The organism is Microbacterium sp. PRF11, from assembly GCF_031844085.1.
Taxonomy (GTDB): domain Bacteria; phylum Actinomycetota; class Actinomycetes; order Actinomycetales; family Microbacteriaceae; genus Microbacterium.
In genome coordinates, this window is sequence record NZ_JAUZUP010000002.1 from 515057 (window position 1) to 570519 (window position 55463).

The 55463-nt window shown below is 70.9% G+C and carries 54 protein-coding genes and 1 tRNA gene (2 of these 55 running past the window's edge); 31 read left to right on the forward strand and 24 right to left on the reverse strand.

The window, feature by feature from the left end; all coding sequences use genetic code 11:
- Positions 1-62: transfer RNA gene (locus Q9R20_RS07970), tRNA-Ser, on the forward strand (it extends 28 nt beyond the left edge of the window).
- Positions 63-252: 190 nt separating this feature from the next.
- Here Q9R20_RS07970 and Q9R20_RS07975 read toward each other — a convergent pair.
- Positions 253-879, reverse strand: coding sequence for a hypothetical protein (locus Q9R20_RS07975; protein WP_311248835.1), 627 nt, complete (start codon positions 877-879; stop codon positions 253-255).
- Between the two features lie 119 nt (positions 880-998).
- Between Q9R20_RS07975 and Q9R20_RS07980 the strand changes: the two genes are divergently transcribed.
- From Q9R20_RS07980 to Q9R20_RS07995, 4 genes are all read left to right on the forward strand, one after another.
- Entirely contained in the window at positions 999-1700 is a 702-nt protein-coding gene (locus Q9R20_RS07980; RefSeq protein WP_311248836.1) for a phosphatase PAP2 family protein, read from the forward strand.
- A complete protein-coding gene (locus Q9R20_RS07985; RefSeq protein ID WP_311248837.1) occupies positions 1697-2500 on the forward strand; it encodes a DUF1206 domain-containing protein in 804 nt (267 codons plus the stop codon). Before Q9R20_RS07980 ends, Q9R20_RS07985 begins: the two co-directional genes overlap by 4 nt.
- 97 nt (positions 2501-2597) lie before the next feature.
- On the forward strand, positions 2598-3620 hold the full coding sequence (locus Q9R20_RS07990; RefSeq protein WP_311248838.1) for a zinc-dependent alcohol dehydrogenase family protein: 1023 nt from the start codon (positions 2598-2600) through the stop codon (positions 3618-3620).
- Entirely contained in the window at positions 3617-4702 is a 1086-nt protein-coding gene (locus tag Q9R20_RS07995) for a PQQ-dependent sugar dehydrogenase (RefSeq protein ID WP_311248839.1), read from the forward strand. Before Q9R20_RS07990 ends, Q9R20_RS07995 begins: the two co-directional genes overlap by 4 nt.
- Positions 4703-4708: 6 nt before the next feature.
- On the opposite strand, the gene Q9R20_RS08000 is transcribed toward Q9R20_RS07995, so the two are convergent.
- Entirely contained in the window at positions 4709-5515 is an 807-nt protein-coding gene (locus Q9R20_RS08000) for a DeoR/GlpR family DNA-binding transcription regulator (RefSeq protein ID WP_311248840.1), read from the reverse strand.
- A 234-nt stretch (positions 5516-5749) separates the two neighbouring features.
- On the opposite strand from Q9R20_RS08000, the gene Q9R20_RS08005 reads away from it, so the two are divergent.
- The 5 genes from Q9R20_RS08005 (at position 5750) to Q9R20_RS08025 (ending at position 11107) form a co-directional block, all read left to right on the forward strand.
- On the forward strand, positions 5750-7045 hold the full coding sequence (locus tag Q9R20_RS08005; RefSeq protein ID WP_311248841.1) for a sugar ABC transporter substrate-binding protein: 1296 nt from the start codon (positions 5750-5752) through the stop codon (positions 7043-7045).
- 73 nt (positions 7046-7118) lie between these two features.
- Positions 7119-8048, forward strand: coding sequence for a carbohydrate ABC transporter permease (locus Q9R20_RS08010; RefSeq protein ID WP_295839229.1), 930 nt, complete (start codon positions 7119-7121; stop codon positions 8046-8048).
- 2 nt (positions 8049-8050) lie between these two features.
- On the forward strand, positions 8051-8947 hold the full coding sequence (locus tag Q9R20_RS08015; protein WP_311248842.1) for a carbohydrate ABC transporter permease: 897 nt from the start codon (positions 8051-8053) through the stop codon (positions 8945-8947).
- A 35-nt stretch (positions 8948-8982) separates the two neighbouring features.
- Positions 8983-9846: a ketose-bisphosphate aldolase gene (locus tag Q9R20_RS08020; RefSeq protein ID WP_311248843.1), complete on the forward strand. Its 864-nt coding sequence runs from the start codon at positions 8983-8985 to the stop codon at positions 9844-9846.
- A gap of 19 nt (positions 9847-9865) precedes the next feature.
- Positions 9866-11107, forward strand: coding sequence for an ADP-dependent glucokinase/phosphofructokinase (locus tag Q9R20_RS08025; RefSeq protein WP_311248844.1), 1242 nt, complete (start codon positions 9866-9868; stop codon positions 11105-11107).
- Positions 11108-11132: 25 nt separating this feature from the next.
- On the opposite strand, the gene Q9R20_RS08030 is transcribed toward Q9R20_RS08025, so the two are convergent.
- Positions 11133-12239, reverse strand: a complete 1107-nt coding sequence (locus tag Q9R20_RS08030; protein ID WP_311248845.1) for an FUSC family protein — start codon at positions 12237-12239, stop codon at positions 11133-11135.
- A gap of 100 nt (positions 12240-12339) precedes the next feature.
- A complete protein-coding gene (locus Q9R20_RS08035; RefSeq protein ID WP_311248846.1) occupies positions 12340-13305 on the reverse strand; it encodes an alpha/beta fold hydrolase in 966 nt (321 codons plus the stop codon).
- Positions 13306-13383: 78 nt separating this feature from the next.
- Here Q9R20_RS08035 and Q9R20_RS08040 point away from each other — a divergent pair, with 78 nt between their 5' ends.
- Positions 13384-13623: a DUF3072 domain-containing protein gene (locus tag Q9R20_RS08040; protein WP_311248847.1), complete on the forward strand. Its 240-nt coding sequence runs from the start codon at positions 13384-13386 to the stop codon at positions 13621-13623.
- Between the two features lie 25 nt (positions 13624-13648).
- On the opposite strand, the gene Q9R20_RS08045 is transcribed toward Q9R20_RS08040, so the two are convergent.
- Positions 13649-14134, reverse strand: a complete 486-nt coding sequence (locus tag Q9R20_RS08045) for a MarR family transcriptional regulator (RefSeq protein ID WP_311248848.1) — start codon at positions 14132-14134, stop codon at positions 13649-13651.
- A 137-nt stretch (positions 14135-14271) separates the two neighbouring features.
- On the opposite strand from Q9R20_RS08045, the gene Q9R20_RS08050 reads away from it, so the two are divergent.
- The gene (locus tag Q9R20_RS08050) at positions 14272-14799 is read left to right on the forward strand and encodes a MarR family transcriptional regulator (protein ID WP_311248849.1); all 528 of its coding nucleotides are present in this window, start codon (positions 14272-14274) and stop codon (positions 14797-14799) included.
- Positions 14800-14888: 89 nt separating this feature from the next.
- Entirely contained in the window at positions 14889-15140 is a 252-nt protein-coding gene (locus tag Q9R20_RS08055; RefSeq protein ID WP_311248850.1) for a three-helix bundle dimerization domain-containing protein, read from the forward strand.
- A gap of 1 nt (position 15141) precedes the next feature.
- On the opposite strand, the gene Q9R20_RS08060 is transcribed toward Q9R20_RS08055, so the two are convergent.
- Positions 15142-15453 carry a hypothetical protein gene (locus tag Q9R20_RS08060; protein WP_311248851.1) on the reverse strand — a complete coding sequence of 104 codons (312 nt, stop codon included), beginning with the start codon at positions 15451-15453 and terminating at the stop codon, positions 15142-15144.
- A 114-nt stretch (positions 15454-15567) separates the two neighbouring features.
- On the opposite strand from Q9R20_RS08060, the gene Q9R20_RS08065 reads away from it, so the two are divergent.
- On the forward strand, positions 15568-15885 hold the full coding sequence (locus tag Q9R20_RS08065; RefSeq protein ID WP_055959437.1) for a hypothetical protein: 318 nt from the start codon (positions 15568-15570) through the stop codon (positions 15883-15885).
- Positions 15886-15888: 3 nt separating this feature from the next.
- Here Q9R20_RS08065 and Q9R20_RS08070 read toward each other — a convergent pair whose 3' ends face one another.
- On the reverse strand, positions 15889-16215 hold the full coding sequence (locus Q9R20_RS08070; protein WP_311248852.1) for a hypothetical protein: 327 nt from the start codon (positions 16213-16215) through the stop codon (positions 15889-15891).
- 117 nt (positions 16216-16332) lie between these two features.
- Between Q9R20_RS08070 and Q9R20_RS08075 the strand changes: the two genes are divergently transcribed.
- The 7 genes from Q9R20_RS08075 to treZ all read left to right on the forward strand — a co-directional run bounded on the left by Q9R20_RS08075 (position 16333) and on the right by treZ (position 25073).
- The gene (locus tag Q9R20_RS08075) at positions 16333-16488 is read left to right on the forward strand and encodes a hypothetical protein (RefSeq protein ID WP_311248853.1); all 156 of its coding nucleotides are present in this window, start codon (positions 16333-16335) and stop codon (positions 16486-16488) included.
- 23 nt (positions 16489-16511) lie between these two features.
- Positions 16512-17189: a GTP pyrophosphokinase family protein gene (locus tag Q9R20_RS08080; RefSeq protein WP_311248854.1), complete on the forward strand. Its 678-nt coding sequence runs from the start codon at positions 16512-16514 to the stop codon at positions 17187-17189.
- A 21-nt stretch (positions 17190-17210) separates the two neighbouring features.
- Positions 17211-18059: a transposase gene (locus Q9R20_RS08085; protein WP_311248855.1), complete on the forward strand. Its 849-nt coding sequence runs from the start codon at positions 17211-17213 to the stop codon at positions 18057-18059.
- Positions 18056-18544 carry a glutaminase gene (locus tag Q9R20_RS08090; RefSeq protein WP_311248856.1) on the forward strand — a complete coding sequence of 163 codons (489 nt, stop codon included), beginning with the start codon at positions 18056-18058 and terminating at the stop codon, positions 18542-18544. The genes Q9R20_RS08085 and Q9R20_RS08090 overlap by 4 nt, the downstream gene beginning before the upstream one ends.
- Positions 18545-18625: 81 nt before the next feature.
- Positions 18626-20848: a glycogen debranching protein GlgX gene (glgX, locus tag Q9R20_RS08095; RefSeq protein ID WP_311248857.1), complete on the forward strand. Its 2223-nt coding sequence runs from the start codon at positions 18626-18628 to the stop codon at positions 20846-20848.
- Between the two features lie 5 nt (positions 20849-20853).
- On the forward strand, positions 20854-23235 hold the full coding sequence (gene treY, locus Q9R20_RS08100; RefSeq protein WP_311248988.1) for a malto-oligosyltrehalose synthase: 2382 nt from the start codon (positions 20854-20856) through the stop codon (positions 23233-23235).
- A gap of 86 nt (positions 23236-23321) precedes the next feature.
- Positions 23322-25073 carry a malto-oligosyltrehalose trehalohydrolase gene (gene treZ / locus Q9R20_RS08105; RefSeq protein ID WP_311248858.1) on the forward strand — a complete coding sequence of 584 codons (1752 nt, stop codon included), beginning with the start codon at positions 23322-23324 and terminating at the stop codon, positions 25071-25073.
- 190 nt (positions 25074-25263) lie between these two features.
- Here the strand turns inward: treZ and Q9R20_RS08110 are convergent, their stop codons facing one another.
- From Q9R20_RS08110 to Q9R20_RS08130, 5 genes are all read right to left on the reverse strand, one after another.
- Positions 25264-26310, reverse strand: a complete 1047-nt coding sequence (locus tag Q9R20_RS08110; protein WP_311248859.1) for a sodium:calcium antiporter — start codon at positions 26308-26310, stop codon at positions 25264-25266.
- Between the two features lie 522 nt (positions 26311-26832).
- Positions 26833-27036 carry a hypothetical protein gene (locus Q9R20_RS08115; RefSeq protein WP_311248860.1) on the reverse strand — a complete coding sequence of 68 codons (204 nt, stop codon included), beginning with the start codon at positions 27034-27036 and terminating at the stop codon, positions 26833-26835.
- Between the two features lie 368 nt (positions 27037-27404).
- Positions 27405-28220, reverse strand: a complete 816-nt coding sequence (locus tag Q9R20_RS08120) for a tryptophan-rich sensory protein (RefSeq protein WP_311248861.1) — start codon at positions 28218-28220, stop codon at positions 27405-27407.
- 142 nt (positions 28221-28362) lie between these two features.
- Positions 28363-29094 (reverse strand): glutamine amidotransferase-related protein, encoded by a 732-nt coding sequence (locus tag Q9R20_RS08125; RefSeq protein ID WP_311248862.1) that lies wholly within the window; start codon positions 29092-29094, stop codon positions 28363-28365.
- Positions 29095-29162: 68 nt separating this feature from the next.
- Positions 29163-29876 carry a LysR substrate-binding domain-containing protein gene (locus Q9R20_RS08130; protein ID WP_311248863.1) on the reverse strand — a complete coding sequence of 238 codons (714 nt, stop codon included), beginning with the start codon at positions 29874-29876 and terminating at the stop codon, positions 29163-29165.
- A gap of 33 nt (positions 29877-29909) precedes the next feature.
- Here Q9R20_RS08130 and Q9R20_RS08135 point away from each other — a divergent pair, with 33 nt between their 5' ends.
- Positions 29910-30299: a DUF1304 domain-containing protein gene (locus Q9R20_RS08135; RefSeq protein ID WP_311248864.1), complete on the forward strand. Its 390-nt coding sequence runs from the start codon at positions 29910-29912 to the stop codon at positions 30297-30299.
- Positions 30300-30376: 77 nt separating this feature from the next.
- Here the strand turns inward: Q9R20_RS08135 and Q9R20_RS08140 are convergent, their stop codons facing one another.
- The 5 genes from Q9R20_RS08140 to Q9R20_RS08160 all read right to left on the reverse strand — a co-directional run bounded on the left by Q9R20_RS08140 (position 30377) and on the right by Q9R20_RS08160 (position 39105).
- Positions 30377-30784, reverse strand: coding sequence for a transferase (locus Q9R20_RS08140; protein ID WP_076673580.1), 408 nt, complete (start codon positions 30782-30784; stop codon positions 30377-30379).
- A gap of 305 nt (positions 30785-31089) precedes the next feature.
- Positions 31090-31866, reverse strand: a complete 777-nt coding sequence (locus tag Q9R20_RS08145; RefSeq protein WP_311248865.1) for a DNA-formamidopyrimidine glycosylase family protein — start codon at positions 31864-31866, stop codon at positions 31090-31092.
- The gene (locus tag Q9R20_RS08150) at positions 31859-36550 is read right to left on the reverse strand and encodes an ATP-dependent helicase (protein ID WP_311248866.1); all 4692 of its coding nucleotides are present in this window, start codon (positions 36548-36550) and stop codon (positions 31859-31861) included. Before Q9R20_RS08150 ends, Q9R20_RS08145 begins: the two co-directional genes overlap by 8 nt.
- 85 nt (positions 36551-36635) lie before the next feature.
- Positions 36636-38231, reverse strand: coding sequence for an ATP-binding cassette domain-containing protein (locus tag Q9R20_RS08155; protein WP_311248867.1), 1596 nt, complete (start codon positions 38229-38231; stop codon positions 36636-36638).
- A gap of 205 nt (positions 38232-38436) precedes the next feature.
- The gene (locus tag Q9R20_RS08160; RefSeq protein WP_311248868.1) at positions 38437-39105 is read right to left on the reverse strand and encodes an alpha/beta fold hydrolase; all 669 of its coding nucleotides are present in this window, start codon (positions 39103-39105) and stop codon (positions 38437-38439) included.
- Positions 39106-39483: 378 nt separating this feature from the next.
- On the opposite strand from Q9R20_RS08160, the gene Q9R20_RS08165 reads away from it, so the two are divergent.
- The gene (locus Q9R20_RS08165) at positions 39484-40098 is read left to right on the forward strand and encodes an NUDIX hydrolase family protein (protein WP_295839203.1); all 615 of its coding nucleotides are present in this window, start codon (positions 39484-39486) and stop codon (positions 40096-40098) included.
- Between the two features lie 52 nt (positions 40099-40150).
- A complete protein-coding gene (locus Q9R20_RS08170) occupies positions 40151-42073 on the forward strand; it encodes a M3 family metallopeptidase (protein WP_311248869.1) in 1923 nt (640 codons plus the stop codon).
- 60 nt (positions 42074-42133) lie between these two features.
- Here Q9R20_RS08170 and Q9R20_RS08175 read toward each other — a convergent pair whose 3' ends face one another.
- Positions 42134-43201, reverse strand: a complete 1068-nt coding sequence (locus tag Q9R20_RS08175) for a low specificity L-threonine aldolase (protein ID WP_311248870.1) — start codon at positions 43199-43201, stop codon at positions 42134-42136.
- A 95-nt stretch (positions 43202-43296) separates the two neighbouring features.
- Here Q9R20_RS08175 and Q9R20_RS08180 point away from each other — a divergent pair, with 95 nt between their 5' ends.
- Positions 43297-44688 (forward strand): MFS transporter, encoded by a 1392-nt coding sequence (locus Q9R20_RS08180; protein ID WP_311248871.1) that lies wholly within the window; start codon positions 43297-43299, stop codon positions 44686-44688.
- Here the strand turns inward: Q9R20_RS08180 and Q9R20_RS08185 are convergent.
- Both Q9R20_RS08185 and Q9R20_RS08190 read right to left on the reverse strand, forming a co-directional pair.
- A complete protein-coding gene (locus tag Q9R20_RS08185) occupies positions 44685-45383 on the reverse strand; it encodes an SDR family oxidoreductase (protein ID WP_311248872.1) in 699 nt (232 codons plus the stop codon). The two genes, Q9R20_RS08180 and Q9R20_RS08185, sit on opposite strands and share 4 nt — an antisense overlap.
- Before the next feature lie 12 nt (positions 45384-45395).
- A complete protein-coding gene (locus Q9R20_RS08190; RefSeq protein WP_311248989.1) occupies positions 45396-46793 on the reverse strand; it encodes a DUF6421 family protein in 1398 nt (465 codons plus the stop codon).
- Between the two features lie 108 nt (positions 46794-46901).
- On the opposite strand from Q9R20_RS08190, the gene Q9R20_RS08195 reads away from it, so the two are divergent.
- The 3 genes from Q9R20_RS08195 (at position 46902) to Q9R20_RS08205 (ending at position 49336) form a co-directional block, all read left to right on the forward strand.
- Positions 46902-47390, forward strand: coding sequence for an Lrp/AsnC family transcriptional regulator (locus Q9R20_RS08195; protein ID WP_311248873.1), 489 nt, complete (start codon positions 46902-46904; stop codon positions 47388-47390).
- An 82-nt stretch (positions 47391-47472) separates the two neighbouring features.
- Positions 47473-48636, forward strand: coding sequence for a histidine kinase (locus tag Q9R20_RS08200; protein WP_311248874.1), 1164 nt, complete (start codon positions 47473-47475; stop codon positions 48634-48636).
- Between the two features lie 49 nt (positions 48637-48685).
- Complete coding sequence (locus Q9R20_RS08205; protein ID WP_311248875.1) at positions 48686-49336, forward strand: response regulator transcription factor; 651 nt, start codon at positions 48686-48688, stop codon at positions 49334-49336.
- A 13-nt stretch (positions 49337-49349) separates the two neighbouring features.
- On the opposite strand, the gene Q9R20_RS08210 is transcribed toward Q9R20_RS08205, so the two are convergent.
- Positions 49350-49850, reverse strand: a complete 501-nt coding sequence (locus Q9R20_RS08210) for a hypothetical protein (protein WP_311248876.1) — start codon at positions 49848-49850, stop codon at positions 49350-49352.
- Positions 49851-49934: 84 nt separating this feature from the next.
- Between Q9R20_RS08210 and Q9R20_RS08215 the strand changes: the two genes are divergently transcribed.
- Positions 49935-50564: a 2-phosphosulfolactate phosphatase gene (locus Q9R20_RS08215; protein ID WP_311248877.1), complete on the forward strand. Its 630-nt coding sequence runs from the start codon at positions 49935-49937 to the stop codon at positions 50562-50564.
- Between the two features lie 16 nt (positions 50565-50580).
- Here Q9R20_RS08215 and Q9R20_RS08220 read toward each other — a convergent pair whose 3' ends face one another.
- The 3 genes from Q9R20_RS08220 to Q9R20_RS08230 form a co-directional block, all read right to left on the reverse strand.
- Positions 50581-51069 carry a SprT-like domain-containing protein gene (locus tag Q9R20_RS08220; RefSeq protein WP_311248878.1) on the reverse strand — a complete coding sequence of 163 codons (489 nt, stop codon included), beginning with the start codon at positions 51067-51069 and terminating at the stop codon, positions 50581-50583.
- A 30-nt stretch (positions 51070-51099) separates the two neighbouring features.
- A complete protein-coding gene (locus Q9R20_RS08225) occupies positions 51100-51627 on the reverse strand; it encodes a tetratricopeptide repeat protein (RefSeq protein WP_311248879.1) in 528 nt (175 codons plus the stop codon).
- Positions 51628-51720: 93 nt separating this feature from the next.
- The gene (locus Q9R20_RS08230) at positions 51721-52587 is read right to left on the reverse strand and encodes a fused MFS/spermidine synthase (protein WP_311248880.1); all 867 of its coding nucleotides are present in this window, start codon (positions 52585-52587) and stop codon (positions 51721-51723) included.
- A 255-nt stretch (positions 52588-52842) separates the two neighbouring features.
- Here Q9R20_RS08230 and Q9R20_RS08235 point away from each other — a divergent pair, with 255 nt between their 5' ends.
- Both Q9R20_RS08235 and Q9R20_RS08240 read left to right on the forward strand, forming a co-directional pair.
- Entirely contained in the window at positions 52843-54510 is a 1668-nt protein-coding gene (locus Q9R20_RS08235; RefSeq protein ID WP_311248881.1) for an ABC transporter substrate-binding protein, read from the forward strand.
- A gap of 83 nt (positions 54511-54593) precedes the next feature.
- Positions 54594-55463: the 5' portion of an ABC transporter permease gene (locus tag Q9R20_RS08240; protein ID WP_311248882.1), read on the forward strand. 135 nt of this gene lie beyond the right edge of the window; only the first 870 of its 1005 coding nucleotides appear in the window; it begins with the start codon at positions 54594-54596; the stop codon falls past the right edge of the window.

A 55463-nucleotide genomic window follows, 5' to 3' on the forward strand; every position in this document is an offset into this window, starting at 1 on the left:
AACACTCGAAATGTTGTGTAGGTTCACCCCTACCGTGGGTTCAAATCCCACCGTCACCGCCACCACGAAGGCCCCGAATCCCGTGCGGATCGGGGCCTTTGTCATTTCCGCCCGCACGGCCCGCGGCGGCTTCACCGCGGGCGCGTGAGCGCGCGCGTCCCCGACCGGCTGGGCCCGGCGTGACGGGGCACCGGCACCGCCCGGCCCGAAACCGCCCCGCCCGGACCCCCGCCGAAGATCACCCCGCCCGGATCACCCGCCCGGGCCGGTCGGCTGGATCGGGGCGCCGTCGCCGTGACTCGGGAGGTCGCCGCGCTCGACGGGGGTCTGGCGGTCGGTGGGGGCGTCGGCGAAGAGGCGTTCGAGGTCGGCTTTCGACGGCACCCGGACCGCCTCGGCCGCCGCGCGCAGGTCGTCGACCGGGGCGCCGTTGCCGCCGAGCACGAGGATCGTGGCGTCGTCGCGCTCGGCGAGGAACTCGTGCGTGCCGCCGCCCTCGCGGTGCCACAGCCCCGACTCCTCGGTGCAGGTCACGGCTTCGCCGGGGGCGTCCCACAGCGGCATCGCGGCGCAGGACTCGGCCGTGGGCGCGCCCGGCGAGGTGCGGATCGAGATCATCGCCGAGGTGCTCTCGTCGAACCACGTCGCGGTGAGCCCGGCGTCGTCGACGGGGCTGACGGACTGCGGTGCGAGGTCGTAGCCCTCGACCGAGGTGGTGAACACGAGGCCCGGGTCGACGCCGAGCTGTGCGGCGCGTTCGGCGATGGATGCCGTGTCGGCCGGCGGGGCGGATGCGCTCGACGCGCACCCGCTCGCGGCGCACGCGACCGCCGCGAGCAGAGCCGCGAGGGCAGCGGTGGAGGTGTGTCGGGGGGACATGACGCCATCATCCCCCACCCGCCGCGGCGGCGATAGGGCGCCTGGTCGACACCGAGTGCGCTCGACGCGCCGGTCGCAAGCGCTACCCGGCGGCCGTGCTGGACTGCCACGATTCCTGAATGGATGCCACGACCGACGACGCCCCCTCGCTGTCCGACCGGCCGCGCCTCGACGCCCGCCAGCCGGTCGCCCTCGTGGTCGGGGTGATCGCCACGGTGCTGTTCGTGGGCCTGCGATTCGCGGTGGAGCTGAGCGGTTCGGCGCCGCTGCCCTGGGATCAGGCGTGGGACGACGCGATGTCGGCGCTGGCGAACCCCGTCGGGGTCATCGTCGCGTGGGTTCCCGCGATCGTGGGCGGCACGATCGGCATGATCGTCATCGGCATCGGCACCTCGCTGCTCTTCCTGCTGCGGCGGCGACCGTGGGACGCGCTGAACGTGGCGGCATCCATCGCTCTGGTCGTGCTCATCGGGGCGCCGCTGGCCGCGGTGATCGCCCGCGCCCGTCCGACGGATTCGCTCGCCGAGACCGTGGCGACGTCGTTCCCCTCCGGGCACACGGCGGTGGCCACGACGATCGTCGTCACCCTGGGGCTGATCCTCCGCCGCCGGGGGGTGTGGATCGCCGGCGTCGTGTGGGTGGTGCTGATGATGTGGAGTCGCACCTACCTGCACGCGCACTGGGCGTCGGACGTGGTGGCGGGCATGCTCGAGGGCGTCGCGGTCGCCACGCTCGTCTGGGCGCTGATCGAGGTGTGGCGCGTGCGGCGGGCGCAACGCCCTGACCGCTCCGGCGGTGCGAGCGCTAACGTGCCCGCATGAGTTCCGCCATCGCCGCCGCCGGCAAAGCCCAGAATTCCGCCGCCTTCGAAGCGGCCGCACGTGTCGGATACGTCGTCCTCGGCCTGCTGCACCTTCTCATCGGCGTCATCGCCGTGTCGATCGCCACGGGCGCGGGCGGCGACAGCGCCGACCAGAGCGGGGCTCTGCAGCAGGTGCGGGATGCGCCTCTCGGGGTCGCCCTGCTGTGGGTGATCGTGGCGGGCCTCGCCGCGCTCGCCGTCTGGCAGATCGCCGAGGCCGTCGTGGAACGCGATCCGGATGCCAAGAAGCGCTGGGCGCACCGGGCCAAGTTCCTCGGCACCGCCGTCGCCTACCTCGCGATCGCGATCACCGCCTTCACCCTCGCCACCGGCGGTCGGTCGGATTCGACGCAGTCCTCGCGCACCCTTAGTGCGCAGGTGCTCGCGATGCCCGGAGGAGTCGCCCTGCTCGTCGTCGTCGGTCTCGGCGTCGCCGTGATCGGTGCCGCCTTCATCGTGCGCGGCGCGACCCGCGCCTTCGAGAAGCACCTCTCGCTCCCGGGCGGTGCGGCGGGCCGCGGCATCCGGGTCTTCGGCACGGTCGGCTACATCGCGAAGGGCATCGCGGTGGGGGTGGCCGGCATCCTGTTCGTCGTGGCCGCGCTCACCCACGACCCGAACGCCGCGGGCGGCATCGACGCCGCGCTCCGCTCTCTCGCGGGTCTGCCCTTCGGTCAGGTCGTCCTGTGGCTCGTCGGCGCGGGGCTCGTCGTGTACGGCCTGTTCTGTTTCGCCCGCGCGCGGTACGCGCGCATGTGACGCGCCCTGCAGACGCGGTCGCCCCGGCGCAACCCCGGGGTGATCCCCAGCCGCGCGGAGTACTCCGGAGGGAACACACCGTCCGAGAGGAGCCGCCATGCGGGGAGTCATCATGCACGCCGCCGGGGACGTCCGGGTCGAAGACCGCGACGACCCGGTGATCCAGGAGCCGACCGACGCGATCATCCGTCTCGCCGCCTCGTGCATCTGCGGATCGGATCTCTGGCCGTACCGCGGCTCGGACGAGGTGGATGCCACGCCCATGGGCCACGAGTACGTCGGGGTGGTCACCGAGATCGGCGACGACGTGAAGAACGTGAAGGTCGGCGACTTCGTCGTCGGCTCCTTCATGGCATCCGACAACACGTGCGAGATCTGCCGGGCGGGGTATCAGTCCCGTTGCGTGCACGTCGTGCCGATGGGCCGGGTGGGCACGCAGGCGGAGTTCGCGCGCATCCCGCTCGCCGACGGGACCCTGGTGGCCACGCCCGGGCAGCCCGACGACGACCTCATCCCCTCGCTGCTCGCCGCCTCCGACGTGCTCGGCACCGGCTGGTTCGCCGCCGTCGCCGCCGAAGCGGGACCGGGCAAGACCGTCGCCGTCGTCGGCGACGGCGCGGTGGGACTGCTCGGCATCCTGGCCGCGCGACAGCTCGGGGCGGAGCGCGTGATCGCGATGTCACGGCACGCCGACCGACAGGAGCTCGCCCGGCGGTTCGGGGCGACCGACATCGTCGAAGAGCGCGGCGACGAGGGCATCGCGAAGGTCAAGGAGCTCACCGACGGTCTCGGCGCCCACTCCGTCATCGAGGCGGTGGGTACGCAGCAGTCGATGGAGCAGGCCGTGCGCTCCACGCGCCCCGGGGGTCACATCGGTTTCGTGGGCGTCTCGCACGACGTGACCCTCGAAGGCCAGGAGCTGTTCCGCTCGGCCGTGCACCTGCACGGCGGGCCCGCACCGGTGCGCCGCTTCCTCCCCGAGCTCATCCGCCTCATCTGGGACCGCGAGATCGACCCCGGTGCGGTGTTCGACCTGACCCTGCCTCTCGAGGACGCGGCCGAGGGGTACCGAGCGATGGATGAGCGCCGGGCCACCAAAGTGCTGCTGACGATGCCATGAGCCTCGCCGCGCGACGCCGCCCGGGGGTGCTGTCCGCGCTCGCCGTGGGCACGATGGTCCTCGCGGGCTGCGCCGCGGAGCGGACGACCGAGGCCGTTCCCACGCCGACGGCCGGAACCGCCGGATTCGTCGTGCCGGACGCAGAGCCCCAGGTCGTGGCATCCGGTCTCACGACACCATGGTCGGTGGCGTTCGTCGACGATGCGGCCCTCGTGAGCGAGCGCGACACCGGGCGCATCCTCGAGATCGTCGGGGATCGCACGCGCGTGGTCGCCGAGGTGCCCGACGTGGCGGCGGCCGGTGAGGGCGGGCTGCTGGGGATCGCGCACGCCGAGGGGTTCCTCTACGCCTACGTCACGACCCCCGAGGGCAACCGCGTCGTGCGCTTCGCGCTGGAAGGCGCGCCGGGGTCGTTCGCGCTCGGCGAGGTCGAGACGGTGCTGGACGGCATCCCGTCCGCGAACATCCACAACGGCGGGCGCCTCGCTTTCGGCCCCGACGGCATGCTTTACATCACCGCCGGCGACGCGGCCGATCCGGGCGCAGCGCAGGACGCGTCGTCGCTGGGCGGCAAGATCCTCCGCGTCACGCCGGAGGGCGAGGTCCCGGCCGACAACCCGTTCCCCGACTCACCGGTGTGGAGCCTCGGGCACCGCAACCCGCAGGGGATCGGGTGGGATGCCGAGGGCACGATGTTCGCGTCGGAGTTCGGCCAGAACACCTTCGACGAGCTCAACGTCATCCGGCCGGGCGCGAACTACGGTTGGCCCGACGTCGAGGGAATCGGCGGTGTAGAGGGATTCGTCGACCCCGTGCAGCAGTGGGCGCCCGCGGACGCTAGCCCCAGTGGTCTCGCGGTCACCGAGGGATCGGTGTTCGTCGCGAATCTGCGCGGCGAACGGCTGCGCGCGATCCCCACGGCCGACACGTCGACGGCGCGGGAGTTCTTCGCGGGCGAGTTCGGGCGCCTGCGCGATGCGGTCGTCGCTCCCGACGGCGCGCTGTGGATCGTCACGAGCAACACCGACCGTGCCGGCGGTGCGGACGACCGCATCCTCCGGGTGGCGTTGACGGCGGGGTGAGCGGCCTCAGGGCGTGAGGACGGTCACGCCGGCTTCATTGAGTGCCGCCGCCAGATCCGGCGACGGGGGAGCGTCCGTGATGAGGTAGTCGGCCTTGTCGAGTGCGGTGACCTGCGCGAACAGGCGACGGTCGAGCTTCGACGAGTCGGCGAGGATCGCCGTGCGCTCGGCGCGCTGGATCATCTCGCTCATCATCGTCGCGTCGCCGAGATTGCTCGTGGAGTAGCCGGAGGCGTCGACCGCGCCCACGGCGATGAGGGCGTAGTCGCAGCGGATGTCGACCTCGGGCGAGTGCGAGTTCATCGCGAGGGTGACCGGCCCCGTCGTGGCCTGGGTGATCGTGCGGACCGCTCCGCCGAAGATGTAGAGGTCGCGGAAGACGCTGGGCGAGATCTCGGCGGGGATGCGCAGGTTGTTCGTCGCGATGGTCAGGTTGCGGTGGTTGCGCAGCGCGCGGGCGACCGCGAGGGTCGTCGTGCCGGCGTTGAGCATCAGGACGGACCCGTCTTCGACGAGGTCGACGGCGAGGCTCGCGATGCGCTCCTTCTCGGTGATCTGCATCTGCAGACGCACGTCGAGACCGCGGTCCCGACCGGGCACCGACATGGCGCTCACCGCGCCGCCGTGCGTGCGGACGACGATGCCCTCGCGGTCGAGCTGATCGAGGTCGCGTCGCACCGTGTCGATCGAGACCCCGAAATGGGATGCCAGATCGACGACCGTGACCTGTCCCGATTCGGCGACGTACGCCGCCAGCTCGGCCTTGCGCCCCGCCGGAAGCCGCCTCTTCGTCGTGGCTGTGGTTCCGTCCATGCCGTCATCTCTAGCACACCGAGGCGACGGAACGAGCAGATTGCGGGGAGAAAACAGCAAAGAAACGCAGCGACAGCCGCTTCTTTGCTGATGTGAGCGCGTAATCGTGCCGGAATTGTCACGAATCTGCATCACACTCTTGCCCCACCTCGCATATCGGCGCATACTCGTGCTGAAAGATGCAAGAACGCGCAGAACAGCGCGAAATGCAGCAGATCTCAACGAGGAGAAACGATGGACAACAGCGGGCGCCGGCGTCGGAACGCCATCAAGCTCGTCGGTGCCGCAGCAGCGGCCACGACCCTCCTGGCGATGGCGGGGTGCTCGTCGTCGAACAGCGGGGGCACCTCGGCGGACGGGGACGTCACGATCGAATTCGCCCAGTGGTGGGAGCCTGAACTCGGCGACGGCGAGTTCCGCGGTCTCATGGACCAGTTCGAGCAGGAGAACCCCGGCATCAAGGTCGATCTGGTCAGCGGCCCCTACGCCTCGACCAAGGAGCAGCTCTTCGCCGGAGCGGCCTCCGGCACGATGCCCGACGTCGTCGGTCTCGACGGCGCGTGGGTCAGCGACTTCGCCAAGCAGGGCGTGATCGCCGACCTGTCCGAGCTGATGAGCTCCTCCGGGTACGACGACAGCCAGCTCGCCAGTCAGATCCAGGTCGACGGCAGCACCTACATGATCCCGGTGGTCAACTTCGTCTACCCGATGTTCACGAACGACGGCCTGCTCTCGCAGGCGGGTGTCACGGCCCCGCCGTCGACCCGCACCGAATTCGCGGACGCGGCGAAGAAGATCACCGCCCTCGGCGGCGACGTGTCGGGGTGGGTGCTCCCGCTCTCGCTCGAAGCCCCCAACGGCGTGCAGAACGACGTCATGTCGTGGGTCTGGGCCTCGGGAGGCTCGATGCTGAAGGACGGCCAGCCCGACCTGACCAACTCCGACGTCGCGTCGGCGACCGACTACATCCAGCAGCTCTGGAAGGACGGGGTCATCGCACCCGGTTCGTTCACGATGAAGGAGCAGGACAAGGTCGAGGAGTTCACCAACGGTCGCGTCGGCATGATGATCGACTCGCTCGCGCACATCAACCTGATCCGCGAGTCGAACCCCGACCTGCAATTCTCGATCTCCGCCATTCCGGCCGAGGACGGATTCTCGGGAGAACGCGGCATCCCCTACGCCTCGTGGGGCATCGGCGTGGCCGAGAACTCCGAGCACAAGGACGCCGCTTTCAAGCTCGTTCAGTTCCTCATGGGCACGGACGTCAACAGCGAGCTGTCGACCATGGCGAAGGCCTTCCCCGGCAACACGGAATCGGTGCCCACCTTCGTCGAGGACGACGAGCTGTTCAAGACCGCCTTCGAGATCTACAAGGACGGCTACCCGGCGAACGAGTTCACCGGCCTTCCCGTCGCCGAAGAGCTCATGCGCCAGTTCGGAACCCAGTTCCAGTCGGCCCTCGACGGCCAGCAGTCGATGAGCGACGCGCTGGAGAAGACGCAGGACGAATGGACGTCGGAGTTCTGATCCGACCCCGAACCGGGATGCCGCGCCGCCACCGTTCGCGGTGCGGCATCCCGCTCAGCGAAAGCCGCACATCATGACCATGCGCACCCTCACACCCCCTGACACCGAGGTGATCGTCACCGGTCGCCCCGCCTCCCGGCGCACCCGCCAGCTCCGCAAGGCCGGCGAGGCCTACGCGTTCCTGTCGCCGACGCTGATCCTGCTGTTCGTCCTGATGATCGTCCCGATCGTCATGGTGATCGGGTACTCCTTCCAGGACAACGTGATCCTCAACAAGAGTCCCGAAGTCGTGGGCGTCGACAATTACGTCGCGATCCTCACCGACCCGGGGTTCTGGAAGGCGACGGGCAACACCCTCTTCTTCACCCTGACGAGCGTCGCCGCGCACCTCGTGCTCGGGCTCTCGTTCGCGCTGCTGCTGAACAGTCGGCTCATCGGCGCCGTGCCCCGGGCGATCTTCCGGGGGCTGTACGTGCTGCCCTGGCTGTTCACCGTCGCCGTCATCGCGGTGCTCTGGCGCATGCTGCTCGCTCCGAACGGCATCGTCAACTTCCTCCTGAACACCAACATCGAGTGGCTCGCCTCGCCCCAGCTGGCGCTGGGCACGGTCACCTTCATCAACATCTGGGCCGGCTACCCCTTCTTCATGGTGAGCCTGCTCGCGGGCCTGCAGGGCATCCCGAGCGACCTCTACGAGGCGGCGACCGTCGACGGCGCCAGCCCCGTCCAGCGCTTCTGGAACGTCACCGTCCCGCAGCTGCGCCCGATCATCGTGAGCCTCGTGCTGCTCGACCTCATCTGGACCTCGCAGCAGTTCGCCCTCATCTGGCTGACCACCGGCGGCGGTCCGATCGACGTCACCGAGATGCTCAGCACCTTCACCTACAAGCTCGCGTTCGCGAAGTACGACTTCTCGATGGCCTCCACCTCGGCGGTGCTGGTCCTGGCGATGTCGATGATCATCGCGGTGCTCTACGTCCGCCACCAGAAGGCGAGGGACTGACCATGGCCCTGAACACCACCGCCCGCCCGCCGCTTGCCGCGGCCCCGCGCCAGCGCTCCGCGCGCACGGCCACGCGCCGCCGCCTCGCCAAGGTCGGCGTCCTCCTCGGCCTCCTGCTCGGCGCTGTCTTCGCGGCCGGCCCCGTGCTGTGGATGCTCTCGAGCTCGTTCAAGTCGAACACCCAGATCTTCGAGCTCCCCCCGCGCCTCATCACCGACACGTTCTCGTTCGACGCCTACGTCTCGATCTTCACCAACCCCGAGACGGTGCGCTTCTTCATCAACAGCTATGTCGTGGCGGGGGCGGTGACGATCCTCACGCTGCTCGTGGCCATTCAGGCCGCCTACGCCTTCAGCCGGTTCGAGTTCCGCGGCAAGCGCATCGTCAACGTCATCATCGTCAGCGTCCAGGCGGTGCCCCCGATCACCCTGCTCATCCCGTACTTCGGGCTCATGGTCGGCCTGGGGCTCTACAACACCTATCCGGGCCTGATCTTCACCTACATGGTGTTCACGCTGCCCTACGCGATCATCATGATGACCGGGTACTTCAACACCCTCCCCAAGGAGCTCGACGAGGCCGTCCGCGTCGACGGCGCCGGCTCCTTCACGGCCCTGTGGCGCGTGCTCGTGCCGATCTCGATCCCCGGCATCGTCTCGGTGGGCATCTACACGTTCATGATCGCGTGGAACGAGTTCCTGTTCGCCCTGACCCTCACCCGCACCATCGACATGCGCACGGTGCCGATCGGCATCCAGCTGCTCATGGGCCAGCACTCCTACGAGTGGAACCAGATCATGGCGATGAGCATCCTCGGCTCCATCCCGGTACTGCTGCTCTTCCTCTTCTTCCAGCGCTTCTTCATCAGCGGCCTCACCGCCGGCTCGGTGAAGAGCTGACTCCCGCACACCCAACCCCGAACAAGGAGAAATCCGTGCTCTACACCGGCAAGTCCATCCTCGACGTGGCGAACGCCCACAGCTTCGCCATCCCGGCCTTCAACATCAGCGATTGGGCGATGTTCACCGGGATCATGGACATCAGCGAGGAGAAGAACGCTCCGGTCATCATCGCGATCCACCCCGACGAGGTGTCGCACATCACCACCGACCTCATCCCCGCGATGCACGCCCGGGCGCACCGCTCGAGCGTTCCCGTCGCCATCCACTGGGACCACGGCGGAACCTACGAGCAGATCGTGCAGGCGATCCAGGCCGGCTTCACCTCGGTGATGATCGACGCCTCGCTCGAGCCCTTCGAGCAGAACGTCGCGCTCACCCGCAAGGTCGTCGAGGCCGCGCACGCCGTCGGCGTCCAGGTGGAGGGCGAACTCGGCACGATCGGCGCGAACGACAGCTACGGCGAGTCGGGTGCGGCCGAGATCATCTACACCAACGTCGACGACGCGGTGCGTTTCGTCGAGCAGACCGGGGTCGACAGCCTCGCGATCGCGATCGGCACCTCGCACGGTCTCTACCCGGCCGAGAAGAACCCCGAGCTGCGCCACGATCTGCTCGAGCAGATCAAGGCCGCCGTCGGCATCCCGCTCGTGCTGCACGGCGGATCGAGCAACCCGGATGCCGAGCTCAGCCGCGCCGTCCAGCTCGGCGTCAACAAGATCAACATCTCCAGCGACATCAAGGTGGCCTACCACGACCGCATGCGCGAGGTGCTCGGCACCGACCGGCGCCTGCGCGAGCCCAACGCCATCCAGCCCGAGTGCATCGCCGCGATGAAGGTCACGGCCGCGGAGAAGATCGACCTGTTCGGCGCCGCCGGCAAGGCCGACCTGTACTGATCGGACGGTGGACGGCGTCATGGCGGAAGACCTCGTGCTCGGACTCGGCGGCACGGTCGACTACGAGATCCGATGGGACGCCGAGGTGCTCTCGGCCCTCGCTGCGCAGCACGGCATCCGTCGCGACGAGCTGAACACCACGACGCCGATCATCGATGAGCGTGCACTCGTCGTCACGGTGCTCGCCTTCCTCGCCTCGGGCGGGGGAGGCGAGCGCTTCGTGCTCACCTCCGAGATCGTGGAGCGCTTCGCGGCGAACTTCGACACGACGATCACCCTCGGCGGGACGGGGGTGCGGGCGGGGATCGCCCTCGACCGCATCGGCGTGCCCACGGTGCAGCACCTCGTCAGCATCGACGACAACGTGCGCCGACTGCTGCCGGCGTCGATGCGGATCGTCTCGTCGGCCACGCGCGACACCCTCGACCCGCACCTGATCGTGCAGTATCCGAGGGGAGCGCGGGTGCAGGTGCTCGACGGGGTGGTCACCGCTCCGGCATCCAACCGCCTCATCTTCGCCAACGACGCGCCCAACCGCGAGATGGCGATCGCCGAGGGGCTGGGCGACGCCCTCGAGAACGCTGCGGCGTTCCTCGTCTCGGGCTTCAACACGATGCAGGATGCCGACCTGCTCGAGGCCCGGCTCGACGACCTCGTCGCCGCGATGCGGCGCCTGCCTCCCGAGGCCCTCGTCTATTACGAGGACGCGGGCTTCTACCACCGGGAGCTGTCCGCCCGCGTCCGTGCGCGGCTGCTCGACCGCATCGACGTGTACGGCATGAACGAGGACGAGCTGCAGGAGTACCTCGGGCGGTCCGTCGATCTGCTCTCGCCCGGTGACGTAGCCGACGCGCTCGCCGAGGTGCACGCGCTGATCCCCGCTCGCGCTCTCGTCGTGCACACGAGCTCCTGGGCCGTCGCCGTGGGGGTGGCCGCGGGGGTGCACCGGGTCGCGCTCGAGAGTGCCGTCCGCACGGCCGCGACCCGCTACCGGCTCGGAGACGCGTGCACCGCCGCCGATCTCGAGGACACCGCGCGACTTCCCCGGCACGAGGGCGGTGCCGCGGTGGTCGCGGAAGTCGAGCGACGCCTTCCCGCGGTCGGGGTCGCGGCCTACGTCATCGACACGGCGCACCCGACCACCATCGGTCTCGGCGACACGTTCGTGGGCGGATTCCTCGCGGCGGTGCCGGCGGCGGCCCGTATCGCCACGGCGCGCGCCCTGGATCGCGCCCTCGACGCGGTGTGCGCGCAGCGCTGACCGGCCGGGCGGCGGACGGGGCGGCTCAGCGCGTCGACGTGCTCGCGTCGGGGTCCGAGAAGGGGCCGCACGCGGCGATCACACGGCGCAGACTCACCGCCGCCTCCCACGCGTCGAGCGGTTCCCCGCGCGAGGCATCGCGCGTGCGCAGCGCGTCGGTGTAGGCGGTTAGGGCGCGCTCCGCGGCGCGCAGTTGCTCGGTGGTCGCCTCGGGGTCCGGCGGCGTCGCCGCGAGTGCCGACACGGCGTCGACCGCGGTGGCCAGGCGGCGGCGGACGTCGTCGGGCAAACCCGTGTCGGCGTCCGAACCGGCCGTGAGCCGCGACAGCGCGGCCGAGAGCTCGCGGGTCGCGTCCGCCGTGCCGGTGAGGGCGTCGAGGCGGCGGCGGTTCAGGTCGCGCGGGGCGCGCAGACGACGCCCGCGGGGGTTGTAGCGGCGGCTCTCGTCGGCGAGCTCCACCTCTTCGCGCACCTCGGCGAGCGTGCCCATCAGGCCGGCGGTGGCGGCGTCGGCGGCCTCGGGATCGAACGCCCGCCCCGCGAGGGCCTCGGCGATGCGGTGCAGCGCGTCACCCAGGTCGTCGCGCAGTCGCCCGAGCCGGTCGTCGGCGCGTTTGACGCGCAGCGGGGGCACGACGACGAGGTTGACGACGACTCCCACCACCACGCCGAACGCCATCGTCATGAGGTACGACACCGAGTACCCGTCGGGGTCCGTGCCGCCCAGCAGCAGCACGAACAGCGCGGCGATCGCCACCCAGTCGCGCCCCACCCCCAGGGCGCGGATGCCGGCGAGCAGCACGCCGACGAGGATGACCGCGGCCACGGCGACGATGCGCGGCAGACCCGTGCCGACGACGGCGAGGCTCGCCAGCCCGAGTCCGATGCCGAGCGCGAGACCGACGACCGCCTGGATGCCGCTCGACGCGGAGCGCGCGACGGTGGGGTACATGCTGACCAGCACCCCGAGCGGGGCGTAGTAGGAGTACTCGCTCTGCGCGAAGGGGACGAGGGGGGCGAGGTACCAGGCGAGGGCGGCGGCCGCAGCGGTCTTGAGCGCCAGCACCAGACGGTCCGGCGTGACCGCGTCGGCCCACCACCGGCGGGGATCGAGGAAGGGAGGTACGCGCATGAGGGAGGGGCGCCCGGGACGAGTCGGGCGCCTCATCATGGTGTGCCCCGGACGTTCGGTCGTCGTGGGGGTTGCCCTCACCCGCGCAGCGGGGTAGCCCTCAGCTCCCGGGGCTGTAGGCGTCCCAGAGCAGCCGCGCGTGCCGGGCCTTCGCGCGCTCCACGCCGTTCTCGTCCTTGCGGGCGGCACTGAACCACTCGGCCACGCGGCTCGCCATCGCGCTCAGCACCATGCGGGCGTCGGCGTGCCGGGCCGGGGGTACCGCGGCCTCGGCCGCCGGCATCCGCCCCTTCGGCGGCAGCTCGTCGTCGAGGTGACGCAGGATGAGGCGCGCGACGCCGACCGCGTGGCTGTTGACGACGCAGTGGGCGCCGCCGAGGATCTCCCACCGGCGCGCCTCGTGCGCGCGTGTGACCAGACGCGAGTGCAGGCGGCGGGGGGAGGGGCGGTCGAACTCGCCGCGGATCAGCAGCAGTCGTGCGCGACCGAGACCGATGCGGTCGGAGATGCGGTATCGCAGCATGTACGGCAGGGCCTCGAGGAAATACAGCACCCCGCAGAGCAGGTAGGCCGAGAACGCGGTGAGCGCGACGTGCAACGACTCGCGCGCGGTCGACTGCGCGAAACGCACGGCCTGCGTGAGCGCGTCGGCCTCGCCCTCGTCGACGACCGGGCTCACCAGGACCGCGTGCGACAGCGCCGGCCGGCGCGCGAGCACCTCGGTGACGACCTGCGTTCCCATCGAGTGCCCGACGAGGACCGGGTCGACGAGGCCGTAGTGGTCGAGGACGGCCTCGACCTGGTCGGCGAAGAACGCCGGGGTCGGTTGTTCACCGGATGCCGGCACCCCGCCGAACCCGGGCAGATCGAGCGCGTAGACCTCGCCGTGTTCGGCGAGCAGCGGGGCGAGGAACTCGAAGTACGTCGCGGCGACGCCGATGCCGGCGATGAGCACGAAGGACCGCCCGCCATGGGAGCCGGTCGACATGCGGGTGACGCGCGTCTGGGCGGCCCCGCGTCGGCACGTGTCGACCTGGACGTCGACGGGAGGGGAGTCGTCGGGCATCCGACCAGGATGCCGCACCCGCCTGTGCAACGTGTCAATCCCGGCCCCGGTGTCGGAGGCCGCGTCTAGCCTCGGCTCATGAGCGATACCTCCCGCGAAGAAGAGACTCTCGGCGCCACCCGCGAGGGCGACAACCCCGCCGAGAAAGACCCGTCCGACTGGGTCACGGGCGACGAGCCGATGACCGCGCCCCAGCGCAGTTACCTCGACACCCTGGCCCGCGAGGCGGGCGAGGAGATCCCCGCCGATCTGACGAAGGCCGAGGCGTCCGAGCAGATCGAGCGCCTGCAGAGCGAGACGGGCCGCTCGACCGAGTGAGCCCCGGAGCCCCGCGCGACCTGGCTCAGGTCGTGTGGGGCTCGTCGTTCGGGCACATCGTCTCGATGTCCTCCGTCTCGCCGCGTGCGATGTCGTCGAGGAAGTCGGCGACGATGCGCCGCTCCTCCGGGCCGAGACGCCGTGCCGCCGCGACCACCGACGCGCGACGAACCGAGAGGATGCGCCGTGCGGGGGAGTCCTCGTCGATGGTTTCGCGCACGACGATCGATCGCCGGTCTCCGGGGTAGGGCTCCCGCTCGACCCAGCCGGCCTCGGCGAGACGGTCGATCAGCGCCGTGGTCGCCGCCGACGAGATGCCCAGCATCGCCGCGAGCATGCGGGGCGTGACGGGTTCGTCCTCCGCCGTGCGCTGGAGGAGGAAGCGCAGCACCTTCGCGTCGTTCGGGCCGATCCCGAGCGAGTGCAGCGCCGCACGCTCGGAGGCGACGCCCGAATCGGTGAGGTCGTTGAGGGCTTTGACGACGTCGTCGGCCGTCGTTGCGTCTTTCATCTGCCCTCCCTCGTGGCGTCTGCGCGAGATGTCTCCGTTACCGATCAAGTAGGTAGCCGATCTACCTATCGATGGTACCTGCCCTCCGCGCGCCGCGGCAGGGGGCTGGACGACCTCCCCTGTCATAAGATGCCCTGGTGGAAAACGGGCCCGAAGCATCGCGCTACTGGTACGGCGCGAGCGAGGAAGACCGCCGTCGCCGCGCCGTCGACGTCCTCCAGGCGTTCCGTGTGTACCGCGCCGCCGAGGTGGCGATGCGTCGCCGCACGCGCGAATCCATGTCGATGGGCGAGAACGAGCTGCTCGTGCTGCGCTACCTGCTGAAGGCGGCCGGTCAGGAGCGTCAGGTCTCGCCCAGCGAGATCACGCGCTACCTCGGCGTCTCGACCGCGTCCACGACGGCTATCATCGACCGTCTCGAGAAGTCGGGGCACGTCACGCGCATCCCGCACCCGACCGATCGCCGCAGCATCCACATCGTCGCCACGGCGGCGAGCGACGAAGAGGTGCGCGCGACCCTCGGCGCCATGCACACGCGCATGATGTCGGCCGTGGTCGACATGACGCCCGAAGAAAGCGCCGCCGTCGTCGCGTGTCTCGGTCGGCTGCAGGATGCCGTCGACCAGGTCGATCCGCATCCGGTCGAGCCCGACGCGGCTCACTGATCGAGGTGTCACGGCGACTGAGAAAGTAGCCGACCTTCCTTCCCGCGGAGCATTAGGTGCGAGCGCGGCAGCGTGAAAGCATGGGGCGCATGGACGACAGCGCACTCGAACGGGTTTCTGCGCGCGCGTCCGACGCCGTCCCCATGATCGACGGGGTCGAGGTGGCGTCGTTCCGCGAGGTCGTCCAGCGACTGCGCGACGACTTCCCGGAGGAGGACCCCCTCCACGTGGAGGCGGTGGTCCTGCGCGAATGGGAGGCCTTCTCCGCCGGACGCCCCCTCGTCGTGCCCACGGCGGTCGAAGAGGGCGCGCGCGAGATCCTCGATCAGCCGCTGGTCTGAGTCACGACCCGGGGTGCTCGGGCTCGGGGACGAGGAGAAGGCCCCCGGACGAGTTCGCGGAGTTCGCCAGCGCCTCGATCCACGAGCGGCTCAGCAGTGCCGGTTCCGGCTCGTCGAAGACGAAACGCAGCGGGATCGAGGGGTGCAGCCACACCGTGCTGCGGCCCACCTCCTGGTCGGGCCCGTGCGTCCAGGACAGCGTGAAGCTCTCGCCTCGGCGGAGCTTGGTGGCGATGACGACCTTGACGTGAGCCAGCGCGCGATCCTCGATGTCGATCGGCGTCGCGACGTCGCCGTAATAGAGCGTTCCCACACCGGCACGTTAGCCGCGGCCGCCCGATGCGTCGGCGGGGGTTGCTTTCGTCGTGGCGGACGTGGCATCCGCCGAAAGAGGATCGTCGTGCGTTCCTCGGCTAGGCTCGGTCGCATGGGCCGATTCATCTACGACACCGTCGCGAACGCCGTCGACATCGATGACCGCACGCTGGCGCACCTGCGCATCGTCGTGATGAACAAGCTGCGGCGATCCGAGTCGTTCATGTTCGACGTCGAGGTCGGCGACGGCAGCGGCCGTCGCAGCTTCTGGATGCACCCCTCGGTGCCTATCCAGTTCCACTTCTACGGCAGCCGTCAGCCCCGCATCAACCGCGTGTGGGTCGAAGACCTCATGCTCGCGGCATCCGGGCCCAACGGTCTGGCGATCACGCCCGAACCCAGTGAGGACGCCCACGTCGAAGAGGGCTGATCCTCAGCTGCGCTCGACCTCTTCGGCCGGGCTGATGTCCTCGGGGACGAGCATGATGCCGCCCGACGAGTTGGCCGAGTCCGCGAGACGTTCGATCCATTCGCGACTGAGCGTCGTGGGCTCGGTCTCGTCGAAGACGAAGCGCAGCGGAATCGCGGGGTGCAGCCACAGTGTGCTGCGACCGCGCTCCTCGTCGTCACGGTGACGCCAGGAGAGCGTGAAGCTCTCGCCGCGGCGCAGCTTGGTGGAGATGACCACCTTGAGATGAGCCAGCGCACGGTCCTCGATGTGGACGGTCGTGCCGCTCCCGCCGTAGTGAATGGTCCCCATGGGCCTAAACGATACGCGAGGGCCGCTCGGGATACGCCGGTGCGGCGCGGGTGTCAAGTCCGCCGGGCGTGGCGCGAGCGGGTGTCATCGTGGTGGGGAGCACGGAAGGAGGGCGCCGTGACACATCCCCCCACTCCTTGGCAGCCTGATTTCGGGGCCTTCGACCCCGACGACCTGCCCGAGGTCTTCCACCGTCTGGTGGGCATCGACGTCATCGACGGCGAACTGGTGCCGCGCGCATCGAAGCCGCCGTCGTTCCCGGCGGCCTCGTAGCCGTCCTCGCTAGCGTCGGAACCATGCCCGACCCGCTGGACGATCAGCAGATCACCGTCTCCGGTGCGGCGTTGCGTGCCCTGCGCGACGAGTTCCAGCGCTTCCTCATGGAGTACCGCTTCGGGCTCGCCGAGGTCGAGACGAAGATCTCCATCCTCCGCGAGGAGTTCCAGGAGATGCACGCCTACAACCCGATCGAGCACGTCTCGAGCCGGGTGAAATCGCCCGACAGTCTGGTCGACAAGGTGCGGCGGAAGGGCATCGAGACCGACTTCGACTCCATCCGCTCCTCGATCACCGACATCGCCGGCATCCGCGTGACGTGCAGCTTCATCGACGACGCGTACCGCCTGTCCGACCTGCTCACCCAGCAGGACGACATCACGGTGCGCGACGTGAAGGACTACATCGCCGAGCCGAAGGCCAACGGTTACAAGAGCCTCCACGTCATCGTCGAGGTACCCGTCTACCTCTCGACCGGTCGCGTGGACGTGCCCGTGGAGGTGCAGTTCCGAACGATCGCGATGGACTTCTGGGCCAGTCTCGAGCACAAGATCTACTACAAGTACGACCGGCTGGTCCCGGCCGAGCTCCTCGCCGAGCTGAAGAACGCCGCCGACACCGCGGCCGAGCTCGACGCGCGCATGGAGCGGCTGCACCGCGAGATCCGCGGGCCGCGGCCCGGGGTGGTCTCGCTCTGACGCGGGCGACACAATGGAGGGATGAGCGACGACGACGCCCGCCTCGACGAGGTCGCCGCCGAACTGCTCTCCCTTCCGCCCGCGCGCTTCACCGCTGCCCGCGCCGAGCGCGCCGCCGCGGCCGGACCGCTCGGTCGGCGCATCGCGAAGCTGCGCAAGCCCACGGTCGCGGCCTGGGCGGTGAACCTGCTGGTGCGCGACGGGCAGCTCGGTGAGGCCGTCGAGCTGTCGCGTGCGCTGCACGAGGCGCAGGACGATCTGGATGCCGCGGAGCTCGGCCGGCTCGGACGCCAGCGGCGTCAGCTGGTCGCGACGCTCGCCCGACGGGCGGCCGAGCTCGCCGCCGATGCGGGCACCCCGCTGAGTCCGGCCATGAAGGACGCGGTCGAGAAGACGGTCAACGCGGCCGTGGTCGACGAGACGGCCGCGGCCGCGGTGCTCACGGGTCGGCTGGTGTCAGCCATCGACCTCGCGGATCGGGATGCCGACGGGCTGAGCGCCGCGGTCGCGGGCTCGGTGCCCGATGCTGTTCCCGCCCCCGCGGCGCGCGACGACCTGGCGGCTCGCCGCGCGCGGAAGGCCGCCGAACGTGCCGTGCGCGAAGCGGAGCGGGCGCGAGCCGATGCCGAGCGTGAGCGCGCGGCCGCGGACCGGCGGCTCGACACCGCTCGGGAGCGGGCGGACCGCGTGCACGAGCGCGTCGACGAGCTGCGCACCGAGCTGGCGAAGATCGAGAAGGAAGCGGCCGACGCCGACGCGGCGGTGGAGCGACTCGAGGGCGATCGAGCCTCGGCGGTCGACGCCGTCCGGGCGGCGGAGCGCGCGCTGTCGCGGGCCGAAGCCGCACGCGACGAGGAGGGGGACGCATGACCGCCGGGACCGCCGCCGAGCTGCTCGCCGAGGCGCGTATACGTTTGGTCGACGCGCAGCGCGAACGACTCGGCGAGCTCCAGGAGGGGCGCCGGCTGCTCGGCATCCCCCGTCCGGCGCGCATCGCCCCGCGGGGGAGCGCCTGGCACCTGGGGGTGCTGCTGCTCACCGACGACGCGGTGCTGTCCACCGGAGACATCGTGCGCTCGCGCGCCGAGGTGCGCCGCGGCTTCGCCGCCGAGTCGCAGCGCCGCCGCGCGGAACTCGCCGCGGCCGCGGCGCGCGGCGGCGTCCCCGAGGGCGAGGTGGTCCACATCGGCTGGGAGAGCGTCGATCTCGAGCGGATGGGCGAGCGCTCGACGCCGCTGGCGGTCCGCGCCGGCGAGACGCTCGTGCGGTGGAGCGCCGCGGGCGGTTACCTCCCTCTCGCGCGCTACCTCGATGAGCGCATCGAGCTGCTCCAGCACCCGCCGGAGCGTGCATAGAGACCCGCGCGCATAGTCGGGGTCCGACCGCCTGTCAACAGCGATGACGCCCGCCCGAACCGGAAACGACGCTGGTCTATCGTGAGCGACGTGCAGCAGGTATGGCCAGGATCCAGTTATCCCCTCGGGGCCACTTACGACGGTAACGGGACGAACTTCGCCCTGTTCAGTGAAGGAGCAGAAAAAGTAGAGCTCTGCCTCTTCGATGAGGACGGAACGGAGACGTGCTTCGAACTGATCGACGTCGACGCGTTCGTCTGGCACGCCTACCTCCCCAACATCCTCCCGGGGCAGCGGTACGGCTACCGCGTGCACGGCGAGTACGACCCCGCGAACGGCAAGCGCTTCAACCCCGCGAAGCTCCTCCTCGACCCGTACGCCAAGGCCGTCGAGGGTCAGGTCGACTGGGGTCAGGCCGTCTTCAGCTACGACTTCGGCGACCCGGACTCGTTCAACGATGAGGACTCCGCCGCGCACATGATGAAGGGCGTGGTCGTCAACCCGTTCTTCGACTGGTCGGGCGACCGCCAGCCCAAGATCCCCTACGCCGAGACCTTCATCTACGAGGCGCACGTGCGCGGTCTCACCCAGCTGCACCCCGACGTGCCCGAGGAGCTGCGCGGCACGTACGCCGGCATCGCGCACCCGGTCGTCATCGAGCACCTCAAGAAGCTCGGCGTGACGGCGATCGAGCTCATGCCGGTGCACCAGTTCGTCAACGACTCCACCCTCGAGGAGAAGGGGCTGTCGAACTATTGGGGCTACAACACCATCGCCTTCTTCGCCCCGCAGAACACCTACTCCTCGACCGGTGACCACGGCCAGCAGGTGCAGGAGTTCAAGGCCATGGTCAAGGCGCTCCACGCGGCGGGCATCGAGGTCATCCTCGACGTGGTCTACAACCACACCGCCGAGGGCAACCACATGGGCCCGACCTTCTCGATGCGCGGCATCGACAATGAGGCGTACTACCGCCTCGAAGACGACGACAAGCGCTACTACACGGACTACACCGGCACGGGCAACAGCATGAACGTGGGCAACCCCCACACGCTGCAGCTCATCATGGACTCGCTGCGCTACTGGGTGCTCGAGATGCACGTCGACGGCTTCCGCTTCGACCTCGCCTCGACCCTCGCGCGCGAGTTCTACGAGGTCGACCGCCTCGCGGCCTTCTTCGAGCTCGTGCAGCAGGACCCGATCGTCTCGCAGGTGAAGCTCATCGCCGAGCCGTGGGACGTGGGCCCCGGCGGCTACCAGGTCGGCAACTTCCCTCCCCAGTGGACCGAGTGGAACGGCAAGTACCGCGACACCGTCCGCGACTTCTGGCGCGGCGAGCCGCAGGCCCTCGGCGAGTTCGCCTCTCGCCTGACCGGTTCGGCCGACCTGTACGAGCACTCGGGTCGTTTCCCCGTGGCATCCATCAACTTCGTCACCGCCCACGACGGCTTCACGCTGCGCGACCTCGTGTCGTACAACGAGAAGCACAACGACGCCAACGGCGAGGACAACAACGACGGCGAATCGCACAACCGCTCGAGCAACATGGGCGTCGAAGGACCCACCGACGACCCCGAGGTGCTCAAGCGCCGCGCGCAGCAGCAGCGCAACTTCATCGCGACGCTGCTGCTCAGCCAGGGCGTGCCGATGCTGCTGCACGGTGACGAGCTCGGCCGCACGCAGGGCGGCAACAACAACGGCTACGCCCAGGACAACGAGATCACATGGGTCGACTGGTCGAACATCGACACCCCGCTCATCGAGTTCACCGCGGCCCTCGCCCGCCTGCGCAAGCAGCACCCCACCTTCCGCCGCAGCCGCTTCTTCGACGGCCGCCCTGTGAAGATGGAGGAGGGGGCGCCGATCCCCGACGTGGTGTGGCTGCGACCCGACGGCTCGCTCATGCAGCCCGAGGACTGGGACAACGGCTTCGGTCTCGCGGTGGGGGTCTTCCTGAACGGGCAGGGCATCCGCGAGCGCGACCGCCGCGGTGAGGCCATCAGCGACGACCACTTCCTCGTGCTCTTCAACGCGGGCGACGACAAGGTCGACTTCCAGCTGCCCGACTTCGAGTACGCGCCGAAGTGGGACGCATACGTCGACACCGCGGGCGAGCGCGCGAACACCGAGCCGCTGAACCCCGGCGAGACGCTGCCGCTCGAGCCGAAGTCGCTCATCGTGCTCCGCGAGCACCACCTGCCCGAGCCCGAGGTCGACCACTCGGTCGCCGCCTCTCTCACGGCGCAGATCCAGGTCATCGGCACCGACGACCTGCCCGGCCAGGCGCCCAAGCCGGAGCTGTGACCCAGATGCGGCATCCGCTTTCGACCTACCGCCTGCAGATCCGCGAATCGTTCACGCTCGACGACGCCGCCGAGGTCACGGGATACCTCCGTGACCTCGGGGTCTCGTGGGCGTACCTCTCGCCGATCCTCGAGGCCACCCCCGGCTCCGACCACGGGTACGACGTCGTCGACGTCACGCGCGTCGACCCCGCCCGCGGCGGCGCCGAGGGACTCGACCGGTTCGTCGAGGCCGCCCGGGCCCAGGAGCTCGGCATCCTCATCGACATCGTCCCGAACCACATGGGCGTCTCCGAGCCGCGCACCAATGCGTGGTGGTGGGACGTGCTGCGTCAGGGTCGCGCCTCGGCGTTCGCGGACTCGTTCGACATCGACTGGGAGTTCGGCGCGGGCAAAGTGCGCGTGCCGGTGCTCGGCGACCATCTCGACGCGGTGATCGACGAGATCTCCTACGACCCGACGCCGGCCGACGACGCCCCCGACGGGCTCGTCCGCTATTACGACCACGTCTTCCCGGTCGCTCCGGGCACGGGCACTTCGGACGTTCGAGCCCTGCTCGACGCGCAGAACTTCGAGCTGCGCTTCTGGCAGGACGAGGCGGACGATCTCAACTACCGCCGATTCTTCGCCGTCACGACCCTCGCGGGCGTGCGCGTGGAGCTTCCCGAGGTGTTCGACGCGACCCACGCCGAGATCCTGCGGTGGGTGCGCGAGGGCCTCGCCGACGGCCTGCGCGTGGACCACCCCGACGGTCTCGTCGACCCGGGCGGCTACCTCGACCGGCTCGCCGTCGCGCTCGAGGAGGCCGGCGAGGGCGAGGTCGGCTACGTGCTCGGCGAGAAGATCCTCGAGCACGGCGAGGCGCTGCCGTCGTGGTGGAAGACCGCCGGGACGACGGGCTACGACGCGCTCGCCGAGATCGACCGGGTCCTCACCGACCCCGCGGGGGAGGCCGCTCTCGATGCCCTCGACGCGCGGCTGCGCGCCGACAGCGAGCTGCCCGCGCTCACCGGCTGGCACGACCTCATCCACGACACCAAGCGCAAGATCGCCGATTCGATCCAGGTCTCGGAGATCCGTCGCCTGGTGCGAGGCCTCCCGTCGGCACTCCGCGAGGAGTTCGAGGCGGAGGTTCTCCAGGACGCGCTCGCCGAGATCCTCGCCTGCTTCCCGGTCTACCGCTCGTACCTCCCCGCGGGTCGTGCTCACCTCGACGCCGCTGCCGGCGAGGCCGAGGTGCGCCGCCCCGAACTCGGCGACGTCATCGAGAAGCTCGTCCCGGTGCTCGCCGACACGAGCCTCGAGGTCGCCTGGCGCTTCCAACAGACCACCGGTCCCGTGATGGCCAAGGGCGTCGAGGACACGGCGTTCTACCGCTACACGCGGCTGGGCTCGCTCACCGAGGTGGGCGGCGACCCGGGGGTGTTCGCCCTCGACGTCGCCGGCTTCCACACCGCTCAGGCCCTGCGCCACGCGTCGTGGCCCACCGCCATGACGACGCTGTCGACGCACGACACCAAGCGCGGGGAGGACACCCGCGCCCGCATCGCGGTGCTGGCCGAGATCCCCGAGCGCTGGGCCGAGGTGCTGACCGAGTTCCGTGACATCGCCTCGACCGGGCACGGGCCCTTCGACGCGCTGCTGTGGCAGGCGATTGTGGGGGCGTGGCCGGAATCGGCATCCACTCCCGAGGGTCTAAAGGTCTACCGCGAGCGCCTGCACGCGTACGCCGAGAAGGCGGCGCGCGAGGCGAGCGAGGTCACCGGCTGGTGGGAGCAGGACGAGGCGTTCGAAGAGCGCATGCACGCGGTCGTCGATGCGGCGACCGGTCCCGCCGCGGAGCGCGTGCGCGCTTTCGTCGATGAGATCTCGCCGGCGGGCTGGTCGAACGGCCTGTCGGCCAAGCTGCTGCAGATCATGGGTCCCGGCGTCCCCGACGTGTACCAGGGCTCGGAGCTGTGGGAGCAGTCGCTCGTCGACCCCGACAACCGCCGTGCGGTCGACTTCGCCGAGCGTCGCCGTATGCTCGCCTCTCTCGATGCACCCGGCGCGTCCTTCCCCGCGGTGGATGCCACGGGCGCGGCGAAGCTGCTCGTGACCTCGCGCGCGCTGCGCCTGCGTCGCGAGCACCCGCTCGAGATCTACCGTCCGCTGGAGGCTGCCGGAGTCGCGGCCGACCACGTCGTCGCCTTCGATCGCGGCGGGGTGTTCGCCGTCGCGACCCGTCTGCCTCACGGGCTGGAGGCCGCGGGCGGTTGGCGCGACACGGTGATCCTGCTGCCGGACACCCCGGTCATCGACGTGCTGACCGGTCGCTCCTTCGCCGGCGGCCCGACCCCCCTGTCGGACCTGCTGGCGTTCTACCCGGTGGCTCTACTGATCTTCTGATCTCCCCGCGCGTGAGGCGCCAAGATTTGTCGCCTCACGCGCCCCTGAAGCGACAATTCCTGGCACCTCACGCAAAAGGACACCTGATGAGCATCGACGTTTGGGCACCCAAGGCAGAGCGAGTGCGGCTGCGCCGGCTCGATGACAGCGGGGATGCCGTCGTCGAGGACATCGAGATGGAGAGCGCCGCCGACGGGTGGTGGACGGCGCCGATCGACCTCGCCGACGGCGAGCGGTACGGCTTCGTGCTCGGCGACGGCGACGACCTGCGCCCCGACCCGCGCTCGCGCCGCCAGCCCGGCGGCGTGCACGAGGCGTCGGCATGGTTCGACCCGAGCGTGTACGCCTGGAACGACGCCGCGTGGACGGGCAAGCAGCTCGCCGGCGGACTCATCTACGAGATGCACCTGGGCACCTTCACCCCCGAGGGAACCCTGGATGCCGCGATCGGCCGCCTCGACCACCTCGTCGACCTGGGCGTGACCCACGTCGAGCTGCTGCCGGTGAACGGCTTCAACGGCACCTGGAACTGGGGCTACGACGGGGTGCTCTGGTACACCGTGCACGAGGCCTACGGCGGCCCCGAGGCGTACCAGCGCTTCGTCGACGCGGCCCACGCCGCCGGTCTCGCGGTGATCCAGGACGTCGTATACAACCACCTCGGGCCGTCGGGCAACTACCTGCCCGAGTTCGGCGAGTATCTGCGCGAGGGCAGCCGCAACACCTGGGGCGATTCGGTCAACCTCGACGAGGACGCCGTGCGCGCCTACATCGTCGAGAACGCGCTCATGTGGATGCGCGACTACCACGTCGACGGTCTGCGCCTGGATGCCGTGCACGCCCTGCTCGATCACCGCGAGCCGCACGTGCTGCAGGAGATCGCCGAGCGCACCGACGCCCTGTCGGCGCACCGCGGCATCCCGCTCACGACCATCGCCGAGAGCGACATGAACGACCCGAAGCTGATCCTGCCCCGCGAGGCCGGCGGCTACGGCCTCACCGCGCAGTGGTCGGACGACTGGCACCACACCGCCCACGTCGCCCTGACCGGTGAGACGATCGGCTACTACGAGGACTTCGAAGACCTCGACGCCTTCCGCAAGGTGAACGAGGGCGGCTTCTTCCACGACGGCACGTACTCGTCGTTCCGCGAGGAGAAGCACGGCAAGCCCATCCCCGCGGACGTGCCGAACTGGCGCCTGGTGACCTTCGCGCAGGACCACGACCAGATCGGCAACCGCGCGGCCGGTGACCGCCTCTCGCAGTCGCTCGGCTACGACCGCCTCGCCGCGGCCGCCGTGCTGACCCTGACCGCCCCCGGCACGCCCATGCTCTTCATGGGCGAGGAGTGGGGCGCCACGACACCCTGGCAGTTCTTCACCTCGCACCCCGAGCCCGAGCTCGGCAAGGCGACCGCCGAGGGCCGCATCGCGGAGTTCGAGAAGATGGGCTGGGACGAGTCGACCGTCCCCGACCCGCAGGACCCGTCGACTTTCGAGAACTCCAAGCTCGACTGGGACGAGGCCGGCGAGGGCGACCACGCCCAGCTCCTCGGCCTGTACCGCGAGCTGGCGAAGCTGCGCCGGACGCGTCCCGAGCTGACCGACCCCTCGCGCGAGGGCCTGTCCGCGACGGCGAGCGAGGCGCAGGGCGGTCGGGTCTACGAACTCCGCCGTCGCGATCTCGTCGTCATCGTCAACCTCTCGGATGCCGAGACCTCGACCTCTGTGGCATCCGGGGCCCGCGTGCTGCTCGCGACCGCCGAGGGGGTCGTCCTCGACGATGCCGACGTCACGGTGCCGGCGGGCGCGAGCGCGATCGTGGGTCCCGCGCTCTGATCCGACGCGACGGCCCCGCTCCTGTCGGGAGCGGGGCCGTCGCTCTGCCGGGGCGGCTCGCGTCGGTGCCGCGTTCCGGAGATATGCGGTGTCGGCCGCGTCCGCGGCGTGCGGCGCACCGGCGCGGGCGCAGATGTCCGGAGCGCGGGACGGCGACCGCGGCGCCCGCCCGGTGACGGACGATCGCTGATCACGACGAGATCGCGAAGAGACCGCCGATGCCGACGGCGTAGAGGCACAGCACGACGAAGGAGTCGACGCCCATGCCCAGGATGCGGCGCCGCGGCCGGAAGATCAGACCCACGACGTAGACGAGCGTCAGGAGCGCGGCCAGAGCGGTGAGGTAGATGTCCGCCCCGTTCGCGCGGGGGAGGACCGCCGAGCCCGAGATGACCGTCGCCAGCAGGAACAGCACGGGCAGGAACGCGTTGCCGCCGAAGATGTCGCTGATGGCGAGCTCGTCGTCACCCTGACGGATCGCCTGCAGACCCGTGGAGATCTCGGGGAGCGAGGTCGCCAGTGCGAGTACCGTGGCCCCGAACAGCACGCCCGAGAGGCCGATCTGGGAGGATGCGGCGTCGCCCGCGCGTTCGAGGACGACACCGGCGACGAGCGTGGCCAGCGCCGAGATCGAGAACACGATCACCGCCTTCTTCGTGCTCATCGCGTTCTTCGTCTTCTGCTGCTTCGGCTTCGGGCTCCGGTCGGGAGCCCGCCCGTCCTCGTGCCACGGGAGGTGCTTCCCGGCCCGTTGGACCAGGAGGAGCCCGACGATCCACAGCGCCGCGATGATCACGACGTCCGGCGTCAGCCGCAGGATCTCGAGCCCGTCCGGAAGCTGACTGCCCGCGATGACCACCGCGAGGACGGCGACGACCGCGAGACCTTCGAGCACCAGGGTGAGGGATGCCGCGCGGTAGGTGAGCGGAGCGACCCCTCGCCCGCGCTTGCCGAAGGCGTCGAGGATCACCAGGACCACGGTCTGCAGGGCGATCCCGCCGAGGATGTTGCCGACCGCCACCTCGAGATTGCCCGACATCGCGGCCGAGACGGTGATCGCGATCTCGGGGAGGTTGGTCGCCACGGCCAGCACGATCAGACCGCCGAGGGCGCTGCCCAGGTGCAGCCGCGCATCGAGCACGTCGGTCGCCTTCGACAGCTGGATGCCCGCGACCCACACCACCGCCGCAGCGGCGACGAAGATGACGACGAGCAGGGCGAGAGGCAGCGAGTCCACTGCCCGATTACACCGCCCGGGTCCTCGGCATCCGTCCCTCTTGCGAAAGGGATGCCGAGGGCCTAAGCGTTCGAACCGCGGCCGTACGGTGAGGCTCTCGGCTGCCGGTCATGGTCCGGTGGTCCGACTGCGCCGCCGATCAACCCAACCTCTTCGATGCGGAGGCCGGTGTTACACGAGCCCTCTGCCCCGGGCTATGAGGGGGCTGGTGCGATGGATCGCCACCCTTGTGAGACGCTGCCCGCCATTCGCATCTCCACGACGTAGCTTCCCTCCAGTTCTTTCGCCAATTGAGACGCAAGATAGGCACCCACGGAGTAATGTGCCGTCACCGTCCTGGGGTCGGTGCGTTCGGTGAGATCCTGTCCGCGTTCGTTCCACTCGCGAAGTTGTTGCAGCAGGGCGGCCGAAACAGGCATCTTCTCTGCCTCATCGGCGATCGGAGGCGGGAACCAGACGGGGAGGTGGCCGGGAAATCCGTCCGCCACGACGCGGACTGTGGGAAGAGATCGCACGTGCGCCTCAGCAGCTTGCGGTCGTCGTCGGTATAGCGGTGATCACGCGAAGAGTATTGGACCCGAATGCGACGGAGGGGTTGAAGGTGTACAGATAGTCGCCATCGTTGTCGTACATGAGAATCGGGACGGAGACGCAGCGCGTGCTGATACTCCCTCGGGGAATGTCGACGATGGGATTCTCTATCGCTTGCGCTGCTGCGAACGCCATGAGGTCATCCCAGTTGCCGGTTTCACCCGGAATCTGAGAAATCCGATCCGGCTGAGACGGCAAACCACGTTGCTTCTGGGTTCTGCTCTAGAGAACCAGTCGGCAGCGGCGGCGCCTGCGTCGTGTCTGTCGATGCCTGCGCAGCGGAAGGCGCTGACAGCAACGCGGCGGTCATAAGGGTCACGGCACGCAGGTTCGCGCGGGTCCTCAATGTGATATCTAGCTCATTCCGGGGGAGGATGAAGCGGCGGTCCGCCGCCTGACAAGAGTTCAGCGCGCCCGATCAGCCGGCGTCAAGGTGTAGGGCGGCTGTATCGAGTCTGTGAGGACACTCTCATGTCTACGACACCCCCGTCGCGGGCACGGCCCTAGTCGACGGAGGGGCGGAGCAGGCGCAGCACGCGGATGATCACCGGCGGCAGCAGGACGACCGCGGCCACGACGATGGCCGTGACGCCGATCGGGGTGTTCTGCGGGGAGCCGGTGAAGCGCTCCACGGCCAGCCACCCGAGACCCCACGCGGTGGCCAGGGCGGGGGTGATGCGCCACGAGCTGCGCCACGCGGTCGCCAGGGCGATCACGGCGACCACCAGGAGGACGACGACGCCGATGGGGCCGGCGGCGTCTTCGAGGCCGACCGGAACGACGGTGGTCAGCCAGGCGGCGATGTTGGCGACGGTGGCGAGGGTGACCCAGCCGAGGTGCAGGCCCGTCACCCCGTCGATGAGGACGGAATCGACGATGCCGCCGCGCGGTTCGCGCGTCGCGACGGCGACGCGGAACGTCCAGCCGAGCGCCGCCAGCAGCAGCACGATCACGACGACCGTCAGGAAGAGTGTCCCGAAGCGGGCGGCGACGAGCCAGAGGCCGTTGAGGGTCATCGTGAGGGCGATCAGCCAGCCGAGGGCGCGCTGGCGCGGGTTGGTCCGCTGACCGGGGAGGGCCTGCCAGATCGCGTAGGCGATGAGGCCGAGGTAGATGACCGACCAGATCGAGAAGGCCGGTCCGGCGGGGGCGAGGTAGGAGCCGTCGGTGTCGAGGGCGCCGCCCTGCTGATCCTGCACGGCGGAGTTACCGAAGGCGCCGGCGCCGATGACGGCCGCGATGAGCATGAACGACACCGCGGAGAGGACGACGATCTGACGCGCGAGGTCGCTTCCCCGCCACTGAGTTGTCACGTTCATGGGTAGAACACTAGAAAAGCTAGGTAAATCGACGGCGTGGGGTTGACATCGCGGCTGACGGGTCTCTCGCCGTGCAGGTTCGGTCGGCCGAGCCGCGCGGCTCGGGCGGCTCGGCTCCGCGATCGGGCGAGGCCGGCGCGGCTCAGGCGGCCGCGCGCGCCCGAGCGGCGAACGAGCGCAGGAGGAGCGTCGGCTGCTCGACCGAGGCGGTGCGCACGAAGGTCGACACCTCGTCGAACGCGTCGGCGTCGAAGTACCCGGCGTCGCGGTACACCCGCATGCGCGCGACGAACGCCTCGGCGGTGGGCTCGGGATGGAACTGCGTCGCCCACAGCCCGACGCCCGCCCGGTACGCCTGCACGGGGCAGGCGTCGTTCTCGGCCAGCAGCGTCGCTCCCGGCGGGACCGCGGCGGTGGCCTCCTTGTGGGCGGTCAGGGCCTCGAAACGAGGGTTCAGGATGCCGAACAGCTCGTCCCCGCGGCCGGCATCCGTCAGGGTGATCTCGGCGGGACCGGTGTCCTCCGGGTGGCGCAGCGTCACCTCACCGCCCAGCAGTCGCGTCACCACTCCGATGCCGTAACAGGTGAAGAGCGCGCTCGTGCGTCCCTCGATGGCGGTCGCGGCGAGGCGCTCGAGGTCGGTCTCCAGGCGGAGCTGCTCGTCGCCTTTGTCGGGGTCGGTGACGTTGAAGGGGCTTCCGCCGACCACGATCCCCGCGTATCGGTCGAGATCCGCCGGGAGCGGCTCGCGGACGAGGTCGTGATGCACGAGGTCGTCGTCGCCGACGCCCAGTCCGTCGCGGAACGACGCCCATTCGGCCACCGCGGCCTCCCGCTGCGGCCGGGCGCAGACGTAAAGCAGACGGGCGGTCACTCCGGAATTCTATGCGGGTCGGCGAAGAGCGGACCGCGCGCAGACGCGGGGAGACGCGTGCCGGACGGTCAGCGCGAGGAACGCGCCGTGCGCCCCCGCACGATACCGACGAACGCCTCGACGTCGGGCGTCGTCTTCTCGCGCAGCCAGGCGAGGGCGACGGTGGACACCGGCCCGCCGCGCAGGATCCGGAACTCGACGTCGCGACGTTGGTGAGCGCGCGCCAACGACATCGGCACGACGACCACGCCGACTCCCGCGGCGACGGTCGCGATGGCCTCCGCGGTGTCGGCCGGCGGATCGAACGCCGGGGGCACGGCATCCGGGATCTGCGCGCGGAGCACGTCGTCGGCCGGTACGATCACGACCTCTCCCGCCAGGTCGGCCGGATCGAGCTCGTCGGCCGCGGTGAGCGCCGAATCCACCGACATCACCACGACGGGCTGCTCGTCGTACAGGGGGATGACGTGGAGGTCGTCGGTGTCCGGGATGGGCAGGCGCACGAGCGCGGCATCGACCTCGTCGAGTTCGCGGCGCTGCCCCTCGACCGGGATGGGGCGGAGCTCGAGCGACACGTGCGGCATCCGCTCCCGCCAGAGTCCGATCCACTTGCCCGGGGTGGCGCCGGGCACCGCGCCCAGCACGAAGTCGCGCGGCCCCTCAGGCGGTGGGGGCGCGGGTGCGGGCGGGCGTGGTTTCGGACGGGAAGGCGCGGCGGCCTTGGTGCGGGAGGGGCGTCGCGACGCTCCGCCGCGTCCGCGGGAGCCGCTGCCGTTCGCCATGCGTCCAGGGTAGTCGGGCGATAACGTGGGGGCATGATCGGCATCCTGGCGCTCGTCTTCGCGGGACTCGCGGCCCTGCTGCACGTGTACATCTTCGTTCTCGAGAGCGTGCGATGGACGCACCCGAACGTGTGGCGCATCTTCGGCATCGCCGACCAGCAGGCCGCCGACACCACCAAGCCCATGGCCTACAACCAGGGCTTCTACAACCTCTTCCTCGCGATCGGCGCGGCGATCGGCATCGTGCTGTGGGTGGTCGCCGGCATCGGCGACGTCGCGGGCCGCACGCTGCTGACCTTCTCGCTGGGCTCGATGCTCGCCGCCGCGCTCGTCCTCGTGACCTCGGGCAGGAAGTACCTGCGCCCCGCAAGCATCCAGGGGACGCTCCCGCTCATCGGACTGGTGCTGACGATCCTCGCCTGAGGAACGACCCCGCGATACGCGAAAACCCGCACGCTCCGAAGAGTCGTGCGGGTCGTGGATGCCGCGCCGCGGACGCGTCAGGCCGCCAGGCGCAACCCGCGACGGTCCGTGGCGACGGCCTCGCCGTCGTTGATGATCTCGTCGTCGCCGATGAGCGAGCCCACCGCGATGCGCGCGTTGTGACCGACCTGCGTGCGGACGCCGATGTGCGCTCCCGCGCCGATGACGGCCCCCGCGCAGATGTGCGCGTGCGGCTCGATGCGCGCCTCGGGGCCGATGACGGCGTCCGACTCGATCCAGGCGCCCCGACCGACACGAACACCCGCGGCGATCTGCACGCCGGGTTCGACGTAGGCGCCGTTCTCGACCAGCGCCGACGGGTGGACCTTCGCGCCGTGCGCGACGAGTCCGCGACCGTTGACGTGCTTGCGGTAGCGCAGCGTTTCGCCGTGGTCGTTCTCGATGTCGATGTAGTTCTTTCCCACGATCCCCTCCGGTCGGCCATCGGGTCGGCCGACATGTATGACAACGGGTGAGGGCGGACCAGCATTCCCTCGACAGGTTGTTCGTCGCCCCTACCGAGAACGGTTTCCTCGATGTCGAGAGACCGCGTCCGGTAGGTTCCCCGGCGTTGTGTTGTCCGACCGTTCTCGCACGTTCCGGCGAGCGCCACGGGCGGGTTGACAGGCGGGCGCGAAGGGTTCGCTTTCCGCGGGTGCACCTTCGGGCCCATCCGAACCGGGTGCGCGAGGGGGCGGAGAGGCCGACGACCGGGGCGCCCGCACCGGGATCAGCCCGGCTGGCAGGTGGGGCACCAGTACACGTCGCGCTCGGCCGTCGGATTGGCCCCGAGGGACGTCGCGCGAATGGGGGTGCCGCACCGCCGGCACGGCGCTCCCTCGCGTCCGTAGACCCAGAAGCGACGGCCCGGGCGGCTGTCGCCCGTGAACGTGCGTTCCGGACGCGGGAGGTTGGCCCGGATCATGCGCTCGCCGAGGGCGATGGTCGCTCGGGCGTCGATCTCGGTGGCGGGGGTGGTGGGGGCGATGCCGCGAACGAACAACAGCTCGTTCGCGTAGACGTTGCCGAAGCCGGCGACGTTGCGCTGGTCGAGCAGGGCGACGTGCGCGGGACGCTCGTCGACCGCCACGCGGCGGACGGCTTCGTCTTCGTCCCAGTCGTCGGCGAGCAGGTCGGGACCGAGGTGACCGATGACGGTGTGCTCGTCGCTCGTGCGCAGCACTTCCACCATGGCGAGGTCGAAACCGACCGCCTCTGCCGAGGCGACGCCGACGATCGCACGGGCCTTGAACGCCGCCCGACGCCATCTCTCGCCCGGACGATAGACGTCCCACCGGCCCTCCATCTTCAGGTGCGAGTGGAGCGTGTAGCCGCCGATCCGGTGGAGCAGGTGCTTACCGCGCGCGGCGACCTCGTGCACGGTCTCGCCGCGCAGGTCCGCGGTGGCGCTCCCGGGAACACGGATGTCGAAGCGCGTGACCACCTTGCCGGCGAGGGCGGCGTGGAGCTTCGCCGCCGCGCGGTAGACGGTGTCGCCCTCAGGCACGGGCGGCCTCGCGGAGGGAGTCGCCAGCGGTGAGCTTGCGCAGCGTCAGCCCCTTCGGCGACTCGACGAACCCGGCCTCGCGCAGCGCGCGTCCGACGGCGGTGCCGTAGACGAACTCGCCGTTGACCTGTTCGACCGTGAGCGTCTCGAGGTGGCGCTTCTTCGCGGTCTCGGCCAGGTGACGCGCGGCGGCCTGCAGGGGCGCCTCGTCGTCGGTGAAGGCCAGGGCGCTGCGGCCGCCGCGCTCGAGGTAGAGCGTGAGCTCGCCGTCGACGAGGACGACGAGGCCTCCGGCCTTGCGGCCGGGGCGATGGGTGACCCCCTCGATCGCGGGCCAGCCGAGGGCGGCGCCGTACGGGTTGGCGGGGTCGGTGGCCGCCAGCGTCATGGTGCGCAGGGGTGGCGGATCGGCCACCGCGGCGAACTCGCGCAGACGGTCGACGGTCGCCGAGGCCGCGAACTGCGCGGCGCCGAGCTTCTCGATGACGTACCCGCGTCGACAGTGCCCCGCCTCTTCGAACCCGTCGAGGATGCGGTACACCTGTGCGAATCCGCCCGGCACGCCCTCGGACTGCACCGCCCCCCGCGTGACGACGCCGTAGCGGTCGAGCAGCAGGCTGGCGGTGGCGGTGGCGCGTGCGGCGGCATCGGGCTCGCGCTCGGGCAGCAGCGACCAGCGGCCGCCGAGCGACGGGGGCCTGGGCGCCGAGGTAGCCCGCGGCATGGTGGCTCCGCGGTACATGCGGGCGCGGGGTGCCCGCCGTGCGACGCGGTGCGACTGGCCCCCACCGCTGAGGAGCGTGCGGACGGGGGCGAAGGTGTCGTTGGTGACCCTCCCGGCCCAGGTGAGGGCCCACAGCGCGTCGTTGACGGACTGCTCGTTCTCGGCGCCCGCGAGCTGCTTCAGCTGCGCCGCGAAGTAGGCCCCTCCACCCGCGAGGGCGGCGAGGAGGCGCGCCTCGAGGGAGTCGGGCGCGGGGTCGTCGGCGTCGTCGGGATCTTGCAGGGTGAAGGGCGCCGCCTCCGCGGGATGCAGGGCGATCCACCCGTCGCGCCCGGGGAGCGTGCCATGACCCGACCACACGACCTCACCGGTGGCCGTGAGCTCGTCGAGGAGGGCGGGGGAGTAGTCGGACACGCGCGAGGGCAGCACGAGCGACTCCCAGGCGCTCGCCGGGATCGGCACGCCGGCGAGCTGCTCGATGACGGCGAGCACGCCGTCGATGCCCTCGAGCGGGCGCCCGAGGTGCTGCCACACGGGGAGGAACCGCGCGTACGCCGTGGGCGGGACCGGCTCGACGCTGCCGCGGATCGCCGCGAGCGAGCGCATGCGCAGCCGGCGCAGGACCTCGACGTCGCACCACTCGGTGTCGTCGCCGCGCTGGGGGTCGCCGGTCCCTGAGCCCGTCGAAGGGTCGGGTAGGAAGAAACCGCTCGAGAGCCGACCCTGCGACTCCAACCGCTGCAGCGTGAGCCGTGCGACCGCCACGCCGACGCCGAGGCGTTCGGCGACCGCCTCGGTCGTGAACGGGGCGTGCGTGCGGGCGAAACGCGCGACGAGGTCACCGAGCGGATCGGGGAAGGGTTCGAGGAACGCGTTCGGGATGCCGACGGGAAGCGCCGCGCCGAGCGCGTCGCGGAGTCGCCCGGCGTCTTCGATTCCGGCGGTGCGGGAGACGCCCGCGATCGTCACGCGGATGGCGCGACGGTCGTCGACGAGGCCGGCGAGGTGCTGCTCGGCCTCGGCGAGCGCGTCGCCCTCGGTGTCGAGTCGCGCCGCCACCTCGGTCGCATCGAGAGGGCCGAGGATGCGGAGGAGGTCGGCCACGCCCTCGACGCCGCGCGCGCGCCGGTCGGGGTCGAGGCGCTGCGCCTCCCGCTCGAACTGGGCGATGACTTCGGGATCGAGGAGCTCGCGCATCTCGACCTTGCCGAGCAGTTCGCTCAGCAGCGCCGGGTCGACCGAGAGCGCCGCGGCCCGACGCTCGGCGAGGGGCGAATCGCCCTCGTACATGAACGCGCCGACATAGCCGAAGAGCAGATCGCGCGCGTAGGGCGACGGCTGCGACGTCGTGATCTCGACGAGGCGGATCTTCCGCTCGCCGATCTGCCGCGTCACCCGCAGGAGGGCGGGCAGGTCGTAGACGTCTTGCAGCACCTCGCGGAGGGTCTCGAGGATGATCGGGAAGGCCGGATGCCGTTTGGCGACCTCGAGCAGCTGAGCCGAGCGCTGGCGCTGCTGCCACAACGGCGAGCGGCGGTTCGGATTGAGGCGAGGCAGCAGCAGCGCCCGCGCCGCGCACTCGCGGAAGCGCGAGGCGAACAGCGCCGACCCGCCCACCTCGTCGGTGACAATCTGTTCGAGCTCGTCGGGCTCGAAGACGAAGAGGTCGGCTCCGGGCGGCTCGGCCGCGGCATCCGGGACGCGCGCGATGATCCCGTCGTCGCTCGCGACCGCGGCGCCCTCGACGCCGAGCCGCTCGCGGATGCGCGCGTTCACGGCCAGCGCCCACGGCGAATGCACCTGCATGCCGTACGGGGAATGCAGGATGATGCGCCAGTCGCCGACCTCGTCGCGGCTGCGCTCGACGGTGAGCGTGCGGTCGGTGGGCAGGCTGCCCGTGGCCTCGCGCTGCTCGGCGAGGTAGGCCAGGAGATTGGTGATGGCGTTGTCGTCGAGACCGGATTCCCGCAGCCGCTCCTCGGCCTTGACCCTGTCGACCCCGGCGATGTCGCGGGAGAACTTCCCCAGCGCCTCGCCCAGCTCGGCGGGGCGGCCGATACCGTCGCCGTGCCAGAACGGCAGCTTGCCGGGTTGCCCGAAGGCCGGGACGACGTTGACGCGGTCGTGCGTGATCTCGACGATGCGCCAGCTCGTGGTGCCCAGCGTGAACACGTCGTTGACCCGCGACTCGTAGACCATCTCTTCGTCGAGCTCGCCGACGCGGGCGTTCTGCGATTCTCCGGCCACGAACACGCCGAACAGGCCGCGGTCGGGGATGGTGCCGCCGCTGGTCACGGCCACGCGCTGCGCCCCGGGGCGACCGGTGAGCGTGCCCGCGTCGCGGTCCCAGACCAGGCGAGGGCGCAGCTCGGCGAACTCGTCGGAGGGGTAACGGCCCGCCAGCAGGTCGAGGGTGGCCTCGTAGGCGGAGCGGGGGAGGGAGCGGAACGGCGCGCTGCGCTTGACCGTCTCGAACCACTCTTCGACGTCGATCGAGCCCAGGGCCGAGGCGGCCACCGTCTGCTGCGCGAGGATGTCGAGCGGGTTCTGCGGCACGGAGATCGCCTCGATGCGACCGGCGAGCATGCGCTCGGTGACGACCGCGGTGTGCAGCACGTCGCTGCGGTGCTTGGGGAAGAGCGCTGCGCGGCTGACCTCGCCGACCTGGTGCCCGGCGCGGCCGACGCGCTGCAGGCCCGAGGCCGCGCTCGGCGGCGACTCGACCTGGATGACGAGATCGACCGAGCCCATGTCGATGCCGAGTTCGAGGCTGCTCGTCGCGACGACGCACCGGAGCGTGCCGGACTTCAGCTCGTCTTCGACCTGGGCGCGTTGCTCTTTCGAGACCGAGCCGTGGTGCGCCTTGGCGAGGATGGCCGCGACCCCGGCGGAGGATCCGGCCTGGGACATCTGCGCCGCAGGCACGGTCGGCTCGGGGACGTCGATGCCCTGGCGCTCGGCGTAGATCTCGTTGAGACGCCCGGTGAGACGCTCGGCCAGGCGGCGCGAGTTGGCGAACACGATGGTCGACCGGCGCTCGAGGATGCGATCGACGATCGCCTCCTCGACGTGCGGCCACACGGATCCCGAGACCTCGGTGCTCTCGGGGCGGTCGGAGAACCACTCGCCGTCGCCCGCCTGATCGGGATCGGGGGCGCCGGGAGGGGGCGGCGGGTTGAGCATGTCGTCGACGGGGACGACGACCGACAGGTCGAACGCCTTCGTGGCCTTGGGGGCGACGATGTCGACGGGCTGGGCGCCGCCGAGGAAGCGGGCCACCTCGTCGATCGGACGGACCGTCGCCGAGAGGCCGATGCGCTGTGCCGGGGAATCGAGCAGGGCGTCGAGCCGCTCGAGGCTCACGGCGAGGTGGGCGCCGCGCTTGGTCGCCGCGACCGCGTGCACCTCGTCGATGATGACGGTGTGCACGCCCCGCAGCGTCTCGGCCGCCTGGCTGGTGAGCATGAGGTAGAGCGACTCGGGGGTGGTGATGAGGATGTCGGGCGGGTCGGTGACGAGCTTGCGTCGGTCGCTCGAACTCGTGTCGCCGGAGCGCACGCCCACGGTGACGGCGGGCACCTGGATGCCGAGACGCCGGGCCGACTGCCCGATGCCCACGAGCGGCGAACGGAGGTTGCGCTCGACGTCGACGCCGAGCGCCTTGAGGGGCGAGATGTAGAGCACCCGGGTGGTGGTCGCCGGGGCCTTCGGCGCCGCCTTCTTCCCGCGCCGCGGGGGCTCGGCGGTGGGGGCCTCGGGCGCCTTCTCGGTGAAGATGCGGTCGATGGCGAAGAGGAAGGCGGAGAGCGTCTTTCCGGAGCCGGTCGGGGCGACGACGAGAGCGTTCCGCCCCGAGGACACGGAGTCCCACGCCCCCCTCTGCGCGTTGGTGGGCGCCGAGAAGGCGCCACGGAACCAGTCCTGCGTCGCAGGACCGAATCTCTCCAGCACGTCGGCCATGCCGACATCCTCCCCCGGACCTCCGACATCGGGTCGGGGTTGACGTTCGCCTGCCGCGGAACGCGCCCCCGCCGTGCCTCCCGCCTCACGGCGCGCGCTCCGTCAGCCGCCCGGCCTCGAGCTCCAGCCGGAGGTCGAGACCCACCCTCGCGAGGAAGGCGTCGTCGTGGCTGACCACCAGCACCGCGCCCCGATACGCCCGCAGCGCGTCGACCAGCTGGTCGACCGTGTCGAGATCGAGGTTGTTGGTGGGTTCGTCGAGCACGAGCAGCTGCGGGGGAGGGTCCGCGAGCAGCAGGCGCGCCAGCGCCACACGGAACCGCTCGCCCCCGGACAGCGCACCCACCGGCCGGCCGACCGCGTCGCCGCGCACGAGGAACCGTGCGAGGCGGTCGCGCACGAGCGGATGGGGGACGTTCGGCGCCGCAGCAGCGACGTTGTCGAGGACGGATGCCGAATCGTCGAGGTCGTCGAGCCGTTGCGGGAGGTAGCCGATCTGCTCGACGGTCGCGCGGGCGGAGATCCGACCCGTCGGGTCCCCGGCGCGGACGAGGCTCTCGAGGAGGGTCGTCTTCCCCGCGCCGTTGCGCCCGAGCAGGGCGACGCGTTCGCGACCGGTGACGATCCATTCGCGTTCGCCGTCGCCCAGCGACATGATGCGCCGCCCGGCCGCGTTGTCCGGATCGGGCAGGTCGATGCGCACCACATCGTCGTCGCGCACACGTGCCGACGCCTCGCTCAACGCCGCGCGGGCGGCATCCTCCTTCCCCCGCATCTCGGTGCTCAGCCGGCCCGCGCTCACCTGGGCCGCGTTGGCCCGTCCTCCGGCGATGATCTTGGGTACCCGCTTCTCGACCTGCGCCTTGTGCGCGACGCGGCTCCGCGCGGCGAGCTTGTCGGACGACTCGATGCGCTGCCGGCGCTCTCGGCGCAGTGTCCGGGCTGCGTCGCGCTCGGTCCGCACCGCGGCTTCCTGCTCCGCGTCGCGCTGTGCCCGCCAGGCGCTGTACGGACCACCGACGACACTGAGGGTCCTCCCGTACAGCTCGGCGGTGGCATCCATCTCCTCCAGCAGGCCGATGTCGTGACTGACGACGACGAGGGTGCCGGGCCAGGCGCGAACGAGGTCGCCCACCCGCGCCCGGGCGGCACGGTCCAGGTCGTTCGTCGGTTCATCGAGGAGCGTGATGTCGGCCGCGCGGGCGCGCAATGCCACGAGCGCGGCGAGCATGGTCTCGCCGCCGGACAGGTCCCCGACGCTCCGATCGAGCGCGTCCGGGGGCAGCCCCGCCTCGGCGAGGAGAGCGTGCGCGCGGGCTTCGACGTCCCAGTCGTCGCCGACCGCGTCGAAGTGCCGAGGATCGACGTCGCCCGCCTCGATCGCACGCAACGCGGCGAGGGGCTGGGCGACACCGAGCAGGTCCGCGACGGGTCGCCGCGGGTCGGACGCGGGGCGCTGCGGCAGCAGGGCCACGTCGCCGGATGCCGAGACCGTCCCCGCCGACGGGGCGAGGTGCCCCGCGGCCAGGCGCTGCAGCGTGGACTTGCCGGAACCGTTGCGACCGACGAGACCCGTACGGCCGCGGCCGACGGCACCCGAGACGTCGTCGAGGGCGACGGTGCCGTCGGGCCAGACGAGACGGACGTGGTCGAAGACGAGGGAGGGGGAGAGGGATGACATGACGGGACTCCGGAGACGCGGGATGCGCGGACACCGGACCCGTCCGCATCAGCGGAGGGCGGCCGAGAGAAACGGCGGGTCGACGGGTCAGCGCGCGGACAGGGGCGCGGAAGCGTCGACGATCTTCACCGGAGGGGACCTCGTTCTCGGGGACAGGGCTGCCCACGATAGCCGACCGGCGGCCATCGCGGTACCCCCCCCCGCCTCAGCTCCCGGCCGCGGCAACGCGGTCGGAGAGACGCGCGTCGAGGAAAGCGCGCACGTCGTCGAGTTCGGCCTGCGAGATGGAGTGGGTCAGGCCCGGGTACACGCGACCGCTGAGATCGCTGTGGGTGGGCAGCCATTGCGCCGTCATGTCGACGAGGTGCGGCGGGATGACGTCGTCGGCCGCTCCCCGGCCCCAGAACACCGGCGGTCGACGTTCGGCGAGGACGGCGTCGCCCGCGAGCTCGCCGCCCGCCGCGTAACCGGCGATCACGACGGCGAACGACACGGCATCGGGCGCGAGACGCAGTGTCTGCAGCGCCACCGCGCCGCCCTGCGAGAAACCGAGGAGCCCCACGGGTCGGTCGCCCACGGCGGTGCGGACGAAGGCGAGCACCGCGTGCGCCGCGCTCGTGACGGCGTCGGGATCGCGCCCGTCGAGGCCCTCGATCGGGTACCACGAAGCGCCCGGCATGGGCCAGGGCGGGGCGAGCGGTGCGCGCACGCTCGCCACGACGTACTCGGCGGGCAGATACGGCACGAGTCCGAACAGGTCGTTCTCGTCGGAGCCGTAGCCGTGCAGGAGCAGCAGCACGGGCCGCTCGCCCCGCTCGTCGGCCGGCGCCGACCAGCGCACGACGGAGGGGTCGAGGGAGAGATGCGCGCTCATTCCGCCATTGTCGCAGCGGCCTCCGACATCGGGGCGGCTGGGTTCCGCGGAGGCCGGCCTGCGCCCGGTCCCGCCATGACGTGACGGGAGGGGATGCGGGCAGGGGAGGGCGGAACGGGCGGGAAACGCCCTCCCCGCGGGGATTCCCCTCCCCTCACGGACGCTGTGCCTCCGCTCATGGTCGCCACGCCTGCGCCCGGGCCCGCCGTGACGGGAGGGGATGCGGGCAGGGGAGGGCGGGTTCGGCGGGAACCGCCCTCCCCGCGCCGATTCCCCTCCCCTCCCGGGCCCCGCGGCCCTCCCCTCCCGGCCCCGCGCCGCGCCCCTCGCGGTGCGGGACACGCGGCATCCGGAGCGGTCCGTTGATATACAGGGAGCATGCCCGTGCGCACCCCCGACCCCGAACCCGGCGACAACGGCGACGAGAACGAGCCGCTCGCCGCGTCGTTCTCCGGCGCGTCCGGAGGTCCGAACCCCAATCCGGGATGGCTCAGCGAGGTCGAGCTCGCCGAGGCGCGCCGCCGTCTGCCGATGCTCTACGTCGAGGCGCTGCCGGTGCGCACCGACGGCATGGGCGCGGTGACGCAGGTCGGCATCCTGCTGCGGGCGACGCCGCTCGGCGAGATGACGCGCACGCTCGTGTCGGGGCGCGTCCGCTACGGCGAGACCGTTCGCGATGCGCTGTTCCGCCACCTCGAGAACGATCTCGGGCCGATGGCCTTCCCCCTGCTCCCGCCGCAGCCGACGCCGTTCACGGTCGCCGAGTACTTCCCGCTCCCCGGCGTGAGCGCGTTCCACGACGATCGACAGCACGCCGTGTCGCTCGCGTACGTCGTGCCGGTCACGGGCACGTGCGAACCGCGTCAGGACGCGCTCGAGGTCACCTGGCTCTCGCCGCAGGAAGCGGCATCCGATGCCCTGTCCGACGAGATGGAGGGCGGTCGCGGCACGCTGATCCGCCTGGCGCTGGCCTCGGTGGGTGCGCTGCGCTGAGGTCGCCCGGTCGGGGATTGCCGGTGTCGGTGGCCCTGCCTAGGGTCGGAGGATGCCGGATTCTCCCCTGGAACCCCTGTCCCTGCCGCGTGAACTCGACGCGTGGCGCGCGTTCGCCGCGGACCGTCCCGTCGAGCGGCTCGAACGTGTCGCCGCGATCGATCAGCGCCTCATCTCCGAGCCCGGGCTCTCGCTGCACGAGCGTTTGGCGCTGTGGAACGAGGCCGACATCGCGCTCGCCGAAGCCGCCGCCCCCTCGCACCTGATCAGCGAGTCGCACCCCGACGCCGGGGTGCGCGAGACGGCCGAGAAGCAGGCGCAGGCGGTCGACGCGGTGCAGTCGCGCCGCCTGCTCGACCGCGACCTGTGGAGCGTGTTCGCTGACGCCGACGAAAGCGGCCTCGAGCCCGACGAGCAGCGGTTCCTCTCGCAGGTGCGTCGCGACTTCCGCCGGGGCGGCGTCGACCTGTCGGATGCCGATCGCGATCGCGTCCGAGAGCTGACCGACCGCGACACCGAGCTGTCGTTGACGTTCTCGCGCAACATCCGCGAGGGCCGTCGTGAGATCCGCGTCCCCGCGGCCGCGCTCGACGGATTGCCCGACGACTTCCTCGCCGAGCACCCCGCCGACGACGAGGGGATGGTGACCCTCACCACCGAGTACACCGACCTCATGCCCGTGCGCGAGTACGCCCGTGACCGTTCGGTGCGTCACGCCCTGGTGTCGGCGTACAACGATCTCGCCTGGCCCGACAACGAGCCGGTGCTCGCCGAGCTGCTCGCCGTGCGGGCCGAGCGGGCCGCTCTGCTCGGGTACGGCGACTGGGCCGACTATGAGACCGAGACGCGCATGATCGGCTCGAGCACGGCCGTCCGCACCTTCCTGGAACGCATCGCCGACGCGGCGGCCCCGGCCGCCGCCGACGAGTACGAGCGCGTGCTCGAGCGGCTGCGCCGCGATGATCCCGCGGCCGAGGCGGTCACGATCGCCGACTTCTGGTACGTGCTCGGCGCGCTCAAGCGCGAGGAGTACGACGTCGACGCGCAGCTCGTGCGCTCGTACTTCCGCTTCGATCGGGTGCTCGACGGGGTGCTCGCGACCACCGGGCGTCTGCTCGACGTGACCTACGTGCCCGTCGACGCCCCGTCCTGGCACGACGACGTGCGCACGTACGACGTGGTGCGCGGTGCGGAGCGGCTCGGCCGCATCCACCTCGACCTGCACCCGCGCGAGGGCAAGTACAACCACGCCGCCTGCTTCGGTCTCGCGCCCGGCATCAGCGGTCGCGCGCTGCCCGAGTCGGTGCTGCTGTGCAACTTCTCGCGGGGGCTCCTCGAGCACGACGAGGTCGTGACGTTCTTCCACGAGTTCGGCCACCTCGTCCACGACATCCTCGGCGGTCACCAGAAGTGGGCGCGGTGGACCGGGGTCGCGACCGAGTGGGACTTCGTCGAAGCGCCGAGCCAGCTGCTCGAGGAGTGGGCGTGGGACGCCGGGGCGCTGGCCGTCTTCGCGCACAACGACGCGGGCGAGCCCATCCCGGCCGAGCTCGTCGAGCGCATGCGCACCGCCGACGCGTTCGGACGGGGCCTGGAGGTCACCCGGCAGCTCGGCCACGCCACGACCTCGTACCGTCTGCACGTCGATCGTCCCGCCGATCTCGCGAGCGCGGTCGACGGGTACTACCGCGCGGCCAGCCCGGTGACACCCCTCGACGGGTCGCACTCGTACGCCGGCTTCGGGCACCTCACCGGCTACGGCGCGTGCTACTACACGTATCAGTGGAGCCTCGTCATCGCGCGCGATCTGCTGTCGGCGTTCGGCGACCATCTGTTCGACGTCGACACGGCCACCCGGTACCGCCGCGAGATCCTCGAGCCGGGCGGCACGCGCGACGCCCAGGAGCTCGTCGAGTCGTTCCTCGGTCGCGAGTCGACCTTCGACGCCTACCGCGACTGGCTCGGCGGGGCCTGAGACGGCGAGAGCCGCGGCATCCCGGAACGGATGCCGCGGCCCTCAGCGCTCGCGCGGGCCTCAGGCGGTCGTCTCCCTCGCGATCGCGGCGACGAAGGCGTCGATGTCGGACTCGGTCGTGTCGAAGGAGCACATCCACCGCACCTCGCGGCGCAGTTCGTCCCAATCGTAGAAGCGGAAGCTCTGACGGAGGCGGTCGGCGACGCCGGCCGGGAGGGTCGCGAAGACGCCGTTGGCCTGGGTGGGCTGCGTGAACTCGACGCCGCGGATCGAGCCGTCGGCGAGCCCCGCCTCGACGCCGGCGCGCAGACGCTGCGCCATGGCGTTCGAGTGCCGTGCGTTCTCGAGCCACAGGTCGTCGTCGAGCAGGGCGACCAGCTGGGCCGAGACGAAGCGCATCTTGCTGGAGAGCTGCATGTCGAGCTTGCGCAGGTAGGTCAGGCCCGTGGACGCCTCAGGGTCGAGAACGACGATCGCCTCCCCGATCATGGCGCCGTTCTTCGTCCCGCCGAAGCTCAGCACGTCGACTCCCGCGTCGCGCGTGAAGGCGCGCAGGGGCACGTCGAGGGCCGCGGCGGCGTTCGCGATGCGCGCGCCGTCCATGTGCAGGCGCATGCCGTGCCCGTGCGCGTGCGCGGCGAGCTCGCGGATCTCCTCGACCGTGTACAGGGTGCCGAGCTCGGTGGACTGGGTGATCGACACCACCAGCGGCTGCGCACGGTGCTCGTCGCCCCAGCCCCAGGCCTCGCGGTCGACGAGCTCGGGGGTGAGCTTGCCATCGTCGGTGGGCACCGTCAGCAGCTTGATGCCGCCGACGCGTTCGGGGGCTCCGCCCTCGTCGACATTGATGTGAGCGGTGGATGCCGAGATCACGGCGCCCCACCGGGGGAGCATCGACTGCAGCCCGACGACGTTGGCGCCCGTGCCGTTGAAGACGGGGTACGCCTCGACGCCTTCGCCGAGTAGGGAGACGAAGAGCTCCTGCAGGCGGGCGGTGTAGACGTCTTCGCCGTAGGCGACCTGGTGGCCTTCGTTGGCCGCGGCGATCGCGGCGAGGACGCGGGGGTGGATTCCGGAGTAGTTGTCGGAGGCGAAACCGCGCACCGAGGAGTCGTGGAGGGATGTCACCGATCCAGCGTAGTCACGCCGCCCGAGGCCGTCGCGTGCCCCCGCGGTCGCACTCCCCCTGGCCGATGTCGGAGGTCGGGTCTACCGTGATCGCCATGACCGATTCGCCGACGCCCGCCGCCTCGTCCGGCGCGGCCGTCGCCCCGGCCGGCGGACACCGCACCTTCCTCGCGGTGCTCGTCAACACGGCCGCGGCCAACGTGACCACGAGTTTCCTGTGGTTCGCGCTCACCTTCTGGGTGTACCTCGAGACCCGGTCGGTCCTGGCCACGGGCATCGTGGGCGGCGCGTACATGCTGCTGCTGGCGATCTTCGCGATGGTCTTCGGCTCCCTCGTCGACCGCCACCGCAAGCACCGGGTCATGGTGTTCTCGGGCGTCGTCACGCTGACGGCGTTCCTGCTGGCGGGGGCGCTGTGGCTGGCCTTCCCCGAGGCGGCGCTGCTCGATCTGGGCGGCCCCTGGTTCTGGCTGTTCTCGGGTGTCATCCTGGCGGGCGCCGTGGTCGAGAACATGCGCAACATCGCACTGTCGACCACCGTCACCCTGCTGGTCCCCGTCGAGAGGCACGCCAACGCGAACGGTCTCGTCGGCACGGTTCAGGGGCTGGCGTTCGTCGTCACGAGCGTGTTCAGCGGCCTGTCGGTGGGGTTCCTGGGGATGGGGTGGACGCTGGCGATCGCGATCGCCTTCACTCTCGTCGCCCTCGTGCACCTGTTCACGATCCGCATCCCCGAGGAGCGCCCGGCCGCCGCCGACGAGCCGGGCCCCCTGGTCGACCTTCGTGGGGCGGTCCGGGCCGTTCGTGCCGCGCCGGGCCTGTTCGCGCTCATCGTCTTCTCCACCTTCAACAACCTCATCGGCGGCGTCTACATGGCGCTGATGGATCCCTACGGCCTCGAGATCTTCAGTGTGCAGCTGTGGGGCATCGTCCTCGGCGTCACGGCGACGGGTTTCATCATCGGCGGCGGTCTCGTCGCGAAGTTCGGTCTCGGCAAGAACCCCATCCGCACGATGCTGTGGATCGTCATGGCGATGGGCGTGCTCGGCGCCGTCTTCGTGCTGCGCGATTGGTGGTGGCTCTACGCCGCCGGCATCTGGGTGTACATGGCGCTCATCCCGCCCGTCGAGGCCGCCGAGCAGACCGTCATCCAGAAGGTGGTGCCCTTCGCCACCCAGGGGCGGGTCTTCGGTTTCGCCGCCGCTTTCGAGTCCGCGGCCGCGCCGGTGACGTCGTTCCTCATCGCCCCGATCGCGCAGTTCCTGATCATCCCGTACATGGACGGCGCCGAGGGGCGAGCGACGTGGGGGTGGCTGCTCGGCGACGGTCAGTCGCGGGGTATCGCGCTCGTGTTCGTCATCGCCGGGCTGATCATGGTCGTCGCGGCCGGGCTCGCCTTCCTGACCCGCTCGTACCGCATCCTGTCGACGCAGTACCGCACGGCCGAGGTGAACGCCGACGTCGCCGACGCGGCGGAGCGCGCTTAACCTCCCGCGACCACCTCGACCACGCGGTCGTTGGCCGCCGTGGCGGGCGCGTCCCACAGCGCGAGGAACGCGTCGGCGAGCACCTGTTCGGCTCCCGCCAGGGTCCTCGCGCGGAAGACGACCGCCGCGGCGCGGAGCTCGCGTTCGGTGTCGCGGGCGTCCTTCGCGAATCCCTGGGCGACGGCACGCGTCCACGCCTCGCTCGCCGCCTTCACGGCGGCATAGTTCGCGCCGCCCGCCAGCGGACGCGCGACGGCCGTCGACGACACGATGGCGAGCCGGCCGGCATCCGAGGCGCGCAGGTCGTCGTCGAAGGTGCGCGACACGTTCCGGAGCGCCGTGAAGGAGCGCAGGAGGAAGGAGAGGTCCTCATCGCTCTGCCCGGCGAGTCCGCCGCCGCCGCGCCAGCCTCCGACCAGGTGCAGCAGGCCGTCGACCGGGCCGTACCTCTCGTACATGCGATCGCGCAGCGCCTCGACGGCGGCCGGGTCGGTCAGGTCGCAGCGTTCGAGGTCGACGCCGGGGACGTCCGTCGCGAGGTCGCGGAGGCGTCCGTCGTCGGTTCCGACGACGATCACGCGGGCGCCCGCACGGCGCAGCGTCCGAGCGCACGTGCGCCCTGCGTCGCTCGTCCCGCCGGCCAGCAGCACCCGTCGTCCGCGCACCCCGGGTGCCGTCCCCGTCTCGTGGCCCATGACCCCGGGGCGTCAGTCGGTCCCGCGGATGCCCGCGGTCGACGCGATCACCGGGCGCATCTTCTTCTCGAGCGCCTCGAAGAACATCGACAGGGGGAACTCGTCGTCGAGCACCGCATCGGTGTAGCCCTTCGGAAGTCCCGCGAGCACCTCGTCGGACAGGCCCCGCGCCCACGCCGATGCGGGGTGGGGCGTGACGACCGAGCGCACCAGGTCGTAGGCGGCGAGCCAGTGTGCGACCTTGGGGCGGTCGATCGAGCGCCAGTACAGCTCGTCGATGGCGTCGGCCAAGGCGATGACCGCGCCGGGGACCTCGTCCCAGTCGAAGGCGAGCGAGGTGTCGGTCCAGTGCAGCACCCGGTGCTGGTGCAGCCAGGCGAACAGGAGCTGCCCGCCGAGCCCGTCGTAGTTGCGCACGCGCGAGCCGGTGATGGCGAAGCGGAAGATGCGGTCGAAGATCACGGCGTACTGCACGAGCTCGGCGTGCTCCAGCATCGCCTGCTCCGCGTCGTCGAGGTCGTCGCGCGTCGAGAGCCGCTTCTGCAGGGACACGCACTCGCGGAACGCGGTCAGATCGCACCGCAGCTCCTCGAGCGAGTAGAGGAAGAACGGCATCCGCTGCTTGATCATGAAGGGGTCGAAGGGGAGATCGCCGCGCATGTGCGTGCGGTCGTGGATGAGGTCCCATGTGACGAACGTCTGCTCCGCGAGCTCCTGGTCGTCGAGGAGGCGCGCGGCCGCGGCGGGCAGCTCGAGCTTGGTGATCTCGGCGGCGGCCCGGGTGACGCGGCGGTAGCGCGCGGCCTCGCGGTCCTGGAAGATCGCACCCCACGTGAACGTCGGGATCTCGCGCATCGCCACGGTCTCGGGGAAGAGCACGGCGGAGTTGGTGTCGTAGCCCGGGGTGAAATCGATCAGTCGGAGCGAGACGAACAGGCGGTTGGTGTACTCCGTCTCGAGCCGGGCGATGAACTCCGGCCAAATGGCCTCGACGAGCACGGCCTCGACGAACCGATCGCTCGACCCGTTCTGCGTGTACATCGGGAAGACGACCAGGTGACGGATGCCGTCGACCCGGTGCTGCTGCGGCTGGAACGCCGCGAGGGAGTCGAGGAAGTCGGGGACGCCGAGCCCCTCGTCGCGCCAGCGGCGGAAGTCGGCGATCGACGCGCGCAGGTACGCGTCGTCGTGGGGGAACAGGGGCGCGAGCGCGTCGATCGCCTCGACGACGTCGTCGAGGAGCGGAGCTGCCGCGTCGGTGTCGGCGATGGAGCCGTCCTTGACCTGCAGGGCCTGCAGGGCGGTGGCGGCGGCCTTGAGCTGCGCCCAGGCGGGAGTCTGCTCGACCGTGTCGACGGTGCGACCGTCGAGGAGATCGTGGGCGGCACGGGTGGGCGGCGCGATGGTCATGGCATCCTCCGTTCGAAGCTGTAAATATTCCTGCTGAAACGTCATGCTAACGGAAAACTTACGGATCACGCCAGGGTCGTCGTCGGCCGCCCTGATACTGTCGAGCGCATGACCGAGGCCCCCTCCCGTACCCCGCGCCTCGAGGACTCCGTCGATGCGGCGATCGTGCGGGAGATCTCGCTCGACGCCCGGGCGACGCTGTCGCACCTGTCGGAACGCGTGGGGCTCTCGGTCTCGGCGGTGCAGTCGCGACTGCGTCGTCTGGAGGCCCGCGGAATCGTCCGCGGCTACCGCCCGATCCTCGACGCCGAGGCCCTGGGGCGTCCCCTCGCGGCGTTCGTCGAGATCACGCCGCTCGATCCCGCTCAGCCCGACAACGCCCCCGAACTCCTCGCGCACCTCGGGGCGATCGAGGCCTGCCACTCCATCGCGGGAGAGGCGGCCTACATGCTGTTCGTCCGCGTCCCCACCCCGCGCGATCTCGAAGACCTCATCCGCGACATCCGCGCCGCCGCCCAGGTGAACACCCGCACCACGGTCGTGCTGCAGACCTTCTTCGAGGCGCGTCCCATCGAACCGGCGGGATTCCCGGCCTAGCCCACCGGCATCCTCCCCGCGGCCCACGGGATACATCGCGCGAGGGATGCCGCTCGCCCGCCCTCCCCGTAGCGTGGTGGCGATGCTCACCTTCCGTCCGCTGCAGCGCTACCAGATCGCCATCGACATCGGCGTGGCCGCATTCTTCGGGCTGCTCGTGCTCGCGGCCGAACTGGTCGTCGACGCCACGGCCACGGGCGCCCTCGGCGCGGTGGCCGTCGCGCTGGTCTTCAGCGCCGCCCTGGCCTTCCGCCGCCTGCACCCGGCGCTCGCCCTGGCGCTGGCGTGGTTCGGAGCCCTCACGCAGATGGGCTTCGGGCGCCCGCCCTCGCCGAGCGACCTGGCGATCTTCGCCGTCCTGTACGGCACGGCGGCGTACGGAACGAAAGCGGTGTTCTGGACCGGCTTCGGCTCGGGCATCGCGGGGGCGATCATCGTCCCCGCGTACCTGGTGGGTCGCGACCTCGTGCAACCGCCGAACTCCACCGCCTGGTTCGCCGCCGGCGCTCTGCTGTTCGCCGCGGGCTTCGCCCTCATGCTCTCGTGGGTGTCGGGCGCGCTGGTGCGCACGGCCATGCGCGCGTCCGCGACGAGCCGCGCCCAGCGTGCGGCCGAGGCGGAGATGATCGCCGAGCAGCAGCGCGTGCACATCGCCCGCGACATGCACGACGTCGTCGCCCACTCGCTCGCGGTGGTCATCGCCCAGGCCGACGGCGCCCGCTACGCCGCCGCGACCGACCCGGGCGCCACCTCCGAGGCGCTGGCGACGATCTCGTTGACCGCCCGTTCCGCCCTCACCGACGTACGCCTGCTGCTCACGCAGCTGCGACACAGCCAGAGCGCGGGTCCGCAGCCGACCCTCGCCGATCTCGACGAGCTGTACGAGCGCATGCGCGCGGCGGGTGTCGACCTCGACGTCGTCGTCGACCCGGTCCCGCCGGGCGTCCCGCCCGCCGCGATCCAGCTCGCGGTCTACCGCATCATGCAGGAAGCGCTCACCAACGCCCTGCGGCACGGTGTCGACCCACACGTGCGCGTGCACCTGGGATGGGAGTCCGACCGGGTCGACCTGTCGGTGCGCAACGCCCGGTCGACGGCATCCGTTCCCGCGGCGACCCCCACCGGTGGGCACGGGCTCATCGGCATGCGCGAACGCGCGCAGCTCGTCGGCGGGCACCTGACCGCGGGTCCCGAATACGGCGAGTTCGTCGTCCGCGCGACCCTGCCGATCGGACCGCCCGCGTGAGCCCCGTGTCGACTCACCGCCCCATCCGCCCGCGAGAGGACCCGTCGTCATGACCGCCCCCGTCCGCATCGTCCTCGTCGACGATCAGGCCCTGTTCCGTGCCGGCATCCGGATGGTGATCGATTCGCAGCCCGACCTCGAGGTCGTGGGCGAGGCGTCGGACGGTCGCGAGGGCATCGAGGTCGTGCGCGCGACGCGTCCCGATCTCGTCCTCATGGACGTGCGCATGCCCGTCATGGACGGGCTGACCGCCACGGCGGAGATCCTGCGCGAGCCGGACGCGCCGCGTGTGGTCGTGCTCACCACGTTCGACCTCGACGAAGCGGCCGCCCGGGCGATCCAGGGCGGGGCGAGCGGGTTCCTCTTGAAGGACGCGGAACCGGAATTCCTCCTGTCCGCGGTGCGCACGGTCCACGCCGGCTCCGCCGTCATCGCCGCCGCCGCCACCCGCGAGCTGTTCGCCCACATCGCCGACGGGGGTGCGGCCGAACCGGTCCCCGAGGCCTACCGCGGCCTCACCGAGCGCGAACGCGAGATCTTCGCGCTCGCGGCGGCCGGACTCAGCAACGCCGAGATCGCCGAGCGCGAGTTCCTCTCGGAGGCCACGGTGAAGACCCACATCAGTCGCATCCTCACCAAGCTCGCGCTGCGCGACCGCGTGCAGCTCGTGGTCTTCGCGTACCGCCACGGCCTGGCCTGAGGCGGGGCCGGGGTCAGTCCTCGGCGTCCTCGGGGTCGTAGGCCCACGTCGGAGCGAGAGCGCGGATCCGCGCCTCGCGCCACTGCCACATCGCCCACAGTCCCGGCCAGAGGGCGGGGGCGGCGGCGCCGCCGATCGTGAGGCGCTCGCGCCAGAGCGTGCGCGACGGATCACCCGGGACGGCCGAGACGGCCATCTGGTGGTCCCACACGTCGAGCGTCGACAGCGGGCCCGTGAGCGGCACCCCCCAGTCGCGGAAGACGCGGACGCGCCCGTTGCCGTCGGTGGTCTCGCGGTCGGCCACCGAGATCAGTTGGCGGCCGACCGGCACGACGCCGGCCACGCTCATCTGCACCGGAACGTCGTCGCCTGACGAGAACGATGTCGGCATCTCGCCCAGCGCGTCGACCTCCAGCAGGGGACCGTAGAGCTCGGCCACCGCGCGGGGGGAGTGCAGGGCGCGCCAGGCGGCATCCGGGTCGCAGTCGATCTCGAACTTCAGCAGGATGCGCATGACCCGATCGTGCCCGATCCGCCGGATCGCCGCGCACGGCTTGACGCGTGCGGCGCGCGACCCTCGCGGTTCTAGGCTCGAAGGATGCCGCAGAACCCCGCCCTCGCGCAGTCCGACTACCAGGTGCGTCTGGAATGGGGCGCGGACGGGCTCGCCCGACTCGCGCCCGCGCACGTCGTGGTGATCGTGCAGACCCTCGGTCTCACCGCGCACGCGCTCGAGGCGTGCGAGAACGGTGCACGGCTCGACGTCTCCGTCGACGACGACCCGGCCGCCGCCCTCGTGCGCTCGGCGTCCGCCGCGGGCGCGCACGTCGTGATCGGCGGGCTGCGCAACGCCGCCGCCGTCGCGGCCCACGTCCTCGACGTGCAGCGCTCCCGCGGGGAGCGAACGAGTATCTCGGTGATCGCGGCCGGTCACCACGACGACGTGGATGCCGCGGCCCCGCGCTTCGCCGTCGACGACCTCCTGGGCGCCGGGGCCGTCGTCGCGGCGCTCGGCGATCTCGGCATCGATCACGCCTCGCCCGACGCGGCCGTCGCGGGGGAGGGCTACCGCGCCCTCGCCGGAGCCGTGCGGCACCTGCTCACCGCGAGCGGCACCGGCCGGATGCTCGCGGACGATGGCGCGCGCGAGGCCGTGCTCGACGCGGCGGCGCGCGATGCGGCATCCGTCGTTCCGGTGCTGGAGGACGGCGTGCTCCGCGCGGCCTGACGCAGCGGAGCAGCGCTCAGCGGGGCGTGGCCGCGGCGCGACGCGTGGCCGTGCTGATGTCGCGGTGCACCCACGACAGCGCGAAGCGCGGATCGAACGACGGGGCGCATTTCGCGCACGAGGTGGGCCGCGTCGCCCGGCGGTGCCGGTACGCGACGTGACCGGCAGGGCAGGTGCCCACCCACGGGGCGAGCTCGGTGGCGGTCTCACCCGCATGCGTCGTGCCGCCGACGTAGCCCAGCCCGCTCGCCATGCGCTTCCACGCCGGTCCGTGCCCCGCGGCGGGGCCGGCGAGCGCGTGCGCCACTTCGTGCAGGAGCGTCTGGTGGTTGGTGTCGTCGTCGTAGCGGGCGGCCAGGTAGCGCGAGACGCTGATGCGCTTGCGGCCGTAGTCGCAGAGCCCGGCGCGCCGCTTGGCGTTGTCGAACCCGAACGTCCAGGACGCGTCGAGGTGCAGGGCGATCAACGCCTCGGCCCACGTGCGTACGCGCTGCAGATCGGACATGACCGGAAGACTAGGCGGGGGCTCCGACACTCAGCTCGCGACGGCCTCGCGGGCACGGCGGCGATCGGCCGCGTCGATGGCGAGGAGCGTCGACTCCAGCTGCGCATCGGTGGCCCCGGCGTTCTGCCGCAGGAACAACGCCTGCTTGAAGTCGCGGCGCGCGGCCTCGTAGTCGCCCTCGTCGAAGTGCACCTTGCCGCGGTGCTGCAGGGCGAAGGCGGCGATGCTCGCCCAGCCCTGTCCCTCGGCCTCCTCCGCGCACATCGTCAGCTCCTGCTCGGCGGCGGCGTACGCCCCGCGGCACTGCATGATCGTGGCGTGGAGGATGCGCGCGCGCAGCAGATCGCGACGTGTGCCGGCCATGCGGGCCACGCGCACCGACTGCTCCGAGATGGAGAGCGCCTCGTCGAAGCGGTCGAGCACCTTCAGCAGCCACACCCGCTCGAGAAGGGCGTGCAGACTCCGCTGCGAACCGATCTCCTCGAGACGCTCCATGCACTCCTGGGAGTCGGTGATCTCCCGCAGGGTGTCGGGGTCGTACCCGTGGATGTAGCTCACCGTCGCTCCTCTCGTCCAGGCAGGACTCCCAGTCTGCGCCGCCCCGGGCCGGGAGGGCCCGCGCCACGCGGTCGGCGCCCGAAGCCGACGCCGTCATCTCTCGAACAGGGATGCCGACGGCTTCGGCGAGGCCGTGGCATCCGCGTCGGTGGCGGGGCGGGCGCCGCGCATGAACTCCTCGATCTCGGCGCCCTGCGCGACCTTCGCCGGATGGGGTCCGGCGGCCATGAGACGAGGAAGCCACTCCACGGGCAGCGGTGCGGCGGAGGCGGCGACGACCAGGTTCCCGAAGCGACGCCCCTTCAGCACCTGCACCTCGGCGAGCACGATGACCTCGGGCAGGACCTCGCGGATCGTCGCCACCTGGCGGCGCGCGAAGGCGAGACCCGGTCCGTCCGAGACGTTGACCAGCAGCACGCCGTCGGGCGCGAGCAGCCCGGCGGCCGCGCGGTAGAACTCCACCGTCGTCAGGTGGGCGGGCGTCTGCGCCCCGGAGTACACGTCGCTGACGAGCAGGTCGACGGCACCGGTGAGAGCCGCGGGCAGTCGCGAGAGGCCGGCGCGCGCGTCGCCGATGCGCACTCGCACGGCGGCCCCGCGGGGCAGGGGCAGGTTCTCGCGGACGAGGTCCCAGAGGGCCGGCTCCAGCTCGATGACCTGCTGGCGCGAGCCGGGGCGGGTGGCCTCGACGTAGCGGGGGAGGGTGAGCGCTCCCGCGCCGAGGTGGACCGCGGTCAGCGGCTGCCCCGGCATCCGGAGCCGATCGATGACGGCGCCCATGCGGGCCACGTACTCGAAGTGCAGGTGGGTGGGGTCGTCGAGGTCGACGTGCGACTGGGGCGTCCCGTCGACGACGAGCTCCGAACCCGAGACGAAGCCCGACGGTGCCACGCGGGCGATCGAGCCGTCCGACAGTCGCGCCGTGGGGGCGTCGTCCGGTTCGATGCGCATGCGTGCCATGGCTCCACGCTATCCGCGCCGCGCTCCGGCTGGGCGAAGTGGGAACCACGGCGGGGTTGAGGGTGGCGGAATGCGTCGTGCAGGGCGCCCGCCCGGATCAGGATGCCGGGATGCCGAAACACGATCGATACAAACGGGCAATGGGCGCGGCGGCAACGGCCCTGTACGGTCGGGGGAACACAGCAAGCGGAGCGTGGCACGACGACGTGACAACGCAGTCGTCCCCCTCCCCACCCCCGGAAGGTGCATCGAAAAATGCTCAGTACCGTACGACGCCGCCTGCTGGCCGGCGGCACCGCCGTCGCCATCGGCGCGCTCCTCCTGTCGGGCTGCACGAGCCAGCGCGACGACAACGGCGGGGGCGACTCCGGCGGAGACGTCGACTCGACCTTCGTGTTCGGCGCCTCGGGCGACCCCTCCAGCCTCGACCCGGCCTTCGCCAGCGACGGGGAATCCTTCCGCATCTCGCGCCAGATCTTCGAGGGTCTCGTGGGCGTGGAGCCCGGCACCGCCGACCCCGCCCCCATGCTCGCCGAGAGCTGGACGCAGTCCGAGGACGGCCTGTCGTACACGTTCCAGCTCAAAGAGGGCGTGACCTTCCACGACGGCACCGAGTTCAACGCCGACGCGGTCTGCTTCAACTTCGACCGGCAGAACAACTTCACCGGGATCGCGCAGTCCGAGAGCCTCTCGTACTACTGGGGCAAGATCATGCGCGGCTACGCCGACACCGGCACCTCGATCTACGGCGGCTGCGAGGCCGCGAGCCCCACCGAGGCGACGATCACCCTCACCGAGCCGTTCGCCGGCTTCATCCCGGCGCTGTCGCTGCCCGCCTTCGCCATCCAGAGCCCCACCGCTCTCGAGCAGTACCAGGCCGACAACGTCGGCGGTACGTCCGAGGCGCCCACGCTCAGCGAGTACGCGCAGGCGCACCCCACCGGCACCGGCCCCTTCAAGTTCGACTCGTGGGAGCCCGGCGCCGACGCGACGGTCAGCGCCTACGACGGGTACTGGGGCGAGCAGGGCCAGGTGCAGCAGGTCATCTTCCGCGTGATCGGCGACACCACCGCACGTCGCCAGGCGCTCGAGTCCGGCTCGATCGACGGCTACGACCTCGTTGCCCCCGCCGACCTGGGTGCGCTCGAGAGCGCGGGCTACATGCTCACCAACCGCGACCCGTTCAACATCCTCTACCTCGGCATGAACCAGGCCGACCCGGCGCTGTCCGACATCCGCGTGCGCCAGGCGATCGCCCACGCGATCGACAAGGAGCAGCTGGTCACCCAGGTGCTGCCCGAGGGCACCACCGTGGCATCCCAGTTCATGCCCGACAGCGTCATCGGCTTCAACTCCGGCGTCACCACCTACGACTTCGACCAGGAGACCGCGAAGTCGCTCCTCGCCGAGGCCGGCTTCACCGAGGCCAACCCGCTGACGCTGACGTTCAACTACCCCGTGAACATCTCGCGTCCGTACATGCCGAACCCCGAGCAGATCTTCACCAACCTCCAGTCGCAGCTGCAGGCGGTCGGCATCGTGCTCAACCCCGTCTCGAACGAGTGGGGCGAGTACCTCGACCTCATCCAGGGCGGCAGCGAGCACGGCATCCACCTGCTCGGCTGGACCGGCGACTACAACGACCCCGACAACTTCGTCGGCACGTTCTTCGGCGGAAAGTCGAACGAGTGGGGCTTCGACAACGCCGAGCTCTTCTCGGCGCTCACCTCGGCCCGCGGCCTTGCGACCGAGGCCGAGCAGGACCCGGCCTATCAGGCGGTCAACGAGCAGATCGCGCAGTTCCTGCCCGGCATCCCGCTCGCCAACCCCGTGCCGACGCTCGCCTTCGCGCCCCGCGTGAAGTCGTACCCGGCGAGCCCCGTCCAGGACGAGGTCTACAACGAGATCGAACTCACCGAGTGATCCGGATGCCGCGGGTCCCGTGCCGTCCCGGTGCGGGCCCCGCGGCCTCCGTGCACGCCACCCCCGACACCCTGTGAGAACCCGTGCTCCGCACCATCGGCAGGCGCCTGCTCCTGCTCATCCCCACCCTGTTCGGCCTTTCGATCCTGCTCTTCGCCTGGGTGCGCGCCCTGCCCGGAGGGCCGGCCGTCGCCCTCCTCGGTGAGCGCGCCACCCCCGAGGCCGTCGCCCGCATCAACGAGCTGTACGGCTTCAACGAGCCGCTCTACGTGCAGTACTTCACGTGGCTCGGTCGTTTGCTGACCGGTGACTTCGGCTCGTCCATCCAGACCGGTCGTCCCGTGCTCGAGGAGTTCGTGCGCCGGTTCCCGGCCACCCTCGAGCTGTCGATCGGCGCGCTCATCGTGGCGGTGGGGATCGGCATCCCCCTCGGCTACTGGGCGGCCCGCCGCCACGGCAAGATCTGGGACCACACCGCCGTCGTGCTCAGCCTCATCGGCATCACGATCCCGGTGTTCTTCCTCGCGTTCATCCTCAAGTACGTCTTCGCCGTGCAGCTGGGCTGGCTGCCCTCGGACGGCCGCCAGAATCCGCGCATCGACGCCACGCACTACACGAACCTGTACGTCTTCGACGGGCTCATCACGGGGGAGTTCGACGCGTCGTGGGACGCGATCCTGCACCTGATCCTGCCGGCGCTGGCGCTGGGCACCATCCCGCTCGCGATCATCGTGCGCATCACGCGCGCCTCGGTGCTCGAGGTGCAGAACGCCGACTACGTGCGCACGGGCCGGGCGAAGGGAATCGCCACCGGGACGCTGCGCAACCGCTTCATCCTGCGCAACGCCATGCTCCCCGTCATCACCACGGTGGGCCTGCAGGCGGGCCTGCTCATCTCGGGTGCGGTTCTCACCGAGACGGTGTTCGCCTTCCCCGGGATCGGGCAGTTCCTC

What these genes read in the sequence shown, in the direction of transcription:
- Q9R20_RS07995 (WP_311248839.1), top strand. Translation starts at nt 3,617, where the DNA reads ATGAGCCTCGCCGCGCGACGCCGCCCGGGGGTGCTGTCCGCGCTCGCC.
- Q9R20_RS08000 (WP_311248840.1), bottom strand. Translation starts at nt 5,515, where the DNA reads ATGGACGGAACCACAGCCACGACGAAGAGGCGGCTTCCGGCGGGGCGC.
- Q9R20_RS08120 (WP_311248861.1), bottom strand. Translation starts at nt 28,220, where the DNA reads ATGAACGTGACAACTCAGTGGCGGGGAAGCGACCTCGCGCGTCAGATC.
- Q9R20_RS08185 (WP_311248872.1), bottom strand. Translation starts at nt 45,383, where the DNA reads ATGGGCCACGAGACGGGGACGGCACCCGGGGTGCGCGGACGACGGGTG.
- Q9R20_RS08135 (WP_311248864.1), top strand. Translation starts at nt 29,910, where the DNA reads ATGATCGGCATCCTGGCGCTCGTCTTCGCGGGACTCGCGGCCCTGCTG.
- treZ (WP_311248858.1), top strand. Translation starts at nt 23,322, where the DNA reads ATGAGCATCGACGTTTGGGCACCCAAGGCAGAGCGAGTGCGGCTGCGC.
- Q9R20_RS08165 (WP_295839203.1), top strand. Translation starts at nt 39,484, where the DNA reads ATGCCCGTGCGCACCCCCGACCCCGAACCCGGCGACAACGGCGACGAG.
- Q9R20_RS08090 (WP_311248856.1), top strand. Translation starts at nt 18,056, where the DNA reads ATGACCGCCGGGACCGCCGCCGAGCTGCTCGCCGAGGCGCGTATACGT.
- Q9R20_RS08220 (WP_311248878.1), bottom strand. Translation starts at nt 51,069, where the DNA reads ATGTCCGATCTGCAGCGCGTACGCACGTGGGCCGAGGCGTTGATCGCC.
- Q9R20_RS08215 (WP_311248877.1), top strand. Translation starts at nt 49,935, where the DNA reads ATGCCGCAGAACCCCGCCCTCGCGCAGTCCGACTACCAGGTGCGTCTG.
- Q9R20_RS08010 (WP_295839229.1), top strand. Translation starts at nt 7,119, where the DNA reads ATGACCATGCGCACCCTCACACCCCCTGACACCGAGGTGATCGTCACC.
- Q9R20_RS08045 (WP_311248848.1), bottom strand. Translation starts at nt 14,134, where the DNA reads ATGAAAGACGCAACGACGGCCGACGACGTCGTCAAAGCCCTCAACGAC.
- Q9R20_RS08030 (WP_311248845.1), bottom strand. Translation starts at nt 12,239, where the DNA reads ATGCGCGTACCTCCCTTCCTCGATCCCCGCCGGTGGTGGGCCGACGCG.
- Q9R20_RS08170 (WP_311248869.1), top strand. Translation starts at nt 40,151, where the DNA reads ATGCCGGATTCTCCCCTGGAACCCCTGTCCCTGCCGCGTGAACTCGAC.
- Q9R20_RS08200 (WP_311248874.1), top strand. Translation starts at nt 47,473, where the DNA reads ATGCTCACCTTCCGTCCGCTGCAGCGCTACCAGATCGCCATCGACATC.
- Q9R20_RS08230 (WP_311248880.1), bottom strand. Translation starts at nt 52,587, where the DNA reads ATGGCACGCATGCGCATCGAACCGGACGACGCCCCCACGGCGCGACTG.
- Q9R20_RS08035 (WP_311248846.1), bottom strand. Translation starts at nt 13,305, where the DNA reads ATGCCCGACGACTCCCCTCCCGTCGACGTCCAGGTCGACACGTGCCGA.
- Q9R20_RS07985 (WP_311248837.1), top strand. Translation starts at nt 1,697, where the DNA reads ATGAGTTCCGCCATCGCCGCCGCCGGCAAAGCCCAGAATTCCGCCGCC.
- Q9R20_RS08040 (WP_311248847.1), top strand. Translation starts at nt 13,384, where the DNA reads ATGAGCGATACCTCCCGCGAAGAAGAGACTCTCGGCGCCACCCGCGAG.
- Q9R20_RS08160 (WP_311248868.1), bottom strand. Translation starts at nt 39,105, where the DNA reads ATGAGCGCGCATCTCTCCCTCGACCCCTCCGTCGTGCGCTGGTCGGCG.
- Q9R20_RS08190 (WP_311248989.1), bottom strand. Translation starts at nt 46,793, where the DNA reads ATGACCATCGCGCCGCCCACCCGTGCCGCCCACGATCTCCTCGACGGT.
- Q9R20_RS08025 (WP_311248844.1), top strand. Translation starts at nt 9,866, where the DNA reads ATGGCGGAAGACCTCGTGCTCGGACTCGGCGGCACGGTCGACTACGAG.
- Q9R20_RS08085 (WP_311248855.1), top strand. Translation starts at nt 17,211, where the DNA reads ATGAGCGACGACGACGCCCGCCTCGACGAGGTCGCCGCCGAACTGCTC.
- Q9R20_RS08130 (WP_311248863.1), bottom strand. Translation starts at nt 29,876, where the DNA reads ATGGCGAACGGCAGCGGCTCCCGCGGACGCGGCGGAGCGTCGCGACGC.
- Q9R20_RS08235 (WP_311248881.1), top strand. Translation starts at nt 52,843, where the DNA reads ATGCTCAGTACCGTACGACGCCGCCTGCTGGCCGGCGGCACCGCCGTC.
- Q9R20_RS07975 (WP_311248835.1), bottom strand. Translation starts at nt 879, where the DNA reads ATGTCCCCCCGACACACCTCCACCGCTGCCCTCGCGGCTCTGCTCGCG.
- treY (WP_311248988.1), top strand. Translation starts at nt 20,854, where the DNA reads ATGCGGCATCCGCTTTCGACCTACCGCCTGCAGATCCGCGAATCGTTC.
- Q9R20_RS07980 (WP_311248836.1), top strand. Translation starts at nt 999, where the DNA reads ATGGATGCCACGACCGACGACGCCCCCTCGCTGTCCGACCGGCCGCGC.
- Q9R20_RS08055 (WP_311248850.1), top strand. Translation starts at nt 14,889, where the DNA reads ATGGACGACAGCGCACTCGAACGGGTTTCTGCGCGCGCGTCCGACGCC.
- Q9R20_RS08150 (WP_311248866.1), bottom strand. Translation starts at nt 36,550, where the DNA reads ATGGCCGACGTGCTGGAGAGATTCGGTCCTGCGACGCAGGACTGGTTC.
- Q9R20_RS08180 (WP_311248871.1), top strand. Translation starts at nt 43,297, where the DNA reads ATGACCGATTCGCCGACGCCCGCCGCCTCGTCCGGCGCGGCCGTCGCC.
- Q9R20_RS08015 (WP_311248842.1), top strand. Translation starts at nt 8,051, where the DNA reads ATGGCCCTGAACACCACCGCCCGCCCGCCGCTTGCCGCGGCCCCGCGC.
- Q9R20_RS08210 (WP_311248876.1), bottom strand. Translation starts at nt 49,850, where the DNA reads ATGCGCATCCTGCTGAAGTTCGAGATCGACTGCGACCCGGATGCCGCC.
- Q9R20_RS08115 (WP_311248860.1), bottom strand. Translation starts at nt 27,036, where the DNA reads ATGGCGTTCGCAGCAGCGCAAGCGATAGAGAATCCCATCGTCGACATT.
- Q9R20_RS08205 (WP_311248875.1), top strand. Translation starts at nt 48,686, where the DNA reads ATGACCGCCCCCGTCCGCATCGTCCTCGTCGACGATCAGGCCCTGTTC.
- Q9R20_RS08195 (WP_311248873.1), top strand. Translation starts at nt 46,902, where the DNA reads ATGACCGAGGCCCCCTCCCGTACCCCGCGCCTCGAGGACTCCGTCGAT.
- Q9R20_RS08065 (WP_055959437.1), top strand. Translation starts at nt 15,568, where the DNA reads ATGGGCCGATTCATCTACGACACCGTCGCGAACGCCGTCGACATCGAT.
- Q9R20_RS07990 (WP_311248838.1), top strand. Translation starts at nt 2,598, where the DNA reads ATGCGGGGAGTCATCATGCACGCCGCCGGGGACGTCCGGGTCGAAGAC.
- Q9R20_RS08070 (WP_311248852.1), bottom strand. Translation starts at nt 16,215, where the DNA reads ATGGGGACCATTCACTACGGCGGGAGCGGCACGACCGTCCACATCGAG.
- Q9R20_RS08155 (WP_311248867.1), bottom strand. Translation starts at nt 38,231, where the DNA reads ATGTCATCCCTCTCCCCCTCCCTCGTCTTCGACCACGTCCGTCTCGTC.
- Q9R20_RS08005 (WP_311248841.1), top strand. Translation starts at nt 5,750, where the DNA reads ATGGACAACAGCGGGCGCCGGCGTCGGAACGCCATCAAGCTCGTCGGT.
- Q9R20_RS08080 (WP_311248854.1), top strand. Translation starts at nt 16,512, where the DNA reads ATGCCCGACCCGCTGGACGATCAGCAGATCACCGTCTCCGGTGCGGCG.